At 72.8% G+C, this 56,883-nt stretch carries 53 protein-coding genes (1 of these 53 only partly in view); 30 read left to right on the top strand and 23 right to left on the bottom strand.

The features are described 5' to 3' along the window. The 7 genes from pgl to tkt form a co-directional block, all read right to left on the bottom strand. Window positions 1–746, bottom strand: the 5' portion of a protein-coding gene (gene pgl / locus E1285_RS03420) for a 6-phosphogluconolactonase (protein WP_132147900.1). The gene continues 43 nt to the left of window position 1, outside the view; 746 of the gene's 789 nt are visible here — the first part of the coding sequence; the start codon lies at window positions 744–746; its stop codon lies off the left edge, out of view. Then, window positions 743–1,777 carry a glucose-6-phosphate dehydrogenase assembly protein OpcA gene (locus E1285_RS03415; RefSeq protein ID WP_132147898.1) on the bottom strand — a complete coding sequence of 345 codons (1,035 nt, stop codon included), beginning with the start codon at window positions 1,775–1,777 and terminating at the stop codon, window positions 743–745. Before E1285_RS03415 ends, pgl begins: the two co-directional genes overlap by 4 nt. A 24-nt stretch (window positions 1,778–1,801) precedes the next feature. Further along, window positions 1,802–3,328, bottom strand: coding sequence for a glucose-6-phosphate dehydrogenase (zwf, locus tag E1285_RS03410; RefSeq protein ID WP_132147896.1), 1,527 nt, complete (start codon window positions 3,326–3,328; stop codon window positions 1,802–1,804). 114 nt (window positions 3,329–3,442) lie between these two features. After that, entirely contained in the window at window positions 3,443–5,149 is a 1,707-nt protein-coding gene (locus E1285_RS03405; protein ID WP_165966435.1) for a phosphoheptose isomerase, read from the bottom strand. An 83-nt stretch (window positions 5,150–5,232) separates the two neighbouring features. Next, window positions 5,233–6,918, bottom strand: coding sequence for a glucose-6-phosphate isomerase (locus tag E1285_RS03400; protein WP_132147894.1), 1,686 nt, complete (start codon window positions 6,916–6,918; stop codon window positions 5,233–5,235). Further along, window positions 6,915–8,030, bottom strand: a complete 1,116-nt coding sequence (gene tal / locus E1285_RS03395; protein ID WP_132147892.1) for a transaldolase — start codon at window positions 8,028–8,030, stop codon at window positions 6,915–6,917. Before tal ends, E1285_RS03400 begins: the two co-directional genes overlap by 4 nt. A gap of 20 nt (window positions 8,031–8,050) precedes the next feature. Further along, a complete protein-coding gene (tkt, locus tag E1285_RS03390) occupies window positions 8,051–10,177 on the bottom strand; it encodes a transketolase (protein ID WP_132147890.1) in 2,127 nt (708 codons plus the stop codon). A gap of 579 nt (window positions 10,178–10,756) precedes the next feature. On the opposite strand from tkt, the gene E1285_RS03385 reads away from it, so the two are divergent. The 3 genes from E1285_RS03385 (at window position 10,757) to E1285_RS03375 (ending at window position 14,056) form a co-directional block, all read left to right on the top strand. After that, window positions 10,757–11,674, top strand: a complete 918-nt coding sequence (locus tag E1285_RS03385) for a heme o synthase (RefSeq protein ID WP_243722524.1) — start codon at window positions 10,757–10,759, stop codon at window positions 11,672–11,674. A 102-nt stretch (window positions 11,675–11,776) separates the two neighbouring features. After that, the gene (locus E1285_RS03380; RefSeq protein WP_132147888.1) at window positions 11,777–13,000 is read left to right on the top strand and encodes a PrsW family intramembrane metalloprotease; all 1,224 of its coding nucleotides are present in this window, start codon (window positions 11,777–11,779) and stop codon (window positions 12,998–13,000) included. Between the two features lie 48 nt (window positions 13,001–13,048). After that, window positions 13,049–14,056, top strand: coding sequence for a COX15/CtaA family protein (locus tag E1285_RS03375; RefSeq protein ID WP_243722516.1), 1,008 nt, complete (start codon window positions 13,049–13,051; stop codon window positions 14,054–14,056). A 24-nt stretch (window positions 14,057–14,080) separates the two neighbouring features. Here the strand turns inward: E1285_RS03375 and polX are convergent, their stop codons facing one another. From polX to E1285_RS03350, 5 genes are all read right to left on the bottom strand, one after another. Beyond that, a complete protein-coding gene (polX, locus tag E1285_RS03370) occupies window positions 14,081–15,802 on the bottom strand; it encodes a DNA polymerase/3'-5' exonuclease PolX (protein WP_132147886.1) in 1,722 nt (573 codons plus the stop codon). A 54-nt stretch (window positions 15,803–15,856) separates the two neighbouring features. Then, window positions 15,857–16,693, bottom strand: coding sequence for a proteasome subunit beta (gene prcB, locus E1285_RS03365; protein ID WP_243722515.1), 837 nt, complete (start codon window positions 16,691–16,693; stop codon window positions 15,857–15,859). 107 nt (window positions 16,694–16,800) lie between these two features. Further along, window positions 16,801–17,673: an EamA family transporter gene (locus tag E1285_RS03360; RefSeq protein ID WP_243722523.1), complete on the bottom strand. Its 873-nt coding sequence runs from the start codon at window positions 17,671–17,673 to the stop codon at window positions 16,801–16,803. A gap of 68 nt (window positions 17,674–17,741) precedes the next feature. Further along, window positions 17,742–18,458: an ABC transporter permease gene (locus tag E1285_RS03355; RefSeq protein ID WP_132147955.1), complete on the bottom strand. Its 717-nt coding sequence runs from the start codon at window positions 18,456–18,458 to the stop codon at window positions 17,742–17,744. 50 nt (window positions 18,459–18,508) lie between these two features. Next, a complete protein-coding gene (locus tag E1285_RS03350; RefSeq protein WP_132147884.1) occupies window positions 18,509–19,447 on the bottom strand; it encodes an ABC transporter ATP-binding protein in 939 nt (312 codons plus the stop codon). A 200-nt stretch (window positions 19,448–19,647) separates the two neighbouring features. On the opposite strand from E1285_RS03350, the gene E1285_RS03345 reads away from it, so the two are divergent. From E1285_RS03345 to E1285_RS03290, 12 genes are all read left to right on the top strand, one after another. After that, window positions 19,648–20,889: an arginine deiminase gene (locus tag E1285_RS03345; RefSeq protein ID WP_132147882.1), complete on the top strand. Its 1,242-nt coding sequence runs from the start codon at window positions 19,648–19,650 to the stop codon at window positions 20,887–20,889. 26 nt (window positions 20,890–20,915) lie between these two features. Next, window positions 20,916–21,851, top strand: coding sequence for a carbamate kinase (gene arcC, locus E1285_RS03340; RefSeq protein ID WP_132147880.1), 936 nt, complete (start codon window positions 20,916–20,918; stop codon window positions 21,849–21,851). Then, window positions 21,848–23,308 (top strand): amino acid permease, encoded by a 1,461-nt coding sequence (locus E1285_RS03335; protein WP_207946374.1) that lies wholly within the window; start codon window positions 21,848–21,850, stop codon window positions 23,306–23,308. Before arcC ends, E1285_RS03335 begins: the two co-directional genes overlap by 4 nt. Then, window positions 23,305–24,240 carry a universal stress protein gene (locus E1285_RS03330; RefSeq protein WP_132147878.1) on the top strand — a complete coding sequence of 312 codons (936 nt, stop codon included), beginning with the start codon at window positions 23,305–23,307 and terminating at the stop codon, window positions 24,238–24,240. Before E1285_RS03335 ends, E1285_RS03330 begins: the two co-directional genes overlap by 4 nt. 111 nt (window positions 24,241–24,351) lie before the next feature. Beyond that, window positions 24,352–25,230, top strand: a complete 879-nt coding sequence (locus tag E1285_RS03325) for a metalloregulator ArsR/SmtB family transcription factor (RefSeq protein ID WP_243722514.1) — start codon at window positions 24,352–24,354, stop codon at window positions 25,228–25,230. Next, window positions 25,227–26,639, top strand: a complete 1,413-nt coding sequence (sufB, locus tag E1285_RS03320; RefSeq protein ID WP_132147876.1) for a Fe-S cluster assembly protein SufB — start codon at window positions 25,227–25,229, stop codon at window positions 26,637–26,639. Before E1285_RS03325 ends, sufB begins: the two co-directional genes overlap by 4 nt. Then, window positions 26,639–27,787, top strand: coding sequence for a Fe-S cluster assembly protein SufD (gene sufD / locus E1285_RS03315; RefSeq protein WP_132147875.1), 1,149 nt, complete (start codon window positions 26,639–26,641; stop codon window positions 27,785–27,787). Before sufB ends, sufD begins: the two co-directional genes overlap by 1 nt. After that, the gene (locus tag E1285_RS03310; protein ID WP_132147873.1) at window positions 27,784–28,101 is read left to right on the top strand and encodes a non-heme iron oxygenase ferredoxin subunit; all 318 of its coding nucleotides are present in this window, start codon (window positions 27,784–27,786) and stop codon (window positions 28,099–28,101) included. The genes sufD and E1285_RS03310 overlap by 4 nt, the downstream gene beginning before the upstream one ends. Before the next feature lie 28 nt (window positions 28,102–28,129). Continuing rightward, window positions 28,130–28,894: a Fe-S cluster assembly ATPase SufC gene (sufC, locus tag E1285_RS03305; RefSeq protein ID WP_132147871.1), complete on the top strand. Its 765-nt coding sequence runs from the start codon at window positions 28,130–28,132 to the stop codon at window positions 28,892–28,894. Continuing rightward, window positions 28,891–30,210: a cysteine desulfurase gene (locus E1285_RS03300; RefSeq protein ID WP_132147869.1), complete on the top strand. Its 1,320-nt coding sequence runs from the start codon at window positions 28,891–28,893 to the stop codon at window positions 30,208–30,210. The genes sufC and E1285_RS03300 overlap by 4 nt, the downstream gene beginning before the upstream one ends. A 56-nt stretch (window positions 30,211–30,266) precedes the next feature. Further along, entirely contained in the window at window positions 30,267–30,725 is a 459-nt protein-coding gene (gene sufU / locus E1285_RS03295) for a Fe-S cluster assembly sulfur transfer protein SufU (protein ID WP_132147867.1), read from the top strand. After that, entirely contained in the window at window positions 30,722–31,096 is a 375-nt protein-coding gene (locus E1285_RS03290) for a metal-sulfur cluster assembly factor (protein WP_132147865.1), read from the top strand. The genes sufU and E1285_RS03290 overlap by 4 nt, the downstream gene beginning before the upstream one ends. Before the next feature lie 124 nt (window positions 31,097–31,220). Here E1285_RS03290 and E1285_RS03285 read toward each other — a convergent pair whose 3' ends face one another. Beyond that, window positions 31,221–31,805, bottom strand: a complete 585-nt coding sequence (locus E1285_RS03285) for a hypothetical protein (protein WP_132147863.1) — start codon at window positions 31,803–31,805, stop codon at window positions 31,221–31,223. Between the two features lie 152 nt (window positions 31,806–31,957). Here E1285_RS03285 and E1285_RS03280 point away from each other — a divergent pair, with 152 nt between their 5' ends. Both E1285_RS03280 and E1285_RS03275 read left to right on the top strand, forming a co-directional pair. After that, window positions 31,958–33,139 (top strand): histidine kinase, encoded by a 1,182-nt coding sequence (locus E1285_RS03280; RefSeq protein WP_243722512.1) that lies wholly within the window; start codon window positions 31,958–31,960, stop codon window positions 33,137–33,139. Beyond that, window positions 33,136–33,813: a response regulator transcription factor gene (locus E1285_RS03275; protein ID WP_132147861.1), complete on the top strand. Its 678-nt coding sequence runs from the start codon at window positions 33,136–33,138 to the stop codon at window positions 33,811–33,813. Before E1285_RS03280 ends, E1285_RS03275 begins: the two co-directional genes overlap by 4 nt. A gap of 16 nt (window positions 33,814–33,829) precedes the next feature. Here E1285_RS03275 and E1285_RS03270 read toward each other — a convergent pair whose 3' ends face one another. Both E1285_RS03270 and E1285_RS03265 read right to left on the bottom strand, forming a co-directional pair. After that, window positions 33,830–34,963, bottom strand: a complete 1,134-nt coding sequence (locus E1285_RS03270) for an EAL domain-containing protein (RefSeq protein WP_243722511.1) — start codon at window positions 34,961–34,963, stop codon at window positions 33,830–33,832. A gap of 72 nt (window positions 34,964–35,035) precedes the next feature. Beyond that, window positions 35,036–35,428 (bottom strand): ABC transporter permease, encoded by a 393-nt coding sequence (locus tag E1285_RS03265; RefSeq protein ID WP_132147859.1) that lies wholly within the window; start codon window positions 35,426–35,428, stop codon window positions 35,036–35,038. 70 nt (window positions 35,429–35,498) lie between these two features. Here E1285_RS03265 and E1285_RS03260 point away from each other — a divergent pair, with 70 nt between their 5' ends. Genes E1285_RS03260 through E1285_RS03250 form a run of 3 tightly spaced genes read left to right on the top strand, consistent with a single transcriptional unit; the run spans window position 35,499 to window position 37,555 of the window. Further along, window positions 35,499–36,137, top strand: coding sequence for an AIM24 family protein (locus E1285_RS03260; RefSeq protein WP_243722510.1), 639 nt, complete (start codon window positions 35,499–35,501; stop codon window positions 36,135–36,137). Next, entirely contained in the window at window positions 36,137–36,790 is a 654-nt protein-coding gene (locus E1285_RS03255) for an AIM24 family protein (RefSeq protein ID WP_132147857.1), read from the top strand. Before E1285_RS03260 ends, E1285_RS03255 begins: the two co-directional genes overlap by 1 nt. A 3-nt stretch (window positions 36,791–36,793) precedes the next feature. Then, on the top strand, window positions 36,794–37,555 hold the full coding sequence (locus E1285_RS03250; protein WP_132147855.1) for an AIM24 family protein: 762 nt from the start codon (window positions 36,794–36,796) through the stop codon (window positions 37,553–37,555). 73 nt (window positions 37,556–37,628) lie between these two features. On the opposite strand, the gene E1285_RS03245 is transcribed toward E1285_RS03250, so the two are convergent. Continuing rightward, on the bottom strand, window positions 37,629–38,414 hold the full coding sequence (locus E1285_RS03245; RefSeq protein ID WP_132147854.1) for a VOC family protein: 786 nt from the start codon (window positions 38,412–38,414) through the stop codon (window positions 37,629–37,631). A gap of 260 nt (window positions 38,415–38,674) precedes the next feature. On the opposite strand from E1285_RS03245, the gene E1285_RS03240 reads away from it, so the two are divergent. From E1285_RS03240 to E1285_RS47080, 4 genes are all read left to right on the top strand, one after another. Then, window positions 38,675–40,273: an ABC-F family ATP-binding cassette domain-containing protein gene (locus E1285_RS03240; RefSeq protein ID WP_132147853.1), complete on the top strand. Its 1,599-nt coding sequence runs from the start codon at window positions 38,675–38,677 to the stop codon at window positions 40,271–40,273. A gap of 116 nt (window positions 40,274–40,389) precedes the next feature. Then, window positions 40,390–40,602 carry a helix-turn-helix domain-containing protein gene (locus E1285_RS03235; RefSeq protein WP_021596738.1) on the top strand — a complete coding sequence of 71 codons (213 nt, stop codon included), beginning with the start codon at window positions 40,390–40,392 and terminating at the stop codon, window positions 40,600–40,602. Window positions 40,603–40,750: 148 nt separating this feature from the next. After that, the gene (locus tag E1285_RS03230) at window positions 40,751–41,590 is read left to right on the top strand and encodes an enoyl-CoA hydratase/isomerase family protein (RefSeq protein WP_132147851.1); all 840 of its coding nucleotides are present in this window, start codon (window positions 40,751–40,753) and stop codon (window positions 41,588–41,590) included. 198 nt (window positions 41,591–41,788) lie between these two features. Beyond that, window positions 41,789–43,819, top strand: coding sequence for an ABC transporter ATP-binding protein (locus E1285_RS47080; RefSeq protein WP_132147943.1), 2,031 nt, complete (start codon window positions 41,789–41,791; stop codon window positions 43,817–43,819). 32 nt (window positions 43,820–43,851) lie between these two features. Here E1285_RS47080 and E1285_RS03220 read toward each other — a convergent pair whose 3' ends face one another. Next, window positions 43,852–44,820: a sulfotransferase gene (locus tag E1285_RS03220; RefSeq protein ID WP_132147849.1), complete on the bottom strand. Its 969-nt coding sequence runs from the start codon at window positions 44,818–44,820 to the stop codon at window positions 43,852–43,854. 162 nt (window positions 44,821–44,982) lie between these two features. Here E1285_RS03220 and E1285_RS03215 point away from each other — a divergent pair, with 162 nt between their 5' ends. The 3 genes from E1285_RS03215 to E1285_RS03205 all read left to right on the top strand — a co-directional run bounded on the left by E1285_RS03215 (window position 44,983) and on the right by E1285_RS03205 (window position 47,883). After that, the gene (locus tag E1285_RS03215; protein ID WP_132147847.1) at window positions 44,983–45,750 is read left to right on the top strand and encodes a Sir2 family NAD-dependent protein deacetylase; all 768 of its coding nucleotides are present in this window, start codon (window positions 44,983–44,985) and stop codon (window positions 45,748–45,750) included. Window positions 45,751–45,949: 199 nt separating this feature from the next. Then, window positions 45,950–46,996, top strand: a complete 1,047-nt coding sequence (locus tag E1285_RS03210) for an LD-carboxypeptidase (RefSeq protein ID WP_243722509.1) — start codon at window positions 45,950–45,952, stop codon at window positions 46,994–46,996. After that, window positions 46,993–47,883, top strand: coding sequence for a hypothetical protein (locus tag E1285_RS03205; RefSeq protein ID WP_132147845.1), 891 nt, complete (start codon window positions 46,993–46,995; stop codon window positions 47,881–47,883). The genes E1285_RS03210 and E1285_RS03205 overlap by 4 nt, the downstream gene beginning before the upstream one ends. A gap of 45 nt (window positions 47,884–47,928) precedes the next feature. Here E1285_RS03205 and E1285_RS03200 read toward each other — a convergent pair whose 3' ends face one another. After that, window positions 47,929–48,558, bottom strand: a complete 630-nt coding sequence (locus tag E1285_RS03200; RefSeq protein WP_132147843.1) for a hypothetical protein — start codon at window positions 48,556–48,558, stop codon at window positions 47,929–47,931. A 93-nt stretch (window positions 48,559–48,651) separates the two neighbouring features. Between E1285_RS03200 and E1285_RS03195 the strand changes: the two genes are divergently transcribed. After that, a complete protein-coding gene (locus E1285_RS03195) occupies window positions 48,652–50,118 on the top strand; it encodes a PLP-dependent aminotransferase family protein (protein WP_243722508.1) in 1,467 nt (488 codons plus the stop codon). A gap of 6 nt (window positions 50,119–50,124) precedes the next feature. Here the strand turns inward: E1285_RS03195 and E1285_RS03190 are convergent, their stop codons facing one another. The 5 genes from E1285_RS03190 to fdhD form a co-directional block, all read right to left on the bottom strand. Further along, entirely contained in the window at window positions 50,125–50,559 is a 435-nt protein-coding gene (locus E1285_RS03190; RefSeq protein ID WP_132147841.1) for a CBS domain-containing protein, read from the bottom strand. Window positions 50,560–50,703: 144 nt separating this feature from the next. After that, on the bottom strand, window positions 50,704–52,317 hold the full coding sequence (locus tag E1285_RS03185) for an NAD(P)/FAD-dependent oxidoreductase (protein ID WP_132147839.1): 1,614 nt from the start codon (window positions 52,315–52,317) through the stop codon (window positions 50,704–50,706). A gap of 57 nt (window positions 52,318–52,374) precedes the next feature. Next, window positions 52,375–53,328, bottom strand: coding sequence for an alpha/beta fold hydrolase (locus E1285_RS03180; protein WP_243722507.1), 954 nt, complete (start codon window positions 53,326–53,328; stop codon window positions 52,375–52,377). Window positions 53,329–53,399: 71 nt separating this feature from the next. Then, window positions 53,400–54,272 carry a metal-dependent hydrolase gene (locus tag E1285_RS03175; RefSeq protein ID WP_243722506.1) on the bottom strand — a complete coding sequence of 291 codons (873 nt, stop codon included), beginning with the start codon at window positions 54,270–54,272 and terminating at the stop codon, window positions 53,400–53,402. Window positions 54,273–54,494: 222 nt separating this feature from the next. Continuing rightward, window positions 54,495–55,307, bottom strand: coding sequence for a formate dehydrogenase accessory sulfurtransferase FdhD (fdhD, locus tag E1285_RS03170; protein ID WP_132147837.1), 813 nt, complete (start codon window positions 55,305–55,307; stop codon window positions 54,495–54,497). A 182-nt stretch (window positions 55,308–55,489) separates the two neighbouring features. Between fdhD and E1285_RS03165 the strand changes: the two genes are divergently transcribed. Both E1285_RS03165 and E1285_RS03160 read left to right on the top strand, forming a co-directional pair. After that, window positions 55,490–55,810, top strand: coding sequence for a DUF4333 domain-containing protein (locus E1285_RS03165; RefSeq protein ID WP_132147836.1), 321 nt, complete (start codon window positions 55,490–55,492; stop codon window positions 55,808–55,810). 203 nt (window positions 55,811–56,013) lie between these two features. Next, window positions 56,014–56,883: sulfotransferase (locus E1285_RS03160; RefSeq protein WP_132147835.1), on the top strand; the 870-nt coding region annotated here is incomplete at its 3' end.

Genomic DNA, 56,883 nt, shown 5'->3' with positions numbered 1-56,883 from the left:
GCCCGGTCCAGCAGGAACAGGGTCCGCTCCCGGCCCCGGGCCCCCGCGACCGGCGCCTCCACCGGGTCCGTCTCCGCCAGCCCGAGCCGGACGGCCCCGGCCTTCGACTCGCCCGCCGCCAGCACCCAGACCTCCCGTGCCGCGTGCAGCACCGGGAACGTCAGCGAGATCCGTGTCGGCGGCGGCTTCGGGGCGTCCCGCACAGCCACCACCGGACGCTGCTTCTCGCCCAGGGCCGCCATCCCCGGGAACAGCGACGCCACGTGCGCGTCCGGCCCCACACCCAGCATCAGCACGTCGAACGAGGGGATGTGGAACGACGACCCGGGGGCGTCCCCGGGATGTTCGGCGGACAGCAGCTCGGCGGCGTAGCGCCCCGCCGCGGCCTCCGGGTCGTCCCCGTCGGGCCCGTCCGCCGCCGGCATCGGATGCACCCGGACCGGATCCAGCGGGACGCGGTCGAGCAGCGCCTCCCGGGCACCGGTCTCGTTGCGCTCCGGGTCCCCGGCGGGCAGGAACCGCTCGTCGCCCCACCACACGTCCAGGCGTCCCCAGTCGATCGCGTCGCGCGCCCCGCCGGCGGCGAGCGCGGACAGCAGCGCCGTGCCGACCCCGCCGCCGGTCAGCGCGACCGACGCCGAGCCCCGCGCCGCCTGGACGTCCGCGATCCGCGTCACCAGCCGCGCGGCGGCCGCCTCGGCGAGGACGTCCTGGTCGCGGTGGAGCAGAACCTCCGGGGCGCTCACTCCCGGCCCCCCTCGCCGTTCCCGTCCGGCTCTTCCTCGGCGGCCTGCCCGGCGGGCTCCGCCTCCGCCTCCGCCGTCGCCGACATCGGGTCGCTCGCCACGCCCTCGCTCGTCGAGCCGCCCGCGAGGTCCTTGGCGAACCGGGTGGCGGCCTCGTGGTACACCTCGTCGGGGTCGAGGCGCCGGAGCTCCTCGGCCAGCAGGTCGGCCATGGGGCGCCGCAGCAGCGACACATGCCGGTCGGGCTGGCCGGGCCGGCACAGCGTCGCGACCCGCCCGTCGGGCCGGTGGATCTGGATGTCGCCGCTCGTCGTCGTGAGCCGGACGCCGGTGAGGCCGGGGCCCTCGGAGACCGTCCGGGTCACCGGGACGCCCAGCCGGATCGACAGCCACGCCGCCAGCAGCTCCGCGCTCGGGCTGTCCGGCTCCGCCGACACCTCGCCGGACACGATCTCGTCGTGCTTCTGGTCGAGCGCGGCGGCCAGCAGCGACCGCCACGACGTCAGCCGCGTCCAGGTGAAGTCGGTGTCGCCCGGACGGTACCCCTGGGCGAGCTGCGCGAGGGTGCCGAGCCGGTCGCGGGCCGCGTAGGAGTCGGTCACCCGGCGCTGCGCCAGCGTGCCGAGCGGGTCCTTGGCGGGCACCTTCGGCACCTTGCCGCCCGGCCACCACGTCACCACCGGCGTGTCGGGCATCAGCAGCGGGACGACCACCGAGTCGGCGTGGTCGGCGAGCGGCCCGTACATGCGCAGCAGCACCGTCTCGCCCGGCCCGGTCTCGCCCATCCGGATCTCGGCGTCCAGCCGGGACGAGCCGCCGCGCGGATCGCGGGAGATGACGGTCAGCACCCGGCAGGGATGCTCGCGGGCCGCCTCCGTCGCCGCGCGCACCGCGTCGTACTGCGCCGACTCGTCGGTCACGATGATCAGGGTGAGCACCATGCCGACGGCCGGCCCGCCCATCAGGTGCCGGGACTGCGTCAGCGCGTCCTGGATCTTGCGGGTCGTGGTGCCGGTGAGGTCGATGTTCATCTACAGCCCCCGTCTCGTCATCGTCTAGAGCCGCCGCCAGACGCGCCCGTCGCGCGCCATCAGCTCTTCGGCGCTGTCGGGCCCGTAACCGCCGGACTTGTACTGGTCGACGCCGCCGCGGCTCGCCCAGTACTCGGTGACGGGGTCGAGGATCTTCCAGGACAGCTCGACCTCCTCCTGCCGGGGGAACAGCGGCGGGTCGCCGATCAGCACGTCCAGCAGCAGCCGCTCGTAGGCCTCGGGGGAGGTCTCGGTGAACGACTCGCCGTAGGCGAAGTCCATGTTGACGTCGCGGATCTCCATCGAGGTGCCGGGCACCTTCGAGCCGAACCGGACCGTGATGCCCTCGTCCGGCTGCACCCGCATGACCAGGGCGTTCTGCCCGAGCTCCTCGGTGTCGGTCTCCGAGAACGGCTGGTGCGGCGCCTGCTGGAACACCATCGCCACCTCCGTCACCCGGCGGCTGAGGCGCTTGCCGGTGCGCAGGTAGAACGGGACGCCCGCCCAGCGGCGGTTCTGGATCTCCAGCTTGACCGCGGCGTAGGTCTCGGTCCGGGAGTCGGCCGGGATGCCGTCCTCGTCCAGGTAGCCGCGGACGTCCACGCCGCCCTGCCAGCCCGCCGCGTACTGCCCGCGCGCGGTGGACTCGGCCAGGTCGCCGGGCAGCCGCACCGAGGACAGGATCTTGGCCTTCTCCGCCCGGACGGCCTCGGCGCTGAACGACGTGGGCTCCTCCATCGCCGTCAGCGCCAGCAGCTGCAGCAGGTGGTTCTGGATGACGTCGCGCGCCGCGCCGATCCCGTCGTAGTACCCGGCGCGGCCGCCGATGCCGATGTCCTCGGCCATCGTGATCTGCACGTGGTCGACGAACGACCGGTTCCAGATCGGCTCGAACATCGCGTTGGCGAACCGCAGCGCCAGGATGTTCTGCACCGTCTCCTTGCCGAGGTAGTGGTCGATCCGGAAGATCGACTCCTCGGGGAAGACCCGGTGGACGGTGTCGTTCAGCTCCACCGCCGTCGTCTGGTCCCTGCCGAACGGCTTCTCGATGACGACCCGCCGCCAGGACTCCTGCGAGCGGTCGGCGAGGCCGCTGCGCTGGAGCTGCTCCACGACCTTCTCGAAGAACTTCGGCGGGATCGACAGGTAGAACGCGTAGTTGCCGCCCGTGCCGCGGGTCTCGTCCAGCTCCTTGACGGCCATCGACAGCGCGTCGAACGCGCCCGGGTCGTCGAACGTGCCGGGGACGAAGTGCATGCCCTCCGACAGGTGCGTCCAGACGTCCTCGCGGAACGGCGTCCGCGCGTGCTCCTTGACCGACTCGTAGGCGATCTGCCGGAAGTCCTGGTGGTCCCACTCGCGGCGGGCGAAGCCGACCAGGGAGAAGCCCGGCGGCAGCAGGCCCCGGTTCGCCAGGTCGTAGATCGCCGGCAGCAGCTTCTTTCGGGACAGGTCCCCGGTGACGCCGAACAGCACGAGCACGCAGGGCCCGGCCACCCGCGGCAGGCGCTTGTCCCGCGGGTCGCGGAGCGGATTTGTCGGGTCGGTCACATGGCCCCCTCTGACCGCGCTGCGTCCCGCGGCGCCGCCTTCTGTCGTACTACTCCTGCAAGCATCCTGCCCTCACCGGGGCCGGGTAGGCGGCGACCGGGACGGCGATGAAGGTCACGGCCTGCGCGCCCCCGCCACCGAGCGCATCGACTCGGTGAGCCTGCCCGCGCCCTCGACCGGGTCGCGCAGATGCAGCCGGATCACCGGCAGCCTGCGCTCGCGCAGCGCCCGCAGCTCGGCCAGGGCCCGCGCGAGCTGCAGCTTCGCCAGGCTGTAGGGGCGGCCCGGGACGGGATGCGAGGCCAGCGTGTCGCCCGGCGCCGGGTCGCCGGTGATGATCAGGAACGCGCCGTTGCCCGGACCGTCCTTGTGCACCGGCCCCGTCGCGTGCGGGTACGCCGGTCCCGGGCCGTAGGCGACGGGACGCCCGGACCCGCGCGCCATGGACGGCGCGAGGTACCGCCCGGAGAAGTCGCCCGACAGGTACGTCATGACCGACAGGTACCCGTCGCCCGGCACCGAGGCGACCAGCCCGCCGAGGACGGTCCGCAGCTCCGCGCCGGGCGGCCACGGGAAGTCGGCGTGCACCTCGATGTCGTCCTCGACGTACACCGGCTCCTCCGCGGTCAGCGGGCCGGTGCCCGCCGTGCGCAGCATCGTCGCCGCGTCGTCCTCGGACTCTTGGACGACGGTGCTGCCCGCCTCGAACGGGTTCACGCCGAGCAGCCACCCGGCGACCGCCGTCGCGTACTCCCACAGCAGGAACTGCGCGCCGAGCGGAGCCCACACCGAGGTGTCAGAGTCGTCCTGCGCCGCCGACTTCGGGTTGATCGACACGCCGTGCACGTCGGGGAAGTCGCCGCGCCCGCCGGGCGGCTCGAACGCCAGCACGCCGCGGCCCCGCTTGCCGGTGCCGACCGCCAGGAGCTGCGAGATCCAGTTGCTCAGCGCGCCCGGGCCGCCGGGCTCGCGCAGCAGCACCTTGTCGCGGGCCAGCCCGCCGGGCCCCTGCTGCGCGCAGCCGCCGATGACGGCGCCGAGCAGCAGGCCCGGATTGTCCTCGTCCTTGCCGAGCGACGGCACCAGCGACGCCGCCTCCTCCAGCAGGCGCTCGGCGTCGGCGCCCGCGAGCACGGCGGGGACGAGCCCGTAGGCCGACAGGGCCCCGTAGTGCCCCGGCAGGTACGGGTCGGTCAGCCCGATCCGGTAGCCGCACTGCCGCGCGAAGTCGTGCAGCGGGCTCCCGTGGTCGGTGATGACCAGGAACCGGCCCGCGATCTCCCGCTCCGACAGGCCGCGCTCACGGAACGCGGCGGAGAAGATCCTGCGGTAGGCGTCGCCTTCCAGCGACACGCCCGCCTTGCTGGCCAGCACGACCAGCGTCCGGTCGAGCCGCTCCATGGCGAACGCGAGCGCGGCGGTGTCGCTGCCGTCCAGGACGGTCAGCTCGCCCGTCGCCCCGCCGGGCGGGCCCTGCCCCGCCTGCCCCGGGGCGCCGGAGCCGACGGCGACCGCGGGCGCGTGCGCCTCCATGATCGCCTGGGCGGCGAGGCTCTCCGCCCCGACGCCGATCAGCACGATGTGGTCGAGGCCCGAGTAGCGGGCCTCGGCGACCATCCCGTCCACCTGGTTGAGCAGGCCGCGCGAGGCGAACGGCAGGTCGAGCCAGCCGAGCCTGCTGTGGTCGACCGCGCGCCGCCCCCACAGCCGCGGGTCCTTGGCGGCGAGCGCGCCGGGGACCCCGCAGCTGACGAGGTAGTCCCTCGCCTTCAGCGCAAGGTCCAGCACGTCGCCGCGCGTCAATACGTCGAATCCGGACACCGTTCCCTCCTGACCCCCCATCGTTTCAGGAGAGAATGCGCATTGGCGACCTATCCATCGATCTTCTTCCGCGCCGGCGTCCGCTAGGCGAGCGCCTCCGTCAGCTGAGCGAGGCCCTCCGCGCGGTCGCGCAGATGGAGCCGGAAGGAGGGGCGGCCCAGGGACCGGACCACCCGGAGGTCGCCGAACGCCTGCGCGAGCTGCAGTTCCCCGAGGCTGTACGGTCGGCCCGGCACCTGGACGTCCCCGGTGACCGCGCCGGTGAGCTGCAGGAACGCGCCGTTCTGCGGGCCGCCCTTGTGGTACTGGCCGACCGTGTGCAGGTAGCGCGGCCCCCACCCGAACGTCACGGGCGCCGGATGCCTGCGGACCTTGGCGGCCCGCGCCGCCAGCAGCGGCCGCAGCCCGGCCGCCGCCGCGTCGCCCCGGCGGTCCAGGTAGGCCAGGACGGCGAGGTAGCCGCCGTCCGGGACGCCCTCCAGGATCACCTCCAGCGCCTCGGTCAGGGTCCGCGCGCCCCGGAGGGCGTCCTGCGCGTCGGGGACGGTGCAGTGCACCTCCACCGCACCCGACACCAGCTCCGGCGGCCTGCCCACGACCGTGGGGGCGGTGCCCTCCTCGGACCGCAGCAGCGCCGCCGTGCTCTCCTGCGACTCGCCGACATCCGGCTCGTCGAACGGATTCACGCCCAGCACGCGCGCCGCCACCGCCGCCGCGTACTCCCACAGCAGGAACTGCGCGCCGAGCGGGCCCGCCACGCTCACCCCCGCCTCGCGCCCGGGACCGGGCTCGTCCTGCCGGCGGCCCAGGATGACGCGGCGCAGGTCGCCGGCCAGTTCGAAGCCCGGCGCGTCCACGCCCTCGACCACCACCGGCAGGAGACCCTTGCCGTCCTTGCCCAGCGCGCCGCCGACCAGCTGCTCCGCCCACCCGGAGAAGCCGTCCAGGCCGGAACCGTGGTCGGCGATCACGAGCTTGTCGCGGGTGCCGAGCGCGGAGGAGCCCAGCACCGCGCCCAGCGCCAGGGCCGGGTTGTCGTAGGGCTGCCGGAGCGCCGCGAGCAGCCGGGACGCGTCGTCCAGCAGGACGTCCACGTCGACCCCGGCGAGCGCGGCCGGGACCAGCGCCCGCGCGCCGAGGGCGCCGTAGCGCCCGTCGGCGTCGGGTTCGGCGGGCACGAGGTGATGGCCCACCTCGCCGGCGGCGCGCGCGAGCGCCGACCCCTCCTCGGCCACGACGACGAACCGGCGCGCCAGCTCGGCGCCGTCCAGCCCGGCTTCGGAGAACGCGCGCCCGAACACGCGCCGCAGCGACTCCGCCTCGATGCTCCCGCCGACCACGACCACCACCGTCCGGTGCAGGTCGCCGGCCAGCACGCCCGACACCTCGTGCGGATCGGTCGTGTCCAGGACGATCAGCTCCGCCGCCCCCTCGGCGGACCGGAACGCGGACCGGGACATCGCCTCGGCGGCGAGCGCGGAACCGCCCGCGCCCGCCAGGACGATCCGGTCGAGACCCGCGGCACGGGCCTCGCCCGCCGGCTCGGCCAGCAGGTCCGCCAGCGACCGCGAGGTCTCCGGCATCCCCAGCCAGCCCAGCCGGCAGGCGGCCAGCGGGGCCGCGTCCGGCCCCCACAGCTTCGCGTTCCGGGACATCAGGGAGCCCGGAACGCCGTCGGAAACGAGACGCTCCAGCAGCGTGTCGCTCTCGTCGACCACGGCTCCGCGGATGGTGACCGAGATCCCCCCGGCGGTCACCACCGAGGTCATGCCTCGGCCCTCTTGGACTCCAGCTCGCCGGTGATCGAGTCGAGCAGCTCCTTCCACGACACCGCGAACTTCTCGACGCCCTCGTCCTCCAGGACCCGCACGACGTCGTCGTAGTCGACGCCGGCGTCCTTCAGCGCCGCCATGTGCGCCCGTGCGTCGTCGTAGGAGCCGCGGACGGTGTCGCCGCGGACCTGGCCGTGGTCGGCCTCGGCCACCAGCGTCGCCTCCGGCATCGTGTTGACCGTGCCCGGCGCGACCAGTTCGTCCACGTACAGCGTGTCGTTGAGGTCCGGGTCCTTCACACCGGTGGACGCCCACAGCGGACGCTGGGGACGGGCCCCGGCGTCCTTGAGCGCCTTCCACCGGCCCGTGCCGAACTTCTCCTCGTACAGCGCGTACGCGAGCCGGGCGTTGGCCAGACCCGCCTTCGAGGTCAGCGCCTCCGCCTCCGGCGAGCCGATCTTCTCGAGCCGCTTGTCGATCTCGGTGTCGACGCGGCTGACGAAGAACGACGCCACCGAGGCGATCTTCGACAGATCGTGGCCGTTCTCCCGTGCTCGCTCCAGCCCGGTGAAGAACGCGTCGATGACCTCGCCGTAGCGCTCCAGCGAGAAGATCAGCGTCACGTTCACGCTGATGCCCTCCGACAGCGCCGCCGTGATCGCCGGCAGCCCCTCCCGCGTCGCCGGGATCTTGATGAACAGGTTCGGCCGGTCCACCAGCCACCACAGCGCCCGGGCCTCGGCGACCGTCCTGCGGGTGTCGCGGGCGAGCCGCGGGTCCACCTCCAGCGACACGCGGCCGTCGAGCCCCTCCGTCCGGTCGTACACCGGGCGCAGCACGTCGCAGCCCCAGCGGATGTCGTAGGAGGTGATGGCGCGGGCCGCCTCCTCGACGTCCACCCCGCGGACCGCGAGGTCGCGCACCTGGTCGTCGTAGGCGGTGCCCTTGCTCAGCGCCTTGGCGAAGATCGTGGGGTTGGACGTCACGCCGACCACGTGCTTGTCCTTGACGAGCTCGGCCAGGTTGCCCGTCCGCAGCCGCTCCCGGCTGATGTCGTCCAGCCAGATCGACACGCCCTCGTCCGAGAGCTTCTTCAGGATCTCACTCATCGCATACTCCTCGTCACGTCCTAGTTGCCGGTGGTCTCGCCTCGCCCGGCGTGCTTCACACCGGCCTTGATCAGGCTCGCCTTCGCCGCCGCGACGACCCGCTCGGAGGTGATGCCGAACTGCAGGAACAGCGTCTTGTAGTCGGCCGACGCGCCGAAGTGCTCCAGGCTCACCGACTCGCCGGCGTCGCCGACGAACGCGCGCCAGCCGAGCGCGACCCCGGCCTCCACCGACACGCGGGCGCGCACCCCGGGAGGCAGGACCTCCTGCCGGTAGGCGTCGGTCTGCGCCTCGAACCACTCCACGCACGGCATCGACACGACGCGGGTCGGTGTGCCCTCGGCCTGCAGCGCCGTCCGCGCCTCCAGCGCGAGCCCGACCTCGCTGCCGGTGGCGATGACGATCACGTCGGGCCGCCCGCCGTCGGCGTCCGCGAGCACGTAGCCGCCCTTCGCGACGCCCTCCGCGGACGCCAGCTCGCCGCCGCGCTCGAGCGTCGGCAGCTTCTGCCGGGTCAGCGCCAGACCCGCGGGGCGGTCGGTGTGCCCGAGCACGGTCCGCCACGCGACGGCCGTCTCGTTCGCGTCCGCCGGCCGGACGACGTCCAGGCCCGGGATCGCCCGCAGCGCCCACAGGTGCTCGACCGGCTGGTGCGTCGGGCCGTCCTCGCCGAGGCCGATCGAGTCGTGCGTCCACACGAACGTCACCGGCAGCTTCATCAGCGCCGCCAGCCGTACCGCCGGGCGCATGTAGTCACTGAAGATCAGGAACGTGCCGCCGTACGGGCGCGTCCCGCCGTGCAGCGCGATCCCGTTGCAGATCGCGCCCATCGCGTGCTCGCGGACGCCGAAGTGCAGCGTGCGGCCGTAGCGGTGGCCCGGGAACTCCTTGGTCTGGAACTCCTCGGGGACGAAGGACGGCTCGCCCTTCATCGTCGTGTTGTTGCTCTCGGCCAGGTCCGCCGAGCCGCCCCAGAGCTCCGGCAGCACCGGCGCCAGCGCCGCGAGGACGTCCCCCGACGCCTTGCGGGTCGCGACCTCGGTACCGGCCTCGAACTCCGGCAGCGCGCCCTCCCAGCCGGACGGCAGCGCGCGGGCCGCGATCCGGTCGAACTCGGCCGCGCGCTCGGGGTTGTCCCCCCGCCACGCGTCGAACGCCCTGTTCCACTCTGCGTGGTCGGCGCGGCCCCGGTCGCTCACCTTCCGGGCGTGCGCCAGGACGTCCTCGGGGACCTGGAACGACTCGGCCGGGTCCAGGCCGAGGATCCGCTTGGTCGCCGCGACCTCGTCCGCGCCGAGCGCCGAGCCGTGCGCCTTGCCGGTGTTCTTCTTGTTCGGCGCCGGCCAGCCGATGATCGTCCGCAGCGCGATGAACGACGGGCGGGACGTCTCGGCCTGCGCCGCGGTGAACGCCTCGGCCAGCGCGGCGACGTTCTCCTCGTAGTCGCCGTTCACCGTCCAGTCGACGTTGTGGACGTCCCAGCCGTACGCGGCGTACCGGGCCTGCACGTCCTCCGACAGCGCGATCGCGGTGTCGTCCTCGATCGAGATGTGGTTGTCGTCGTAGAGCAGCACCAGGTTGCCGAGCCGCTGGTGCGCCGCGAGGGCGCTCGCCTCGTGGCTGATGCCCTCCATGATGTCGCCGTCGGACGCGAACGCCCAGACGGTGTGGTCGAAGGGGGACTCGCCCTGCGGCGCGTCCGGGTCGAACAGGCCGCGCTCGCGGCGCGCCGCCATCGCCATCCCGACGGCGTTCGCGACGCCCTGCCCCAGCGGGCCCGTGGTCGTCTCCACGCCCGCCGTGTGCCCGAACTCGGGGTGGCCGGGGGTGAGGCTGCCCCACTTGCGCAGCGACTTCAGCTCGTCCAGCGTCATCGGGTAGCCGGACAGGTAGAGCTGGATGTAAAGGGTCAGGCTGGAGTGCCCGCAGGAGAGCACGAACCTGTCCCGGCCGGCCCAGTGGGGGTCGGTCGGGTCGTGCCGGAGGAACCGCTGGAACAGAAGGTAGGCGGCGGGCGCGAGGCTCATCGCCGTCCCTGGGTGACCGGAGCCCGCTTCCTCGACCGCGTCCATGGCGAGGGCGCGGATCACGTCCACCGCCCGCCGGTCCTGGTCGGACCACTCAAACGTGCTGTTGTCCCTGCTCACGGAACGCCAGGCTCCTCTCAAAACGTGTACTGAACCACTCTGTTGTGCCGCGGCGGCCGGGCACCGCCCGGATCACGGCACGGCAGGCGACGCGATCGGTCTTCCCGCAGGCCCCAGGCGCCGGCCGCGTCCCGCCGCCGGCGAAGATCATGCCGCGCCCTCCCGCGAGCCTATCGCGCGGGAGGGCCGCCGAAGGCGCACGTGAACGCGGGCACGAGGCGCCGCGTTCCCCGGGGTGGCCGCGCCGCCTCATGCACCCTTGCCCGAACGCCCCGCGGACTAACCCCCCGCACGGGTGATCCCGCGGGGGATCCGGTGACCCGGTGCGCGCCCTCCGGAGGGGGCGGACTAGAGTGAATGCGCGGTTGACCACAGCGGCCGCGGCAGGAAGCTCAAGCCGAAGTTGCACCCAGCCGAGGCCGGCCCGGAACGCGGGGGCGCCGCCGAGGTGGTACGCGATTTCCCATCCCTACGTTGGACGTGGACCCGATTGTGACGGTGCTCAGTAACAAGCGCGAGGTCGAATTCGAACTCGACGAACTCGACCGCAGGACGCCGGGGGCTCCTGTGACTCCCCTCGTGCCGGTGCCCGCCGAGCAGGCCGCCCCATGGACGATCGGGGCGAGCGTGCGCGCCTACGTGGCGCTGACCAAGCCGCGCGTCATCGAGCTGCTGCTCATCACGACCATCCCGGTGATGTTCCTGGCGGCCGGCGGCCTCCCGCCGCTGTCCACCGTGCTGCTGACGCTGGCGTTCGGGACGATGTCCGCCGCGGCCGCCAACGCGATCAACTGCTACATCGACCGCGACATCGACGCCAAGATGCGCCGCACCCGGCGCCGCCCGCTGGCGCGGCACCAGGTCACGCCGGCCCGCGCGCTGATCTTCGGGATCACGCTCGCGGTCCTGTCCACGGCGGGGTTCCTGCTCACCGTCAACCCCGTCGCCGCGGCCGGATCGCTGTTCGCGATCCTGTTCTACGTCTTCGTCTACTCGCTGCTGCTCAAGCGGCGGACATCGCAGAACGTCGTGTGGGGCGGCATCGCGGGGTGCATGCCCGTCCTTATCGGCTGGGCCGCGATCACCGGCGGCCTCGCCTGGACCCCGCTCGTCCTGTTCGGCGTCGTGTTCCTGTGGACGCCGCCGCACACGTGGACGCTCGCGATGCGCTACCGCGAGGACTACGCGGTCGCCAAGGTCCCGATGCTGCCCGTCGTCGCCACCGAGCGGCGCGTCGTCACCGAGAGCCTCCTCTACACCTACGCGACCGTGGCCTGCTCGCTGCTGCTGTGGCCGGTGGCGGGCATGGGCCCGGTGTACGGCGCCGTCGCGGTCGTCCTGGGCATGGTCTTCCTCGCCGAGGGCCACCGGCTGCTGAAGGCGGTCCGCGCCGGGGTCACCGGCGTCCATCTGCGGCCGATGCGGTTCTTCCACCTCTCCAACGTCTACCTGGCGCTGCTTTTCACGGCCGTCGCCGTCGACCCGATCCTGCACTGACGGCCGGGTCCTGCGCCGACGGCCGGACTCGTGACCCGACGGTTACCTGACGTGATCGGATCGGCTTAGCCATTCGCGCTACCTGCCGTTACGCTTCGCGTCATGGCGCGTGTGGACCCCAAGGCGGTGCTCGAAGGGCGTATCCCCGGCAGGCCCCCGGTCGGCCTCATCGTCGGAATGACCGTGTCGGGGCTGTGCGCCGTGGCCGCGCTCGGATTCATCGCCCTGTACGGGGGACCCGGCTTCTGGGTGGGCGCGCTGCTCGCCATCGTCCCGATCCCGCTGCTGGTCGCCCTCGCGCTCACCCTGGACAGGCTGGAGCCCGAACCCTCGCGCGCCCTGGCATTCGCGTTCATGTGGGGCGCGGGCGTCGCCGTGCTCGGAGCCCTGGTGCTCAACACCGCCGGCCTGCTGTACGTGACCGTGCCCATCTTCGGCGAGGAGGAGGGCCACCTCGTCAGCTCCACGATCGGGGCGCCCGTCATCGAGGAGACGCTGAAGGGCGCCGTCCTGTTCGGCATGCTCTGGGTCCGCCGCAACGAGATCGACGGCTTCGCCGACGGGATCGTCTACGCCGCAATGGTCGGCCTCGGCTTCGCGATGATGGAGAACATCACCTACTACATGCGGGCGTACGAGGAGGGCGGCACGCAGCAGCTCCAGGCGGTGTTCATCCTGCGCGGCCTGATCATGCCGCTCAGCCACCCGCTGTTCACCGCCATGACCGGCCTCGGCGTCGCCTACGCGGCCACCCACCGCCGCGGCCAGATCACCGCCCCGCTGGCCGGGCTGCTCGGCGCGATCATCCTGCACGGGCTGTGGAACGGCGCCGCCTCGTTCGGAGGCGGCGGCCTCGTCGTCGTCTACCTGCTGGACTTCTGCATCCTGATCGCCCTGATCGTCATCATCTTCGTCGAGCGCCGGGGCACCGTCCGCCGCATCGAGACGTACCTGCCGACGTACGCCGCGACGGGCCTGGTGACGCCGCAGGACATCCGGATGCTACGCTCCATCCCGTCCCGCCGCGCCGCCCGCCGCTGGGCCCGCCTCGTGGGCGGCCACCGCGCCGCCCGCGCCATGACGGACTACCAGCTCGCCGCGACGGAACTGGCGCTGCTGCACAAGCGCGCCGACCGGGGCGTCGCCGAAGAACGCTGGTTCGTCACCCGCCGCGACGCCCTGCTCGACCTGATGTCGGTGGCCAGGCAGGCGTTCCTGCGCACCCCGCCGCGCCGCGGGACGGACCGGCCGGCCGGTCCGCCGTGGGCGGGCCAGGGCCCGTCCGGGTTCCGCCCGCCCGGACCGCCCGGCCCCTACGGGAGGTAACCGGGGGCCGGATCACGGCCATCGTGACCCGCCCATACGATTGGTGCCGTGGCAGAGCGACAGTCGTCCAATCTCCCGGCCCGGATGTGGAACGCCGTGTGGCGTCCGACGCCCCGGTCGCTGCGGCTGCTCGCGCTCCTGGGCGTCATCGGCAACGTCGCGATCGTCGTCAGCGGCGGCGCCGTCCGCGTCACCAAGTCCGGGCTCGGCTGCCCCGACTGGCCCCGCTGCTCGGGCGACAGCCTCGTCCCGACCCACAATCCCGAGCACCACTGGCTCAACATGTCGATCGAGTTCGGCAACCGGCTCGTCACCTTCGTGGTGCTGGCCGCGGGGCTGGCGGTGTTCATCGCGGCGCTGCGGCTCATTCCGCGCCGCAAGGAACTGGTCTGGTGGGCGCTGGCCCAGCCGATGAGCGTCGTCGCGCAGGCCGTCATCGGCGGGATCGTGGTGCTCACCGACCTGCACCCGGCCGCCGTGTCGCTGCACTTCCTCGTGTCGCCCGTCCTGCTGGTCTTCTGCGTGGGGCTGTGGGTCCGCGCCGGTGAGGGCGACGACCCGCCCAGACGGCTCGCCGGGCCGGGGACGCGCGCCCTCGCCGCAGGGCTGCTGGCGTCCTGCGCCGTCGTCCTGGTCGCCGGCACCGTCGTCACCGGCACCGGCCCGCACGCGGGCGACGCGGAAGCCCGCCGGTACGGCTTCGACATCACCGACGTCACCCGCATCCACAGCACGCTGGCCTGGGTCACCGCCGCCCTGACGGTGATCGTCGTCATCGCCCTGTATCGCACGCGCGCCCCCGCCCCCACCGCCGCGCGCCGCCGCGCCCACGAACTGGTCGCGCTCATCGTCTTCCAGGGCGCCGTCGGCTACATCCAGTACTTCCTGGGCGTCCCCGAGGGCCTGGTGCTCCTGCACATGCTCGGCTCGATCCTGATGTGGATCACAGCCTTCCGCCTCGTGCTCGCCCTCCGCGACCGCGGCCCCGTCCCCTCGGCGGAACCGTCCCCGGCGCCCGCCGAAGCCGCGGCCGCCGAGACTCCCCAGCCGGCCTGACGCGCCGGCCCCGGGGATCCCGGCTCAGCCTTCCTTCCGGAGGAAGGCGCGGAGGCGGTCCAGCGGCCAGGTGTTGATGACGTCTTCGGGGGTCAGCCAGCCGCGCTGGGCGGTGCCGACGCCGTACCGGATGTTGCGGTGGTGGCCGAGCGAGTGCGCGTCGGTGTCGATGGAGAACTTCACCCCGAAGCGCTTGGCGCGGCGGACCAGATCGGCGGGCAGGTCGAGGCGGTCGGGGAACGAGTCGATCTCCATCGCGGTGCCGGTGCGGGCGGCGGCGCGGAACACCTCGTCCCAGTCGGCGTCGACCGGGGCGCGCCGGCCGATGCTGCGGGCGGTCGGGTGACCGATGACGTGGACGTGGGGGTTCTCGCAGGCGCGGACGAGGCGCCGGGTCATGACGTCCTGGTCCTGGGTGAAGTGCGAGTGGATCGAGGCGACGCAGACGTCGAACGCGGACAGGAAATCGGCGCCCCAGTCGACCTCGCCGTCCGGGCCGATGTTCAGCTCCGTTCCGTGGAGGAGCGTCATGCCGGGATAGCCGCCCTGCAGCTCGGCGACCTGTTCGCGCTGGGCGAGCATCTTCTCGTCGGTCATCCGCTGCATGACCAGGTCGGGCGCGTGGTCGGTGATCGCGTAGTAGTCGAGGCCGCGGGCGTGCGCGGCGGCGACCATGGCGTCCAGGGAGGCGATGCCGTCGGTGAGGTCGGTGTGGCTGTGCAGGTCGCCGCGCAGGTCCTCGACGGTGACGAGGCGGGGCAGCTCGCCCTTCAGCGCCGCCTCCACCTCGCCGGTGTCCTCGCGGAGGGTGGGGTGGACCCAGGGGAGCCCGAGCCGCTCGTAGACCTCCTCCTCGGTCTCGGAGACGATCAGCTCGTCCGATTCCGCGTGGAACAGGCCGTACTCGGACAGCTTGAGGCCCGCCTTCACGGCGATCTCGCGGGTGCGGATGTTGTGGGCCTGCGACCCGGTGAAGTACTGCAGGGCCGCGCCCCACGACTCGGGCGGGACGACGCGCAGGTCGACCTGCAGGCCCTTGGCGGTGCGGATCGAGGTCTTCTTCTCGCCGCTCGCGACGACCTCGGCGACGAACGGGAGCGCGGTGAACGCCTCCATGATCGGGCGGGGGTCGCGGGACGCCGCCAGGACGTCCACGTCGCCGATCGTCTCCCGCATCCGGCGCAGGGAGCCCGCGTGCTCGCAGCGCTCCACCTGGGGAAGCGCGGACAGCTTCTCGACGATCTCGTCGGCGACTCCGGCGGCGGCGTCCACCAGGACCCGCTCACCGGAGCTGCGCATCAGGTCGATGCCGTGGAGGATGTTCTCCTCGGTCTTCGCGCCGAAGCCCTTGAGGCCGCGCAGGCGCCCCTCACCGATCGCGGTGGCCAGCTCGTCCACCGAGGAGATGCCCAGCTCCTCGTACACGGTGAGGGCCTTCTTCGGGCCGAGGGTGGGGATGGCGGTCAGCGCCCTGACCCCGGCGGGAATCTGGGTCCGCAGCTCCTCCACCTGCCGGATCGTGCCGGTGGTGTTGTAGTCGAGGACCTTCTTGGCGATCGCCTCGCCCACCGCCGGGATCTCGCGCAGCCCGGCCAGGCCGAGGCCGGAGATGTCGTCGGGATGGCCCGCGATCGCCCGCGCGGCCTTCTCGTACGCCCTGATCTTGAAGGCGTCGCCGCCCGTGATGGACAGCAGATCCGCCAGTTCCTGGATGAGGGCCGCCGCCTCGTCGTTCGCCCGTGCCATGCGGCCGAGTCTAGAAGCCGGGTACGACGTTCCCGGTGGTCGGCGTCCCGGTGATCAGCGCAGGGGGGCGAGCGGGCCGCCCGGGTTGTCCATGCGGGCCCGCATGACCTCGTCGGCGATCGCGGACACCTCGTCCTCGGGCAGGCGCCGGTAGCCGTCTTCCGTGACGACCGCGACTGTCGGGTAGATGCGGCGCGCGGGGTCGGGCCCGCCGGTGGCGGTGTCGTCGTCGGCCGCGTCGTAGAGGGCGTGGACGCAGACGGTGGCGGCGTCCTCCAGGGAGAGGTCGCGCCGGTAGAGCTTCTTCAGGGCGCCGATCGCGTACGGGGAGCCCGAACCGTCCGCGTGGTAGTCGCGGGCCTCCTGCGGGGCTCCGGTGATGTCGTAGGTGTAGATCCGCCCCTCACCGGAGTCAGGGTCGTACCCGGTGAACAGCGGGACGACCGCGAGGCCCTGGAGCGCCTGGGCGAGGTTGGCCTGGATGACGGTGCCGAGGCGGCGGGCCTTGCCCGGCAGCGACAGCGGGATCGTCTCCATCTTCTCGTAGTGCTCCAGCTCGACCTGGAACAGGCGGACCATCTCCAGCGCCAGCCCGACCGTGCCCGCGAACGCCACGGCGGAGTACTCGTCGCCGCGCTGCACCTTGTCCAGCTCCCGGTAGGCGATCCGGTTCCCCTGGGTGGCGCGCCGGTCGCCGGCCATCATGACCCCGCCCGGGAACGTCAGCGCCAGGACGGTCGTGCCGTGCGGCAGGTCGGGGACGTCCCCGTCCGGCACCCGGTTCACGGGCAGCAGCTCGGGGGAGTGGAGCCGCAGGAGGTCGACGAACGACGCCGACCCCGCCTCGAAGAACTCGGGCGGCATCCCCTGGTCCTCGGTCCGGCCGATCACGGCGGCTCCTCTCCGTCTCCGTGCTGGATGGTGGTCCGTGCTGGACGATCCTCCGCGCTGGACGATCCCTGCCGATCCTTCCACGCTGCCACACGCGCCTGCCACTCTCACGCCTCGGGCGCTCCGGGCGGATCCCGCTGGCTCCGGGTGGCGCCCACGCTCGCCGCGACGACGCAGACGATCGCGACCCACTGCCGCCCGGTGAGCAACTCGCCGAGCAGCGCCATCCCGACCAGCGCGGCGGCGGCGGGCTCCAGGCTCATCAGGACGCCGAAGACCCGCGTGGGCATCCGCCGCAGCGCGTCCAGCTCCAGGGTGTACGGGATCACCGACGACAGCAGCCCGACGCCGAGACCGATCAGCAGCAGCCGCGGGTCGAGCATCTGCGCGCCGCCCTCGGCGACGCCGAGCGGCAGGATGGCGGCGGTGCCGACGATGCTCGCGACGGCCAGGCCGGACGAACCGGCGAACCGCTGCCCGGTCGCGGCGGACAGCAGGATGTAGGCGGCCCAGCACGCCCCGGCGGCCAGCGCGAACGCGACGCCGACCGGGTCGAGGTCGCCGCCGCCGCGGGCGAGCAGGACCACGCCCGCGCCCGCCAGCACCGCCCACAGCGCGTCCCGGGGGCGCCGCGACGCCAGCAGCGCCACGCCGAGCGGGCCGAGGAACTCGATCGTCACCGCGACGCCCAGCGGGATGCGGGCGAACGACTGGTAGATCGCGAAGTTCATGCCCGCGAGCGTCAGCCCGAACCCGGCGGCGACCAGCATGTCCCGGCGGGTGTGGTCGCGCAGCACGGTCCGCAGCACCTTGCGGGACAGGAACGCCAGGACGATCGCCGAGGTCAGCAGCCGCAGCGACACGACGGCGCTCGGCGGCAGCCGGTCGAACAGGTTCTTGGCGAGACCCGCGCCCACCTGCACCGAGATGATCCCGAGCAGGACCAGCGCGGGCGGCGGCACCGACCCCAGCGACAGGATCCGGGCACGCCCGCCGGGCGCCTTGGGCCAGCCGCCGAGCGACCCGGGCGCCTCAGCGTGCGCGTCCGCTACTCCCACCGGAAGAACCTGGCGGCCAGGGCGAGCCCCGCGACGGCCCAGACCGCGAGGACGAGCAGGGGCCCGCCGGGGAACGCCGCGCCGTCGCGCAGGACGTCGCGCAGCCCCTCGGCGAGCGCCGAGATGGGCAGCAGTTCAAGCGCGGCCTGCACCGGGCCGGGGAACTTCTCCAGCGGGAAGACGACGCCGCCGACGGCCAGCAGCAGGATGTAGACGAGGTTCGCCGCGGCGAGGGTGGCCTCGGCGCGCAGCGTCCCCGCCATGAGGAGCCCGAACCCGCTGAACGCGGCCGTGCCGAGCAGCAGCAGGACGATCACCGAGAGGGGGTCGCCGTGCGGCTGCCAGCCGAGCGCCAGCGCCGTCGCGCAGATCACCGCGGCCTGCACCGCTTCGACCGCGACCACGGTGAGGGTCTTGGCGGCGATGAGGCCGCCGCGCGGCAGCGGCGTGGCGCCGAGCCGCTTGAGGACGCCGTAGCGCCGCTCGAAGCCGGTCCCGATCGCCTGCCCGGTGAAGGCCGTGGACATCACCGCGAGGGCGAGGATGCCGGGGGCGAGGAAGTCGACGCGGCGTCCCTCGCCCAGGTCGAGCAGTGACGTGGCGCTGAACAGGGTGAGCAGCACCACGGGGATGATCAGCGTCAGCAGCAGCTGCTCGCCGTTGCGCAGCATCGTGCGGAACTCGTAGCGGGCCTGGGAGAGGACCATCCGCGGGAGCGGGACGGCGGCCGGAGCCGGGGTGAGGTCGAGCGGTGCGGTCACGGGCGCAGCTCCCGTCCGGTCAGCTCGAGGAAGACGTCCTCCAGGGTGCGGCGCTCGATCCGCAGGTCCTCGGTCATGACGCCGTGCGAGGCGCACCAGGCGGTGACGGTGGCCAGCAGTTCGGGCCGCACGTCCGCCTCGATGAGGTAGTGCCCGGCGGGCGACTCCTTGGCGGCGCAGCCGGCCGGCAGCGCCGACAGCAGCTCCTCCAGGCCCAGGCCGGGACGGGCGCGGAAGCGGAGCTGCCGCTCGGCGCCGGTGAGCTCCTCGGGCGCGCCCTCGGCGACGACCCTGCCGTGGTCGACGATGACGACGTGGTCGGAGAGGCGCTCGGCCTCCTCCATGTTGTGCGTGGTGAGGACCACAGAGACCCCCGCGGCGCGCAGTTCGCCGATCAGTTCCCAGGTGGCGTGCCTGGCCTGGGGGTCGAGCCCGGTGGTGGGCTCGTCGAGGAAGACCAGCTCGGGGCGCCCGACGACGGCGACGGCCAGCGAGAGCCGCTGCTGCTGCCCGCCCGACATGCGCCGGTAGGGGGTGCGGGCGTGCTCGGTGAGGCCGAGCCGCGCCAGCAGGGCGGCCGGGTCGAGCGGCGTCGCGTGGAACGAGGCGACGAGCCCGAGGAACTCGCCGGCGCGGGCCGTCCCCGGCACGCCGCCGGACTGCGGCATGACGCCGACCCTGGGCTTCAGCGCCCGCCCGTCCGCGGCCGGGTCGAGGCCGAGGACGCGGACGGTGCCGGAGTCGGCGCGCCGGAATCCCTCGCAGATCTCGATCGTCGTGGTCTTGCCCGCGCCGTTGGGGCCGAGCAGCGCGGTGACGGCGCCCCGGGCGGCGGTGAGCGACAGGCCGTCCACGGCCCGCCGCTCCTGGCCGGCCGCGCCGTAGCGCTTGACGAGCGTGTCCAGCTCGACGGCGCCGTCTCCGGGGGGTGTCATGCCGACGAGTTTAGATCTCGGGCGCGACCGCCCTGCCCCGGGTCCCGCCGGTGCGCCGCGTGAAGTCCGGGTAAAGCCCCGGGGTCGAAGTCGATCTAGTTTCGCCCGCCGGACCCGGGGGAATTCACCGCCTGTCGCCGGGCCGTCCCCGGCGACCTGGGGCTGTGCGGCACCGTGGCCGCGCCCCGAGGAGGTGGGGGATGGCGTTTCACGTCGGTTCGGAGACCGGGCGGCTGCGCAGCGTGCTGCTGCACCGGCCGGAGCTGTCGCTGAAGCGGCTCACCCCGTCCAACGCCCGGGGCCTGCTGTTCGACGACGTGCCGTGGGTCAGGCGGGCCGTGGAGGAGCACGAGGAGTTCGAGGACGTGCTGCGCTCGCAGGGCGTGCGGACCTACCTCCTGCTCGACCTGCTGCGCGAGACGATCGGGATACCCGAGGCCCGCAAGCACATCCTCGACGCGGTGGTCGACCCGCACTGGTTCGGCCCGCTCGCCACCGACGCGATCCGCAACTGCTTCGACTCCATGGACCTGGGGGACCTGGCCTCGTTCCTGATCGGCGGGATCACCAAGCGGGAGATGCTGGAGCGGATGCCCGAGCCGGCGTCGATCGCGTTCCACTCGATCGAGCCCGACGGGTTCATCCTGCCGCCGCTGCCCAACCACCTGTTCACCCGGGACCCATCCTGCTGGATCTACGGCGGCGTCTCGATCAACACCATGCGCATGAAGGCGCGGATGCGCGAGACGGTGAACATGGAGGCGGTCTACCGGTGGCACCCGATGTTCGCGGACGGCTACGACGCCCCCGCGGCGGGCGGTTTCCACGTGTGGAACCGGGGCACGGCGATGGCCCCGGCGACGCTTGAGGGCGGCGACGTCCTGGTCCTCGGCGGCGGCGCGGTCCTGGTCGGGATGAGCGAGCGGACGCAGCCGCAGGCGGTCGAGATGCTCGCGCAGTCGCTGTTCGCCGCCGGCGCGTGCTCCAGGATCGTCGCGCTGCGGATGCCGCAGAAGCGGGCGTTCATGCATCTGGACACCGTGATGACGATGGTCGACCACGGCGTGTTCACCACCTACGCCGGGATGGGGATGCTGGCGTCGCACACCGTCGAGCCGGGCGACACCGAGAAGGAACTGAAGATCACCGATCACCCCCCGAGGGACATGTACCGGGCGATCGCCGCCGCGCTCGGCCTGGACGACGTCAAGGTGCTCACCCCGGCGCAGGACGTGTTCGCCGCCGAGCGCGAGCAGTGGGACGACGGCAACAACGTCCTGGCCGTCTCGCCCGGCGTGGTCGTCGCCTACGAGCGCAACGCGACGAGCAACAACCATCTGAGCGCGAACGGGATCGACGTCATCACCATCCGCGGCAGCGAACTGGGCAGGGGACGCGGCGGCCCGCGCTGCATGAGCTGCCCGATCGAACGGGACGCCTGACCGCCGCGGTCCTTGGGGGAGGAAACGTGCGCGTTGTCGTAGCGCTTGGAGGAAACGCGCTGGTCAGGCGGGGTGAGATCCCCGACGCCGGGCCGCAGCGCGAGAACGTCGTCCGGGCCGTGCGGTCGCTGGCGCCGCTCGCCGAGAAGCACGAGCTGATCATCACGCACGGGAACGGGCCGCAGGTCGGGGTCCTGTCGCTGGAGAGCGTCAACGACCCGAACCTGACCCGGCCGTACCCGCTGGACACGATCGGCGCCGAGACCCAGGGCATGATCGGCTACTGGATGCTGCAGGCGCTGCAGAACGCGCTGCCCGGCCGCCAGGTGATGGCGATGATCAACCAGACGCTGGTGTCGGCGGTGGACCCGGCGTTCGGCGACCCGTCCAAGTTCGTCGGGCAGGTGTACGAGCGGGACGAGGCCGACAAGCTCGCGGCCGAGTACGGGTGGACGGTCCGGCAGGACGGGGAGCTGTGGCGCCGCGTGGTCCCGTCCCCGCGGCCGCAGCGGGTGATCGAGACCCGGCTGATCAGGGAGCTGGTGCGGCTCGGGACGGTCGTGGTCTGCGCGGGCGGCGGCGGCATCCCGGTGTTCCGCAACGACGTCGGGCGGCTGGAGGGCGTCGAGGCGGTGATCGACAAGGACCTCACCGCGTCCGTCCTGGCCGAGAGCATGGACGCGGACGCGCTGCTGATCCTGACCGACGTGCCGCACGTGATGCGGAACTTCGGCACCCCGGAGCAGGAGGCCATCACCCACACGACCCCGCACGAGCTGCGGGACGAGGACTTCCCCGCCGGGTCGATGGGCCCCAAGGCCGAGGCCGCCGCGAGCTTCGTCGAGCGGACGGGCGACATGGCCGCGATCGGGCTCCTCGACCAGTGCGTGGAGATCCTCGCGGGGACGGCCGGAACGATCGTGACCCCCAACGCGACGTGGCCGCTGGCGAGCACGTTGTGACCGCCGGGGCCTCCGGGACCTCCGCCTCCTTCGCGCGCAGCCTGCTGCGGACCAAGCCGGTCGACCGGATCGTCGGCGAGAGCGGGGCGGGCGAGGGCGGCGAGCTGAAGCGGTCGATGAGCCTGCTGCAGCTCACCTTCCTCAGCGTCGGCGCCACCCTCGGCACCGGCATCTTCGTGGTGCTCGGCGAGGCGGTGCCGCTGGCCGGCCCGGCGGTCGTGCTGTCGTTCGTGCTGGCCGCCGTGACCGCGCTGTTCTCGGCCCTGTCGTACGCGGAGCTGGCCGGGACGATCCCCGTGTCCGGCTCCTCGTACTCCTACGCCTACGCGACGCTCGGCGAGCTTGTCGCGTGGGTCTGCGGCTGGTGCCTGCTGCTGGAGTACGCCGTGTCGGTGTCGGCCGTCGCGGTCGGCTGGGGCTCCTACCTGAACGCGTTTTTCGACGCCGCGTTCGGCTTCACGATCCCGGACGAGATCAGCAGCCCGCCCGGCGAAGGGGGGATCGTGAACATCCCGGCCGTGATCGTGGTCGCGTTCGCGACGCTCCTGCTGCTGCGCGGCGCGTCCGAGAGCGCCGCCGCCAACACGGTCATGGTGTTCCTGAAGATCGGCGTCCTGCTGTTCTTCTGCGCGGTCGCGTTCACCGCGTTCCGGTCGCGGAACCTCGGCTCGTTCGCGCCGATGGGCTGGGCCGGGCTCAGCGCGGCGGGATCCAAGGTCTTCTTCTCCTACATCGGCTTCGACGCCGCCTCCACGGCCGGCGAGGAGGCCAGGAACCCGCGCCGCGACCTGCCGCTCGCGATCGTCTTCTCGCTGGTCATCGTGACGGTCGTCTACGTGCTGGTCGCCCTGGCCGCGGTCGCCGCGATGCACTGGGAGCAGTTCGAGCTGAGCGGCACCGAGGCGTCGCTGGCGCACGTGCTGGACGCCGCCACCGGGCGGACCTGGCCGTCGATGATCCTGTCGCTCGGCGCGGTGATCGCCATCACCAGCGTCGTGCTCACCGTCATGTACGGGCAGACCCGCATCCTGTTCGCGATGTCGCGGGACGGGCTGGTCCCGCGGGTCTTCCAGAAGGTGAGCCCGGGACGCCGGGTGCCGGTCGCCAACACGGTCATCGTCGCGCTGTTCATCGGGATCCTCGCCGCGGTGATCCCGCTCGGCCGGCTGGTGGACGCCACGAGCATCGGGACGCTGTTCGCTTTCGCGCTGGTCAGCGTCGGCGTCATCGTCCTGCGCCGCACCCGGCCGGACCTGCCGCGCAGCTTCCGTGCCCCGTTCTTCCCGGTGACGCCGCTGCTCGGCGTCGCGCTGTGCGTGTACCTGATGGTCGGGCTCGGCGGCGCGACCTGGACGGTGTTCCTGCTGTGGATCCTCGTCGGGCTGGCGGCGTACTTCCTCTACGGGCGCCGCCGTTCGCGCCTGGCGTCCGGCTCTGGGGGAGGGAGGCCGCCATGAGCGGGAAGGGCGTCCCGCGGGTCCTGGCCGGGTACTCGCCCGACGAACGCGGCGAGGACGCCCTCGCCCTGGCCGCGCTGGCCGCGGAGGCGGCGGGCGCGCCGCTGACCGTGGCGCACGTCCATCCGTCCCCCTGGCCCGTGCGCGGCCCCGGCAAGGTGGACGCCGAATGGGTCGCCTTTCTCAAGGGGCAGTCGGACGAGGCCCTCGCGCGGGCCAGGGCGCGGCTCGGCGAGCTGGGGGTCCCGGAGCAGGGCGTCGCCGTGCGCGCCCACGCGCACCGGGGCAGTGGACGCGGGCTCATCGAGGTCGCCGGGGACGTCGGCGCGGCGCTCGTCGTGATCGGGTCGGCGCCGCGCGGGCGGCGCGGCCGCGTCGCCATCGGCAGCACCGCCGACCAGCTCCTGCACGGCTCGCCGGTCCCGGTCCTGCTCGCCCCGCGCGGCTTCGCCGCCGGCGCGCCGGACGAACTGGAGCGGATGACCGTCGCGTACTGGCGGCGCCGTGACGCCGACGAGCCGCTGCGCGCGGCCGCCGGGTTCGCCGGATGGCTGGGCACGCCGATGCGCCTGGTCACGCTGGTGCTGAGGCCGTCCGGGCTCGCGGCGAAGTTCGCCACCGCGGGCGGCGTGCTGGAACGCCAGGTGGCCCAGGCCGACGAGGACCTCCGCCACGCCGCGGGGCTCGTCGGCGGCGGGCCGCCGGTGGAGCGGCTGACGGCGGTCGGGACCGGCGTCGCCAAGGCCCTCGGCACTGTCGGTATGCTCCCGGGCGAGGTGCTGGTCTGCCAGTCCGGCCATCACGGGCCGCTGCGTAAGGTCTTCCTCGGGGAGAGCTCCGGCAAGATCGTCCGGGCCGCGCCGTGCCCCGTACTGGTCCTGCCGCGCGGAGCGGGTGCCCGGACGGGCGCGCGGACGGGGGCACGGGGATAGCGCACCGGGCGAGAAAGCCCAGGTTAGGTAAGGCTTACCTGCGTGAGCTACGACATCGGGAATCCGGTGTTTCGAAGGAAGGAATTACGGCACACTGATGTTGTGAAATACGTGAGCGAGGATCAGACGCATGCCCGGGCCGCCGCCGCGCGGCCTTCCGGTATGCCGTCCTCGCCTGGTCACGCCGGTGTGGGCGGATCACTCGGGGCCGGAGTCGGCACCGAGCGCGACACGCGCGCGCGGGTGGCCCGGCTGATCCTCGAGCACGGCCCCGTCACGGCGTCCACGCTGGGGGAGCGCGTCGGCCTCACGCCGGCCGCGATCCGCCGGCACCTGGACGCCCTGCTGGCCGAGGGCATGATCGAGGTCCGCAAGGCGCGGGCGACGCAGGCCCGGCGCGGCCGGGGGCGTCCCGCCAAGTGGTTCGCCATCACCGACGCCGGGCGCAGCGCCTTCGTGCACGCCTACGACGACCTGGCGACCAGCGCACTGCGGTTCCTCGCCGAGACGGCCGGCGACCACGCGGTCGCCGAGTTCGCCCGGCGGCAGATCGCCGACCTGGAGCGGCGCTACCGGCCCGTCGTGCAGGGCGCATCGCCCCAGCAGCGGGTCCGCACGCTCGCCGAGGCGCTGTCGGGCGACGGGTACGCGGCCGCCGCGGCCAAGGCGCCCCAGCCGGGCGGCGGCGAGCAGCTGTGCCAGCACCACTGCCCGGTCGCGCACGTCGCCGCGGAGTTCCCGCAGCTGTGCGAGGCCGAGACCGAGGCGTTCAGTCGGCTGCTGGGCACACCCGTCCAGCGGCTGGCCACGATCGCGCACGGCGACGGGATCTGCACCACCCACGTCAGCTCCCGGTCCCTGGCCGGGACGGGCGGAACGGGTGAGGCGAAAGGTCCCGCCGCGAGCGTCACCCCTGGAGGGGACGCGGGGGAGCGGTCCCCCGAACGAGCACCCATAAGTGACGAGGAGTCCGGAGGGACCTCCCTATGACTACTGCAGCCCACCCTGAGCTTGAAGGGCTTGACAGGTACAAGTTCGGCTGGGCCGACTCCGACGAGGCCGGAGCCTCGGCGCGGCGCGGCCTGAACGAGGAAGTCGTCCGCGACATCTCAGGCAAGAAGGACGAGCCCGACTGGATGCTCGACCTGCGTCTCAAGGGGCTGCGGCTGTTCGACAAGAAGCCGATGCCCACCTGGGGTTCCGACCTGTCGACCATCGACTTCGAGAACATCAAGTACTTCGTGCGCTCCACCGAGCAGCAGGCCACGTCCTGGGAGGAGCTGCCCGAGGACATCAAGAACACCTACGACAAGCTCGGCATCCCGGAGGCGGAGAAGCAGCGCCTCGTCGCCGGCGTCGCCGCGCAGTACGAGTCGGAGGTCGTCTACCACAAGATCCGCGAGGACCTTGAGGAGAAGGGCGTCATCTTCGTCGACACCGACACCGGCCTGCGCGAGCACCCGGAGCTGTTCCAGGAGTACTTCGCGTCGGTGATCCCGGTCGGCGACAACAAGTTCGCCGCGCTCAACACCTCCGTGTGGTCGGGCGGCTCGTTCATCTACGTGCCGCCGGGCGTGCACGTCGAGATCCCGCTCCAGGCCTACTTCCGGATCAACACCGAGAACATGGGCCAGTTCGAGCGGACGCTGATCATCGCGGACGAGGGCTCCTACGTCCACTACGTCGAGGGCTGTACCGCGCCGATCTACAAGTCGGACTCGCTGCACTCCGCCGTCGTGGAGATCGTCGTGAAGAAGGACGCCCGCGTCCGCTACACGACGATCCAGAACTGGTCGAACAACGTCTACAACCTGGTGACCAAGCGCGCCGTCGCCTACGAGGGCGCCACCATGGAGTGGGTCGACGGCAACATCGGCTCCAAGGTCACCATGAAGTACCCGGCGGTCTACCTGCTCGGCGAGCACGCCAAGGGCGAGACCCTGTCGATCGCGTTCTCCGGCGAGGGCCAGCACCAGGACGCCGGCGCCAAGATGGTGCACGCCGCGCCGAACACCTCCAGCAGCATCATCTCCAAGTCGGTGGCGCGCGGCGGCGGCCGCACGTCCTACCGGGGGCTGGTGCAGGTGCAGGAGGGCGCCGAGCGCAGCAAGTCCACCGTCAAGTGCGACGCGCTGCTGGTCGACCAGATCAGCCGGTCCGACACCTACCCCTATGTCGACGTCCGCGAGGACGACGTGGAGATGGGCCACGAGGCCACCGTCTCCAAGGTGTCGGAGCAGCAGCTGTTCTACCTGATGAGCCGCGGCCTCACCGAGGACGAGGCCATGGCGATGATCGTGCGCGGGTTCGTCGAGCCCATCGCGCGCGAGCTCCCGATGGAGTACGCCCTTGAGCTGAACCGGCTCATCGAGCTGCAGATGGAAGGAGCCGTGGGTTGATGGGGCTCGACACCCAGCCCGATCAGCGGCCTCTCTCGACGCTGCACGACAGGGCCTCTTACGACCTCGGCGACTTCGAGGTGCCGACGGGCCGCGAGGAGGAGTGGCGGTTCACGCCGCTGCGCCGCCTCCGCGGCCTGCACAACGGCACCGCCGAGGCCCACGGCAAGGTCCTGGTCGAGGTGGAGGCGGCGCCGGAGGTGACGGCCGAGACCGTCGGCCGCGACGATCCCCGGCTCGGCAAGGCCTACGTGCCGGCCGACCGGGTCAGCGCGCAGGCGTGGAGCTCCTTCACGCACGCCACCGTCCTGACCGTCCCGAAGGAGGCCGTCGCGTCCGCGCCGACCGTCCTGCGGGTGCGCGGCGAGGACGCGTCCGGCGCCGCCTACGGCCACACCACGGTCGTGGTCGAGCCGTTCGCCGAGGCCACCGTCGTGCTCGCGCACCGCGGCCCGGCCGTCTACGCCGACAACGTCGAGTTCGTCGTCGGCGACGGCGCCCGCCTCTCGGTGATCAGCCTGCAGGACTGGGCGGACGGCAGCGTCCACGTCTCGCACCAGCACGCCCGGCTGGGCCGCGACGCCCGGTTCGTCTCGCACAACATCTCGCTCGGCGGCGACGTCGTGCGGATCTCCCCGTCGGTCTCCTACGACGGGCCCGGCGGCGACGCCGAACTGTACGGGGTGTACTTCGCCGACGGCGGCCAGCACCTGGAGCACCGCCTCCTCGTCGACCACGCCGTCCCGCACTGCCGCAGCCGCGTCGACTACCGCGGCGCGCTGCAGGACCAGGACGCGCACGCCGTCTGGATCGGCGACGTGATCATCCGCGCGGAGGCCGAGGGCACCGACACCTACGAGCTGAACCGCAACCTCGTCCTCACCGACGGGACGCGGGTCGACTCCGTGCCGAACCTGGAGATCCTCACCGGCGAGGTCGCCGGCGCCGGGCACGCTTCGGCGTCCGGCCGGCTGGACGACGAGCACCTGTTCTACCTCCAGGCGCGCGGCATCACCTTCGACGAGGCGCGCCGCATGGTGGTCCGCGGCTACCTCGGGCAGCTGATCCAGAGCATCGAGGTCGCCGAGGTGCGCGAGAAGGTCGCCGAGGCCATCGAGGAGGAGCTCGACCAGGGAGCCCGGCGATGACCTTCACGAAGGTGTGCGCGCTGGACGACATCCCCGCCGACGGGGCCATCGCCGTGGAGCTCGACGACACGCCCGTCGCCATCGCGCGCAGCGGCGGCGACGTGTACGCCGTCAACGACATCTGCTCGCACGCCGAGGTCTCCCTCTCCGAGGGAGAGGTCTACGACGGCACCATCGAGTGCTGGCTGCACGGGTCCTGCTTCGACCTGCGCAGCGGCAAGCCCACCAACCCGCCGGCCACGCAGCCGGTCGCCACCTACAAGGTCAGGGTCGAGGACGGCGACGTCTACCTGTCGCTCTCCGCCGACGACTAGGCCCCACGACGAAGGACTACGACGCATTATGGCCACGCTAGACATCCGCGACCTCCACGTCTCCGTCGGCGACGGTTCCGACGGGGCGAAGGAGATCCTGCGCGGGGTCGACCTGACCGTGAAGGCCGGCGAGACCCACGCGATCATGGGGCCGAACGGCTCCGGCAAGTCCACCCTGGCGTACGCGGTCGCCGGGCACCCCAAGTACGACATCACGTCCGGGACCGTCACGCTCGACGGCGAGGACGTCCTCGCCATGTCGGTCGACGAGCGGGCCCGCGCCGGGCTGTTCCTCGCGATGCAGTACCCGGTCGAGGTGCCGGGCGTCTCGGTGTCGAACTTCCTGCGCTCGGCCGTGACCGCCGTCCGCGGCGAGGCGCCGAAGCTCCGCGAGTTCTCCAAGGAGATGAAGCAGGCGATGGAGAACCTGTCCATCGATCCCGCGTTCGCGCAGCGCAGCCTGAACGAGGGCTTCTCCGGCGGTGAGAAGAAGCGGCACGAGATCCTGCAGCTGGAGATGCTCCAGCCGAAGGTCGCCGTCCTGGACGAGACCGACTCCGGCCTCGACGTCGACGCGCTCAAGGTCGTCGCCGAGGGCGTCAACCGGTTCGCGTCCGGCGACACCGGGGTCCTGCTCATCACCCACTACACCCGGATCCTGCGCTACGTGAAGCCCGACTTCGTGCACGTCTTCTCCGGCGGCCGCATCGTCGCCGAGGGCGGGCCCGAGCTGGCCGACGAGCTGGAGGACGAGGGCTACGAGAAGTACGCGAAGGCGGGCGCTTCCCTATGAGCCTGAGCGAGGCGAACCGGGAGGCGTGGGGGGCCGGCCCCGCGCAGGCGAGCGCGAGCCTGCTGCCGGAGGAGCTGAAGAAGGACTTCCCGCTGCTGCAGCGCACGGTGCGCGGCGGGCGCCCCCTGGTCTACCTCGACTCGGGCGCGACGTCGCAGAAGCCCGTCCAGGTGCTGGACGCGGAGCGGCGGTTCTACGAGCGGCACAACGCGGCTCCGCACCGGGGCGCGCACCTGCTGGCCGAGGAGGCGACGGAGGCCTACGAGAACGCCCGCGCGTCGATCGCCCGGTTCATCGGCGCGACGCCCGGCGAGATCGTGTTCACCAAGAACGCCACCGAGGGCATCAACCTGGTCGCGTACGCGATGAGCAACGCCGCCACCGCGGGCCCGGAGGCGGAGCGGTTCGCGATCGGCCCCGGCGACGAGGTCGTGGTGTCGGAGATGGAGCACCACGCCAACCTCGTCCCGTGGCAGCAGCTCTGCCTGCGCACCGGGGCGACGCTGCGCTGGTTCGGCATCACCGACGACGGCCGCCTGGACCTCGGGGACCTGGACGACCTCGTGAACGAGCGCACGAAGATCGTCGCGCTGACGCACCAGTCGAACGTGCTCGGAACGGTCCCGCCGATCCAGCGGATCGCGGACCGCGCCCGCGCCGTCGGCGCGCTGGTCCTGCTGGACGCGGCGCAGTCGGTTCCGCACCAGCCGGTGGACGTCAGCACGCTCGGTGTCGACTTCCTGGCGTTCTCCGGCCACAAGATGCTCGGCCCGACCGGCATCGGCGTCCTGTGGGGGCGGACCGAGCTGCTCGAGGCGATGCCTCCGTTCATCACCGGCGGATCCATGATCGAGATCGTCCGCATGGACGGCAGCACGTTCATGCCGCCGCCGCAGCGGTTCGAGGCCGGCGTCCCGATGACCGCGCAGGCGATCGGGCTCGGCGCGGCCTGCGACTACCTCGCCGACCTGGGCATGGACCGCGTGCACGCCCACGAGGAGGCCCTCGTCGGGTACTCGCTGGAGCGGCTCACCGAGATCCCCGGCGTCCGGATCATCGGCCCCGGCACCACCGAGGCCCGCGGCGGCGCCGTGTCGTTCACCGTCGAGGACATCCACCCGCACGACGTCGGGCAGGTCCTCGACGACCTCGGCGTCGAGGTCCGCGTCGGCCACCACTGCGCGTGGCCGATCTGCCGCCGCTTCGGCATCCCGGCGACCACCCGCGCGACGTTCTACCTCTACAACACCCTCGCCGACGTGGACGCCCTCGCCGACGGGGTCAGGCAGGCCCAGAAGTTCTTCGGCACCACCTAGAGGAACAACGCTGGGCCCGCGCCCGGTTGTAGTGAGAAAGGCTTGGAAAGGACGACATGCAGCTGGAGGCGATGTACCAGGAGGTCATCCTGGACCATTACCGCAACCCCCTCCACAAAGGGCTGCGGGAGCCGTTCGATGGGGAGGCCCATCACGTCAACCCGACCTGCGGTGACGAGGTGACGCTGCGCGTCCACCTGAACGGCGAGGGCCAGGACGCCGCGGTCGCCGACGTCTCCTACGACGCCATGGGCTGCTCGATCAGCCAGGCCAGCGCCTCGGTGATGGCCGATCTGATCATCGGAAAGTCCGTCAAGGAGGCGATGGCCGTCGGGGAGGAGTTCCTGTCGCTGATGCAGTCGCGCGGCCAGGACGTCCAGCCCGACGAGGATCTCCTGGAGGACGCCATCGCCTTCGCCGGGGTCTCCAAGTACCCCGCCAGGATCAAATGCGCCCTGCTCGCCTGGATGGCGTGGAAGGACGCGACCGCCCGCGCACTCGGAGAGGCAACATGACCGACTCGCCCACCACCGGCCCGCCCGCCACCGGCTCGCCCGACACCGGCGCGTCAGCCACCGGAACCGTCCCCGAGGAAGAGATCCTTGAGGCCCTCAAGGACGTCGTCGACCCCGAGCTCGGCATCAACGTCGTCGATCTCGGCCTGGTGTACGGCGTCAACCTCGCCGACGAGGTCGCCACCCTCGACATGACGCTCACCAGCGCCGCCTGCCCGCTCACCGACGTGATCGAGGACCAGACGCACAGCGCGCTGGAGGGCCTGGCCAAGGACGTCAAGATCAACTGGGTCTGGCTTCCCCCGTGGGGCCCCGACAAGATCACCGACGACGGCCGCGACCAGCTCCGCGCCCTCGGCTTCAACATCTGACCCTGCCTGCAGAATCTCTCAGGCCAGCAGAACCTCTCAGGCCTGCAGGACGTTTCAGGCCTGGAGAACCGTCCAGTCGAAGAGGCCGCAGCTCCCCGGGGCGCGGCCTCTTCGCATGGGTCGCTCAGTTCCGCCCGGTGTGCTCCGCGCGCTCCCGGGGAGCGTCCGGCCCGGTTTCCTTGGGCTTGGCGGGCCAGAGAGTGTGGGTGATCGGCCACAGGGACCAGATCGCCAGGACGACGCCCAGGCGGCCGAGCCATGTGTAGAGGGCCTCGGTGCGGTCGGTGTCGCCGACGAGGACGATCATCGCGAGGAGGAGGCCGCAGGCGATGGCGGTGGCTATGGCGGCCTTGCCGAAATCGCGCCATTCGTAGCGGATGCGCGCCCAGCCGTACTTGGGCTTGCCCAGGGGCGGCGGGCCCCCGGCGAAGCGGTGCGCGAAGCGCTCGTCCGCCCAGCGGACCATGCTGTGGCCGAACGCGATCGAGTAGCCGATGTAGGCGGCCGCCAGGCCGTGGCCTGTACCGGCGGTGGCGCCGCCGTTCAGATCGATCGCCGTGGCGGCCAGCAGGACCAGGTCGACCAGCGGGACGCACAGCAGGAGCGCCGCGCCGGTCCGCCGCATCCGCAGCGGGTAGCGGGCCAGGAGACCGGCCCCGAGGACGACCCAGAAGCCGATCTCGCAGCCGATGATGATCGCGATGAGCACGTGGACTTCCCTTCTCGCCTGATTCCATGGTGAGTGCGCGCAGGCGGGAGATCGTCGTCCTGGGTGAGGTTTCGGGGGTCGTTCGAACGATGTAGGGCGACGTCCTCACGCGGGGGGACGAGGCATCGCGGCGGGGATGCTGAGATAGAGCGGTGGACAAGCTCCGGCATCTCACCACCAGGCAGGACGCGCTGATCGCCGCGGCGGCGCTGGCCGGCGGCCTGCTGATGGTCGCGGTGCACGGCTACACGCGGTGGTCGGGCGACTGGGACCCGTCGGCCTGGGTGCGGCTCGTACCGCTGCTCGGGCTGTGCGCGGCGATGCTGCTGAGGCGGACGGCGCCGCTCACGGGACTGGCCCTGGCGACGCCGTTCAACGTCGCCGACGTGGTGTTCGGCCCGAGCATCGCCACCGCGATGATCTACGGGGACGCGCTGTACGCGGCGAGCCTGTACGGGCGGCGGCGGACGGCGGAATGGCTGCTCGGGGCGACGCTCACGGCCTCGCTGGCGGTGGCGGCCGGCTTGATGATCGCGCTGGGCGAGGTCGCCGTCGGCGTGCTGGGCGGCTCGGTCGGCGGGGTGGTGTGGGTGGCGCCGGTGCTGACGGCGATGGCCGTCCGGGAGCACCGGTTCCGGGCGCAGGCGGAGCGGCAGCGCGCCGAGCAGGTGGCGCGGCTCGCCGAGATGGACCGGCTCGCCGCCGTGAACGCCGAGCGCGCCAGGATGGCGCGTGAGCTGCACGACGTGGTCGCCAACCATCTCAGCGCGGTGGCCCTGCACTCCACGGCCGTGCTGAAGGTGCGCGACCTGGACCGGGAAGGGATCGAGCGGTCCATGGAGGTCATCCGGGAGAACAGCGTGCGGGGGCTGGCCGAGATGCGCAGGATGATCGGGCTGCTGCGGGACGGGGACGGCGCGGACCCGGCGGCGCGGCCCCGGATGACGGAGCTGGAGCCGCTCGTCCGGCACACCTCGCGGTCGGACCTGTCGGCGGGGCTGGAGATCGCGGGGGAGCCGCCCGAGCTGCCCGCGGCGGTGGAGCTTGCCGCGTACCGGATCGTCCAGGAGTCGCTGACCAACGCGCTGAAGCACGCCGGGCCGGGCCGCGCCGAGGTCCGCGTCGAGTACACGCGGCGGCGCGTGGTGATCGACGTGCTGAGCCCGCTCGGGCGGGACGGGGCGCGGCTGCCGGGCACGGGCAGCGGGCTGGTCGGGATGCGCGAGCGCGCGGTCATGCTGGCCGGGGACTTCGACGCGGGACCGGACGGCGGCCGGTGGCGCGTGCACGCCGAGCTGCCCGTCGAGCAGCAGGCCGGGGAGCGTGCCTCGTGATCGATGTGCTGGTCGCCGACGATCAGGCGGCGGTGCGGGCGGGACTCGTGCTGATCCTCGGAGCCGCCCCGGACGTCCGGGTGGTCGGTGAGGCCGCGGACGGGGCGGAGGCGGTGGAGATGGCCCGCGAGCTGCGCCCGGACGTGGTGCTCATGGACGTCCGCATGCCCCGGCTGGACGGCATCGCGGCGACGCGGGAGATCGCGGGCCTCACCGACGTGCTGGTGCTGACGACGTTCGACATGGACGAGTACGTGTTCGGGGCGCTGCGGGCGGGCGCCGCGGGGTTCCTGCTCAAGGACGTCGACGCCGACCGGCTGGTGGAGGCGGTGCGGACCGTGGCGGCGGGGGAGGGGATCATCGCGCCGAAGGTCACCCGGCGGCTGATCGGGGCGTTCTCGTCCACCCCGGCCGCCCCGGCGGAGCCGCCGGGGCTGGCCGACCTGACGCCGCGGGAGCGCGAGGTGTTCGGGTGCCTCGGCGAGGGACTGTCCAACGGCCAGATCGCGGCCCGTCTCGACATGGCCGAGACGACCACCAAGACGCACGTCAGCCGCATTCTGGGGAAGCTCGGGCTCGCCAGCCGCGTCCAGGCGGCCATCCTCGCCCAGGAAACGGCCGGAACCGGGCTTTCGGCGCCCGCCGCGCCCGAAAGGCCGACCGGGGCGGGCTGACGCCGCAGGAACGATCTCAGCGCGACAGGCCGCGGATGAGGTCGGCGACCCGGACGATGCCCAGGCAGCGGCCCACCTCGTCCACCACGACCAGGTCGTCGTACACGCGCTCGTCCTCCCGCCCGGCGGCCCGCAGCGCGGCGACGGCCGGGACGGTGCGCGGCACCGGGCGCGGCGGGTCGGCGAGCCGCACCGCGGGCCTGCGAGCGTGCAGGGCGTGCCCATAGGCACCGGACAGCCTCAGCAGGAAACGCGTCCGGTCCACCGCGCACCGGGGCCGCTGCCGCTCGTCGACGAGGACGATGCTGGTGATGCCGGCCTCCGCGTTCAGCGCGTCGAGCACCTCCCCGGCGGTCGCCGTGTGCGGCATCGTCACGGCCGGGAGCGTGAACTCCGAAACCCGCGGCCCCAGGCCGGCGTCGGCCCGCGCGGGTTCCTCCCGGGCCGCGACCGGGATGGTGACCGGCATCCCCGGCCGCCATCCGGGCGGTGCCAGGACGGGCCCCTGGACGAGCCGCACACCGGCGTCGCGCATGTGCAGGACCTGCTCGCGGGTCGCCATCTGCGGCGCCAGGACGTGCGTCTCCAGGCGGTGCGCCAGCTCGACGAGCCCCGCCACCAGCGCCGCGCGGCGGGGCTCGGACCCCGATCGGCGGACCAGCTCCGGGTCGAGCTTCAGCAGGTAGGACGCGCCGTCCGCGAGCAGGTCCAGCGGCGCGTGCGCGGCGCCGAGGCCGGCGAGCCCGACGAGGTAGCCGGTGTGGCGGAGCCGCGCCAGCGCGGTGCTGACGGGCGGGCGCAGCGCGGGCGGGAAGCCGCCGGCGACGCAGAGGATGATCTCCTGCGGGCGCCTCCCCGTCTCGCAGAGGCCGTGGTGCAGTTCGGCGAGCAGGTCGTCCCCGCCGGAGAGCGTCTCGGCGCGCAGGCCGATCTGCAGCGGCAGCGGGGTGCCGAGACCGGCGGCGGCGCGGGCCGCCTCCACGGCGCGGCGCACGTCCTCCGAGGCCGGATCGAACCGCATCGGCGCGGACCCGGCAGCCGGCGCCGCGTGCGCCTCCACGGCGACGACGGTGCCGCTGCCGAGATCGACGACGGGCTGGAACACCGCCCGGGCCGGCAGGAGGGCGTCTGGGACTTCGACGGCTGGCACAACCGCATCATGCCGTCCGCCGGGCCGCGGAACCGGATTCGTCAGAAGAAGTTAACCCACAGTTCGCGCAGGTCAGAGGCCGCGGCCGGCGAGCGCGGACAGGAGGTAGGTCACGCCCGCGACGGCGGCGAGCCACGCGTAGGCGGTGATGTCGGCGCCGCGCAGCGACTGCACGATCAGCGCGCCGACCACCGCCACGGTCAGCACGTCGCCGGTCATCGCGGCGGCCCGCAGGTGCGCGCGGGCCCGGGTGCCGGACCCGAAGCCCTCGCTGACCGGCAGCGCCGGCTCGTTGCGCCGGTACGCCAGGTACGCCGCGTAGCCGGCCAGCGCGGCGAGCGCGACCAGGGCCGTCCCGGACCGCCCGTCGGCGGCGAGTACGACCCCGACCACCAGCCCGGCGCTCAGGACGAGCCCGGGTACGGCCCACCGGCCGAGGCTGCGGCGTTCGGGAGCGATCCACATGGTCCTCATCCTTCCCGATCCGAGGTCGAGGCGGGCCGTCAACGCGCCGGGGCCTGTATCTTCTCGCTCCGTGGCGCAATTTCGGATGAACGGCTCGAAGATGCTCGCCGTCGACCTCGGCGGCGAGACGATCAGGGCGCTGAACGGGTCCATGGTCGCCTACGAGGGCCAGATGGCGTTCAAACGCCAGGGCATGACGGGCGGCGAGGGACTGCGCGGCGCCCTCAAACGCAGGATCGCCGGTGAGGGCATGACCCTCATGGAGATCACGGGGCAGGGAACGGTCTACCTGGCGAGCGAGGCGACGGAGGTCACGCTCGTCCAGCTCACCGGCGACACGCTGTTCGTGGAGTCGGAGAGCCTCCTGGCCCTCGACGGGAATCTGCAGACGGGCGTCCAGTTCGTCGGCATGCGGGGAATGGGGACCGGCCAGGGCCTCGCCACGACGAAGGTCGACGGGCACGGGACGGTCGCCGTCCTGTCCGAGGGGCCGGCGATCGCGCTGGAGGTGTCGCCCCAGTCGCCGCTGTGCGTCGACCCCCACGCCTATGTCTGCCACCACGGCCAGCTCCAGCAGGACGTGGTCAGCGACGTCAACTGGCGCACGGTGCTCGGCCAGGGATCGGGGGAGAGCGTGCAGTTCCGGTACTCGGGACACGGGCTGGTCTACATCCAGCCGGCCGAACGCGGCGGAATTCTGGAGATCTGATGCCCGGCTACCAAATGATCAACCCCAAGATGCTCCAGGTGCCGATCGGACCGGGGCAGGAGGTCTACAGCAAGCGCGGCGCGATGCTCGGCTACACCGGCCCGGTGGCGTTCGCCCCGACGGCCACCGCCGGGCAGGGCGTCGGCGGCACGATCGGACGCGCCGTCGCCGGGGAGCGCAGCGCGATGATGCACGTGACCGGCCAGGGCAGCGTCCTTTTCGGCCACGGCGGCCTCGAGGTCGCCGTCGTCGACCTGAACGGCGGCGACACGCTCTACGCCGAGGCCGACCGGCTGCTCGTCCACGACGCGTCCCTCCAGGTGGGGACGATGTTCATGGGCGAACAGGGCGGCGTCCGCGGCATGGTCCGCGGCGCGGTCACCGGGCAGGGGCTCTTCACCACCACGCTCATGGGGAACGGGTCGTGCGCGCTTCTGTCGCACGGCGGCGTGATGGAGATGCCGATCACCCCGCAGCGTCCGGTCCACGTCGACCCGCAGGCGTACGTCGCGCATCGCGGCCAGGTGGAGAACAAGCTCACCACGGCGGTGGGCCTGCGCGAGATGGTGGGCCGCGGCTCCGGCGAGGGATTCCAGCTCCAGCTGAGCGGCACGGGCGTCGTCTACGTCCAGGCCAGCGAAAGGAAGATCTGACACGTGAGCACGTTCGGCACGCAGACCTGGAACGCCGGGACGCTCCCGACCAACGACAACGTCAACCCCTACGCCTTCAGCGTGGACCTCAACGGGCAGTGGTTCGCGCAGAAGGGCAAGATGATCGCCTACTACGGGCAGATCAGGTTCGAGGCTCTGTCGGCGGGGCCGCTGGACGCCCTCGTCGCGCAGACCTTCAACTCCCCGCTCTACGCGCAGGACTGGATCGTCGCGCAGGGGCAGGGCAAGCTCCTCCTCGCCGACCGCGGGTTCGACGTCAACTCCTTCGACCTGGAGGACGGCAACCTCACCGTCCGGGCCGGGAACCTCCTGGCGTTCGAGCCGGGCCTGGAGCTCAAGCAGTCGATCATCCCGGGGTTCCTGACCCTGATCGGCACGGGACGGTTCGTGGCCGCCTCCAACGGCCCCGTCCACTTCGTCGAGCCGCCGATCAGGGTCGACCCGCAGGCGCTGCTCGGCTGGGCCGACGCCCCGTCCCCCTGCCACCACTACGACCACTCCTACATGCGCGGGGCGTTCGGCGCCGCCCGCGCGGTGTTCGGCATCGGCGGATCCTCCGGTGAGGAGCACCAGTTCGACTTCACCGGCACGGGCACCGTGCTGATGCAGTCGTCGGAGGTCGTGATGCGCGAGGACGTCCTGCTGCGCGACCTCGAAGGGCAGATCGGGCTGGTCGGCACCTCCGGGCTCCAGCGGCTCCAGCAGACGATCAACCAGCGCCTCGCCGCCGAACGCCAGGGCTGAACCGGGGGCGCCCGGTCGCTCCCGCACGGGTCACTCCGCACGGGTCACTCCGCACGGGTCGCTCCCGCACGGGTCACTCGGGCGCGGGCTTCATCACGGCGAACGGCACGCCGAACGGGTCGCGCACGGTGGCGATCCGCCCGTACGGGGTGTCGGCCGGCTCGGAGTCGACCGTGCCGCCGCCGTCCCGCACGGCCCGGACCGCCGCGTCGGCGTCGTCGGCCGCGAAGCACGTGTTCCAGGCCGGGACCCGGGCGTCGCCGCCGCCGAGGACGACCCCGGGCCCGCCCTCGACACCGCCGACGTAGCGGCCGTCGGGGCGGCGCAGGACGGTGTAGTCCATCTCGCCCGGTATCGGCTCCAGCTCGTAGCCGAACACCGCCTTGTAGAAGTCGCAGGCGGCTTTCGAGTCGGGTGCGGTCAGGTCGTTCCACACGAACGAGCCCGGCTCGTTGACGATCCGGGAGCCGGGGTGGCTGCGGCCCTCCCACAGGCCGAACTGCCCGCCCTGCGGGTCCCTGAGGATCGCCATGCGGCCGAGGTCCATCACGTCCATGGCCGGGACGACGACCTCCGCGCCCGCGTCGGCGGCGCGCTTGAGGACGCCGTCGCAGTCGTCGGCGGCGAAGTAGACGTCCCACCAGTACACGTCGGGCTGGTCCTCCGGGTTCTGCATCATCCCGGCGATGGGCTCCCCGCGCAGGAGGCACTGGTTGTAGTGCCCCGCCTCGGGTCCCGCGTCCTGGAACTCCCAGCCGAGGAGCGTCCCGTAGAAGTCCTTGGCGCGGTCGAGGTCGGGGACGCCGATGTCGAGCCAGCTGGGCGTGCCTTCGGGCGGGTTGTTCGTGACCTTGGTCATCTCGCTCACTCCTTCGTGCCTCCCGCGCGCCGCCACCATTCCCATCCTGGCCACCGGCTCGGCGTTCACACATCCGTCCCGTCCGGATCGGCATGGGTCCGGCCGGTGGGGCGGGGCCCCGCCCGCCGTCCCGTACACTGGACGGATGGTTCCGCTCCCGAACTGACAGTGCGCCCCGCGCGCCCCGGTCCCACGGTGACCGCGTGGCGCGCTTCTTCGTGCCTGTCCACCGAGCCGTCCGTCAGGGGAGCCCTGTCACTGTGATCATCGCCAAGGACATCGAGCTGCGCGCCGGGCCCCGGCTGCTGATCGAGACCGCCACGTTCCGGGTCAACCCCGGCGACCGGGTGGGCTTCGTCGGCCGCAACGGCGCGGGCAAGACCACCCTCACCAAGGTGCTGGCCGGGGAGGCGCAGCCCGCGCAGGGCGCCGTGACGTCCTCCGGCACCATCGGCTACCTGCCGCAGGACCCCCGCGACGTCGACCTGACGGAGCTGGCCCGCGACCGCATCCTGTCCGCCCGCGGGCTGGACGAGGTCATCCGCGAGCTGCGCGCCGCCGAGGACGCGATGGCGGACGCGACCGTCGCCGACCGCGACAAGGCCCTCCGCCGGTACGGCCGGCTGGAGGAGCGCCTGCACGTGCTCGGCGGCTACTCCGCCGAGGCCGAGGCCGCCTCGATCGCCTCCAGCCTCGGCCTGCCCGACCGGGTGATGACCCAGTCCCTGGGGACGCTGTCGGGCGGCCAGCGGCGCCGCGTGGAGCTCGCGCGCATCCTGTTCTCCGGCGCCGACAACCTGCTGCTGGACGAGCCGACCAACCACCTGGACGCCGACTCGATCGTGTGGCTCCGCGACTTCCTGAAGGCCCACCAGGGCGGGCTCGTCGTGATCAGCCACGACGTCGAGCTGCTGGGCGCCGTCGTCAACCGGGTGTTCCACCTGGACGCCAACCGCAGCGTGGTCGACATCTACAACGTCGGCTGGAAGAAGTACCTGGAGCAGCGGGAGACCGACGAGCGGCGCCGCAAGCGCGAGACGGCCAACGCGCAGCGGCAGGCGTCCGCGCTGGTGTCGCAGGCCGACAAGATGCGCGCCAAGGCCACCAAGGCCAAGGCAGCGCAGCAGATGGACCGGCGCGCGCGGAGCCTGCTGGCGGGCGTCGAGGGCGAGCGGCGGGCCGACAAGGTCGCCAAGATCCGCTTCCCGGATCCGGCACCGTGCGGCAAAACCCCCCTTACCGCCGAAGGTTTGTCGAAATCGTACGGATCTTTGGAGATTTTCACCGACGTGGACCTCGCGGTCGACCGGGGCAGCCGCGTCGTCATCCTGGGGCTGAACGGAGCGGGCAAGACGACCCTGCTGCGCCTGCTGGCGGGCGTCGACGAGGCCGACACCGGGTCGGTGGTGCCCGGTCACGGCCTGCGGGTCGGCTACTACGCCCAGGAGCACGAGACCCTGGACGTCGACCGGTCCGTGCTGGAGAACATGCAGTCGGCCGCGCCCGGCATGGCGCCCGTCGAGGTCCGCAAGATCCTCGGCTCGTTCCTGTTCTCCGGCGACGACGTCGACAAGCCCGCGGGGGTCCTGTCCGGCGGCGAGAAGACCCGGCTGGCGCTGGCGATGCTGGTGGTCTCCAGCGCGAACGTCCTGCTGCTCGACGAGCCCACCAACAACCTCGACCCGGCGAGCCGCGAGGAGATCCTCGGGGCGCTGCGGACGTTCGCCGGGGCGATCGTCCTGGTGACCCACGACGAGGGCGCCGTCGACGCGCTCGCGCCGGAAAGGGTGATTTTGCTGCCGGATGGTGTGGAAGACATCTGGAGTGACGAGTTTGCCGATCTGGTGGCGCTCGCGTGACCTGCGAGGTGACTTCCGCAGATCTTTTCTGGCCGAGTGGGTAGCCGAACAGCTGGGAATGACTGATCATGGCGGGGGATAACGCAGCGGTCACCACATCACTACGGGAGGTACTCGTGGCCGAGACCCTTAAGAAGGGCACCCGCGTGACCGGTGCCGAGCGCGACAAGCTGGCGGCGGACCTGAAGAAGAGGTACGACTCCGGCGAGAGCATCCGCGCCCTGGCAGCCGCCACCGGCCGCTCCTACGGTTTCATCCACCGGATTCTGACCGAGTCCGGCGTCAACCTGCGCGGTCGCGGCGGCGCGACCCGGGGCAAGAAGTCCTGAACGGACACCGGCCCCCGGATGAGCGCACCGCCTGAACCGGCGCCGCGACCGGCCGAGTAAGTTCGGTCGCGGCGGCGGGACAGGTGCCGGGCCCTGGCCCCGTGGACGGCGGGGCAGGGCCCGTCGTGCTCATCGAGAGGGAGGCCTGATGGCGGAATCGAATACGGACGGGCGGCCGGAAACGGCCACGGACCGGGCGGCGCACGGCGCGGCTCCGGGCGCGGCTCCCGACGGGGCGGCCCTCCGGGAGGCGGGCCTGCGGCTCGACGTGGACGGCGCCGTGGCGACCGTGACGCTGAACCGGCCCGAGCGCCGCAACGCCATGACGTTCGCCACCTGGCGCGGTCTCGCCGCGATCGGGCGGTCCCTGCCCGCTGACGTCCGCGTGGTCGTCCTGCGCGGCGAGGGGCCGAGCTTCTCGGCGGGCATCGACCTCGGCATGTTCTCCGGCGAGGGCGACGGATTCACCGACGGGTCCGACGCCGAGGGCAGCGACCGGTTCATCGCGGAGCTGCAGGAGGGCTACACCTGGCTGCGGCGACCCGAGATCGTCACCGTCGCGGCCGTGCACGGCCACGCCATCGGCGCGGGCTTCCAGCTCGCCCTGGCCTGCGACATCCGCGTGGCCGCCGACGACGCCGAGTTCTGCATGAAGGAGCCCGCGCTCGGCCTCGTCCCCGACCTGACCGGCACCAAGCCGCTCGTCGAGATCGCCGGCATCGGGCGCGCCCTCGAACTGTGCCTGACCGCCCGCACCGTGCTCGCCGACGAGGCCGCCCGGATCGGGCTCGCCGAGATCGTCGTCCCGCGCGACGGGCTGGACGGCGCCGTCCGCGACCTCGTCACCGCGCTGCTCGCGGTCAACCCCGGCGCGGCCGTCGCGACCAAGCGGCTGCTGTGGCAGGCCCCCGGCAACACCCTCGAAGAGCAGAGCGCCGCCGAACGCCGCGAGCAGATCGGCCGGCTGCGGGAGATGTTCGGACGCTGACCCGGACGGGGGCGGGCCCGGCTTCACGGGGTGGCCGGCCCCAGCCCGCGCGCCTGGTTACGCCAGGAGCGGACGCGGGAAGGGGGCCCGCCGGCGGTGCGTTGTCCCCGCCGGATACTGAAATGCTTACTTGATTACGTTCATGCGCGGCGCCGCTCCCCTCCGGCCGCGCAGCGGACCTCGGAGGCGCTTGTGGGAATGCCGAGCAACGGCTGGCAGGTGCTGGCCTCGTTCCGCAAGGACGACTCCGTCACCCGGCAGAAGCTCAAGCCCGGCACGATCGGGCGGATCGCGGGCTACGCGCGTCCCTACGTCCGCGAGCTGGCGCTGTTCCTCGCCCTGAACTCGCTGGCCGCGCTGATCGTCGTCGCCAACCCGCTGCTGCTCAAGGCGATCATCGACAGCGGGATCATTCCGGGCCGGCAGAGCGTGGTCGTCTGGCTCGCCCTCGCCGTCGCCGGGCTCGCGCTGGTGGAGGCCGTGCTCGGCCTCGCGCAGCGGTGGTACTCGGCGCGCGTCGGTGAGGGCCTCATCTACGACCTGCGCAGCGAGGTCTTCGCGCACGTCCAGCGGCAGCCGGTCGCGTTCTTCATGCGGGCGCAGACGGGTTCGCTCGTCAGCCGGCTCAACAACGACGTCATCGGCGCGCAGCGCGCCCTCACCACCACGCTGTCTTCGGTGGTGTCCAACGTGATCAGCCTGGTCCTGGTGCTGGTCACCATGATGATCCTGTCGTGGCAGGTCACGCTGATCGCGCTGCTGCTGCTCCCGATCTTCATCCTGCCGGCCAAGTGGGTCGGCAAGCGCCTGCAGCGCGTCAGCCGCGAGCAGATGGTGCTGGACGCCGAGATGGGCTCGCTGATGACCGAGCGGTTCAACGTCGCGGGCGCGATGCTGGCCAAGCTCTACGGGCGCCCTTCCGAGGAGGAGGAGAACTTCTCCGGGCGCGCCGCGCGGGTCCGCGACGTCGGCGTCATCGCGGCCATGTACGGGCGGATCTTCTTCACCGCGCTGACGCTGGTCGCGGCCCTGGCGACGGCCATGGTCTACGGCGTCGCCGGCTCCCTGGTCGTGAACGGCGCCTTCGAGCTCGGCACGCTCGTCGCGCTCGCCACCCTGCTGACCCGGATGTACGGTCCGCTGACCGCACTGTCCAACGTCCACGTGGACGTCATGACGGCGCTCGTGAGCTTCGACCGCGTGTTCGAGGTGCTCGACCTCAAGCCGCTGATCCGCGACCGCGACGGCGCCCGCACGCTCGACGAGGCGCGCGAGGACGCCGAGGACGACGAGCGCCCGGCGGCGCCCTACCTGTCCAAGGGCCCGTCCAACGGCCCGTCCAAGGGCTTGTCGAAGGGCTTGCCGAAGGGCTTGCCGAAGGGCCTGTCGAAGGACCGGGGCGCCCCGGCGGTCGAGTTCGACCACGTCCGGTTCGCCTACCCGTCCGCGGAGGAGGTGTCGCTGGCCTCGCTGGAGTCGATCGCGCGCACCGACACCGCCCCCGGGCGCGAGGTCCTGCACGACATCGACTTCACCGCGGCGCCGGGACGGCTCGTCGCGCTCGTCGGGCCGTCCGGCGCGGGCAAGTCGACGATCACGCACCTGGTGTCGCGGCTGTACGACGTCACCGACGGGGCGGTGCGGATCGGCGGCGCCGACGTCCGCGACGTGACCCTCGAATCGCTGCGCGCCGAGATCGGCGTGGTCAGCCAGGACGCGCACCTGTTCCACGACACGATCCGCGAGAACCTGCGCTACGCCCGCCCGGACGCCTCCGACGAGGAGATCACGACGGCGCTGGGGGCGGCGCGGATCGGCGACCTCGTCGCCGCCATGCCCGAAGGCCTCGACACGGTCGTCGGCGACCGCGGCTACCGGCTGTCGGGCGGGGAGAAGCAGCGGCTGGCGATCGCCCGGCTGCTGCTCAAGGCCCCGTCCGTGGTGGTGCTGGACGAGGCGACCGCGCACCTGGACTCCGAGTCCGAGGCGGCGGTCCAGCGGGCGCTGCGCACGGCGCTGGCCGGGCGGACGTCCCTGGTGATCGCGCACCGGCTGTCGACGATCCGGGAGGCCGACCAGATCCTGGTGATCGACGACGGCCGGATCGCCGAGCGCGGGCGCCACGAGGAGCTGCTGCTCCAGGGCGGCCTGTACGCCGAGCTGTACCGCACGCAGTTCGCGCACCAGCGCGACGGGGAGCGCCAGACCGAGCCGCTCGGCGCGGACTAGCGGCCCCCGGCCGTCCCGGCGCGGCCCGGGGTTCAGGCGTCGGAGCCGGTGCGGTAGCCGAGCCGCCGCAGCTCGGTCCCGGCGACCTTCTCGACCTGCGCGGCCTGCCGCGGTGTGAGGCGGTCCCGCCACGACCCGACCCCGTGGTCGCCGGCGTCCGGCGCCCCGACGCGGACCAGGCCCGACGTGGACGTCCCGGCCAGCGGCGCGTCCAGGTACTGCGACAGCTCCGCGCCCACGTGGCGCGGCCTGGCCACCAGCTCCTCGTAACGCACGGTGAACAGCTGGTCCTCCGGGACCTGCCGGCGCAGCTTCGCGCTGAGCCGCACCGAGCCCCGCCACCTCAGCGCGCACTTGACCGCCACCGCGGCGCGCGGCCACCGGTTGCGCTCGGTGTGGTCCTCGACTCCGAAGAACGGGTTGGGGAACACGGTGTCCAGGTTGGCGAGGCCGGGCTTGAACCAGGCCAGGCAGCGCTCGTCGTCCAGCATGTCGGCGACCACGTCGCGGCCGTCCCGGATCACCTGGACGAGCTGCGCGTCGGGGAAGGCGTCCAGGAGGACGTCGGTGCTGTAGATCAGGTCGGGGGAGGCGTCGGCGAACCGGGCGAGCCCGCGCGGCTCCACGCACGGCTCCAGAGGGTCCCCGCCCTGGGCGGGGCCTCCGGGGGCGGCGGGCGGCCGCGGCGGCAGCCCGGCCAGCTCGCGGCATTCGTCCGGACACTGCGCGCAGGCGCGGGCGGAGACCAGCCACGCCTCGGCGTAGGCGTCCCGGAGCACCCGCGCCGCCCCCTGGCCGCGCTCGGTCGCGATCGACGGCTGCCGGGCGAACGCGTAGGTGACGCGCAGCACGCCGGGACGGCCCGTGGTCAGATGGAAGCCGGGGGAGCGCTTGACCGCACGCGCGAGCGACTCCGCACCGGAGTGGGGTGCGCCCAGGATGAACACGGGGCGGCGGACCTTGGTGCCGTTGATCACCAGGATGTGCGGCGTCGACCTCATACGAGGCCAAGTTTGTCACCTTTTGGCGGCTGGTCGGTCCGTGACGCTCTGTAAGGGGCGACCGATATCCATCCGTTAGGCGCGCGTCCGCCCGCAAGAGGAGGGGCGAACCGTCCGCGCGGCTGACGCGGGCCGCGCCTCCCCGCGCCTACCATGAGGAAGATGGACGCTCCCCTGACGCTCGCCGAGCTTCTGCCGAAGGCGGACGCGATCACGGTCCTGACCGGCGCCGGGATCTCCACCGACAGCGGCATTCCCGACTTCCGCGGCCCCGAGGGCGTCTGGACGAAGGACCCGGCGGCGGAGGCGATGTCCACGATCGGCACCTACCTCGCCGACCCGGACGTGCGGCGCCGCGCCTGGCGGTCCCGGCGCGACAACCCGCTGTGGGACGCCGAGCCCAACGCCGCGCACGCCGCCCTCGCCGAGCTGGAGCGGGCCGGGCGGCTCCGCGCCCTGATCACCCAGAACATCGACGGCCTGCACCAGCGCGCCGGATCGGGCGCCGGGACGGTCATCGAGATCCACGGCAGCATGCGGGACGCGGTCTGCCTGTCCTGCGACCTGCGCACGCCCATGACCGAGATCCTCAAGCGGGTCGACGCCGGCGAGGAGGACCCGTCCTGCGTGGAATGCGGAGGCATCCAGAAGTCCGCGACGATCTCCTTCGGCCAGGCGCTGGACCAGGACGTCCTGGACGCGGCGGTCACCGCGTCCCGCTCCTGCGACCTGTTCATCGCCGTCGGGACGTCGCTGACCGTCCAGCCCGCCGCCGGCCTGTGCCTGGAGGCGGTCGACCACGGCGCCCGCCTGGTGATCATCAACGCGGAGGAGACACCGTACGATGGGCTGGCCGACGCGGTGCTGCGCCGGCCGATCGGCGAGACGCTGCCGCGCCTCGCCGCAATCGCGCTCGGTACCGGGCGATGATCTGTTGGCGGGTCGTGACCGTGCGCCTCTTCCACTGGCGTTCGGATCCTGACAAGCTCTATCCGTTGCGGTGCGAGGAGGGATCGGGTTGAAGAGCGGGGGCGCTCGCGCGGAGGCGGTCGAAGGATCCGCCGACGCGCCCGCCGTCGGCATCCCCGACGGACCGCCTCAAACGCGACAAAGCCGCAGGTACGGGCGATTGCGGCCCGGGGACCGGGTCGCGGTCATCGCCCCCAGCGGCCCCGCCGACCCCGCCCGGCTGGAGGCCGGCTGTGCCGTCCTCCGTGACATGGGCCTTGACGCGGTGGTCGGGAAGCACGCCCTCGACCGAGTCAACCTCGGCCCGCCGGGCCCCGTCCGCGACGACTGGCACCGGCTCGCCGGAAGCGACGCCGACCGGGCCGCCGACCTCCAGGCCGCCTGGTGCGACCCCCGCGTCCGCGCGGTCGTCTGTGCGCGGGGCGGCTACGGCGCCACCCGCGTCCTGGACCATCTCGACTGGGACGCCCTGCACGACGCGGCGGAGGCGTCCGCCGCGTCCGGCCGCGGCCCGAAGATCCTGCACGGATCCAGCGACATCACGGCCCTGCACGCCGCTTTTGGAACGCGCCTGGGCGTCACCACGTCCTTCGGTCCCATGCCCGCCGGCGTGATCGCCGATCTCGGCCCCGCACCGGCGGGGGAGGAAGGGGCGGAGGGCGGGTCGGACGGCGGGTCCCCTGCCTGCCGGCAGGCCACGCTCGACGGACTCCGCGCCGCGCTGTTCGGCGGCGCCGTGGCCCTTCCCGGCACGCACGCGCTGCGGCCGGGCCGCGCGGAGGGCCCGCTCGCCGGCGGTACCCTGTCGCTCCTCACGGCCCTCCTCGGCACCCCGTACGCGCCGCCGCCCGCCGCGGGCCACATCGTCTTCCTGGAGGACGTGACCGAGGCGCCGTACCGGATCGACCGCATGCTCCTCCAACTGGCCCAGTCCGGCTGGCTCGACGGCGCGGCCGGGATCGCGCTCGGCTCCTGGCGGGACTGCGGCGACCCCGCCGAACTCGACTCGGTGTTCGCCGCGCGGCTCGGGCCGCTCGGCGTCCCGGTCCTCGCGGGCGTGCCCGCCGGGCACGGCCCGCACCAGCGCACGCTGGAACTCGGCGCCCACGCCGTCCTCGACACGACCGCCCTGCACGACAGGACGGGCACAGCCGCTCCCGACCCGGCGGCCGCGCTCACCCTCAAAGCACCGGGAGGTGCGCGATGAGCGGCCGCCACGCCCGTCCCGACCCCTGGGACGACGGGACCCTCGACTCCCTGCTGTCGCTGGTGGCCGAGAGCCTCGGCTACTCCTGCCACCGCGCGCCCGGCGAGATCGTGCTGCTGGAGGGCCCCACGCGGCTGCCGGTGAGCATGCGCGACCTGCGGCAGCTCGCCCGGCTGGTGCCGCGCGACGACTGGCCCGCGCTGGTCTCCGACCACGTCACCACGATCGTCACCGCGATGGAGGAGCCGCTCGACCTCAGCGACTTCGACCTCGCCCAGCACCTGCTGCGCACCCGCATCTACCCCGCCGAGGCCGACAACGGCGTCCTGGCCGCCCGGCCGTTCGCGCCCGGCCTCATCGAGGTCGTGGTCGTCGACACGCCCACCTCGGTCCGGACGGTCAGCACCGAGGACATGAACGGGTGGCCGGTGTCCGGCGACGCGCTGTTCATGCTCGGCCGCGCCAACGTCCGCGGCGACGGCTCGCTCCAGGTGGACGAGCAGGACCTCGGCGGCGTGCGCGTCTCCGTCCTGCACGGCTGGACGTTCTACGCCGTGACCCACCTGGCGTGGCTGGAGGAGTATCTGCCGATCGGCCCGTACGGCGCGCTGGTCATCGCCCCCAACCGCAGCCTCATCGTCGCCCACCCCCTCCGCATCAACGAGGGCTGCCCGAGGGCCCGCTACCGCGCCGCCGTGGCCGCGGCCAACGAGCTCCAGGCCCAGGCCCACCGCGCCTACGAAGAGGGCCCGGGGTCGCTCACCCCGCACCTGTACTGGTGGCGCGGCGGTGAGCTGACCTACCTCGAAACCCGCTACGAGGGCGACTCCCTCGTCCTGCCGGAGGAGTTCTCCTCCGTCCTCGCGACCCTCGCCGCCGAGCACTGAGCGAGAGCACGGCGGGTCAGGTGCGGGGGGTCAGGTACCGGCGGGTCAGGCCCGTGCGGGTTCGCCTTCGGGTTCCGGGGCCGGCTCGGGGTCCCGGCGCTTGATCGTCAGCGCGGGCAGGAAGACGTGCGTCAGCGGCCCGATCGCGACCGCGTAGAGGATCGTCCCGACGCCGACGGTCCCGCCGAGCAGCCAGCCGACGGCCAGGACGGCCAGCTCGATCGCCGTCCGGACCACGCGGATGGAGTGGCCCCGCGCCGCGATCCCGGTCATCAGGCCGTCCCGCGGCCCCGGACCGAGCCCGGCGCCGATGTAGCAGCCGGTCGCGAAACCGCCCACCAGGACGGCCGTGACCAGGTACGCCCAGCGCATGCCGAGCGCGTCCGGGGCGGGCAGCAGCCAGAGGAACAGGTCGGCGAAGACGCCGACGAGGATGACGTTGCTGATCGTGCCGATCCCGGGACGCTGCCGGAGCGGGATCCACGCGAGCATCACCAGCGCGCCGGCGATGATGATCCAGGCGCCGATCGACAGGCCGACACGGCGGGACAGGCCCTCGTGGAAGACGTCCCAGGGGTCGTTGCCGAGACCCGACGACACCTGCAGGGCGATCCCGAGCCCGTAGAAGGCCAATCCGGCGTACAGCTGGATCAGACGGCGTGCCATCAAGGCCATTGGTTGCTCCTCCACCCACGATTGGCCATCCTCCGGAACACTCTGGCGGAAGTGGCCTGGTCTTTGTAGAGCCAATATGTGAAAGTGGCTTGTGTGAGCACCAGATATGTGAGCGGACCGCACCTGGCCCGGCTGCTGGGCGGCGTGTCGAGCGAGCGACCCGTCTACGCGGCGCTGGCCCGGTCGGTGCGCGGCCTCGTCCTGGACGGGCGGCTCGCGCTGCGGACCCGGCTGCCCGCCGAACGCGACCTGGCCGCCGCACTCGGCGTCAGCCGCACCACCGTCACCGCCGCCTACGACCGGCTCCGCGACGAGGGCTACGTCGAGAGCCGCCGGGGCGCCGGAAGCTGGACGGTGCTGCCCCCGGTGCGGATGTCGCCGGCCGAGCCGCGGGGCGCGGCGCCCGGCGGCCGCTTCGGCAGGGCGCACCCGGTCCCCGACGACGCGACGTTCATCGACCTCGGCTGCGCCACCCCCGGCGCGCCGTCGATCTTCGGCGAGGCCGTCGCCGCCGCCGTCGACGAGCTGCCCCGCTACAGCTCCGGCCCCGGCTACGAGCCCGCCGGGCTCGCGAGCCTGCGGCAGGTCATCGCGGACGGGTACGCGGCGCGCGGCGTCCCCACCCGTCCCGACCAGATCGTCGTCACCACCGGCGCGCAGCACGCGTTCACGCTGCTGTCAGAGACCCTGATCGAGGCCGGCGACGCCGTCGTGGTCGAGCGCCCCACCTACCCGCACGCGCTCGGGGCGCTGCGCCGCCGCGGCGCCCGGCTCGTCCCCGTCGGCGTCAACGAGGGCTGGGACGTCGAGCTCGCCGCGGGCGCCATGCGGCAGGCCGCCGCCCGGATGGCCTACACGATCCCCGACTTCCAGAACCCGACCGGGCAGCTGATGCCGGCCGCCGACCGGGCCGCGCTGGTCGACGCGGGCCGCCGCGCCGACGCGTTCCTGGTCACCGACGAGACCTTCGCCGATCTCGCCCACGACCCGCGGGCGCCGCGCGAGCCGCCGCTGGCCTCGTTCGACTCCGGCGGCCGGGTCGTCACGATCGGCTCGGCGTCCAAACTCATGTGGGGCGGCCTGCGGATCGGCTGGATCCGCACCACCGCGCCGCTGGCGCGCCGCCTCGTCCTGGCCCGCGAGCCGTTCGACATGGCCAGCCCGGTACTCGACCAGCTGATCGTCCGGGAGCTGCTGCTGCGGGTGGAGGAGGTCCGCGCCGAACGCGCGGAAAGCCTGCTGCGCGGCCGCGACGCGCTCGCCGGCGCGCTGCGCGAGCTCCTGCCCGGCTGGGAGTTCCGGCTGCCCGCCGGCGGGATGTCGCTGTGGGCGCGGATCGGCGCGCCCGTCGCGACACTCGTCGCCGAGGCGGCCGAGCGGCTCGGCGTCCGCGTCGTCGCCGGGCCGGTGTTCGGCGTGGACGGCGTGCTGGAGGACTACGTCCGGCTCCCGTACGTCCTGCCGCCGGACACCCTGCGCCTGGCCGTCGAGCGGCTGGCCCTCGCCTGCCGGGAGGTCGAGTCGGCGCCGGCGGCCCGGCCCCTCCCGGCGTACGTCTGAGACCGGCTAGGGGGCTCGCTGGATGTAGTCGACCAGGTGTTCGCGCTCGCTTTCGAGTTCGTCGATGGCGCTCTTGACCACGTCGCCGATGCTGACGATCCCGACGAGCGCCCCGTCCTCGACGACGGGCACGTGCCGGAACCGGTGCTCGGTCATGGCCTGGCGCAGGTCGTCCACCTTGTCGGCGGGACCGCAGCTGCGGACCTCGGCGGTCATGATGTCGGAGACGGGCCGGTCGAGCAGCGCGGCGCCGCGCTCGTGCAGCGACCGCACGACGTCGCGCTCGGACGCGATGCCCGCGATGGCCGCGCCGTCCGGCGAGACCACCACCGCCCCGATGTTGTGCTCCGCCAGGACGGCGAGCAGCTGGCGCACGGTGGCCTCGGGCCGCACCGTGGCCACCGCGTCTCCCTTCCTACGCAGGATGTCGCGAATCCGCATGCCTCACGCTCCGGTGCCGGTTCGGGACCCGTGGGGCGAAGGCCGCCGGGGGAGGGGGCCTGTCGCCGGGCTTTCCTGCAAAGGTCGCATGTTCCGGCCCCCGGGAAAACCCCGAGGCGGTAAACGAACCCCGCGCGGCGCCGGCTAAGGGGCGAGGAAGCGGGTCAGCGCGTCGAGGGCGGGGGTCAGCAGCCGGCCGGCCGGGGAGGCGTGGGCGAGGGCCGCCCGGGCGGCGTTGGCGCCGCAGGCGCCGTGCACACCGCCGCCGGGGTGGGCGGACGCGGACGCCAGGTACAGGCCCGCGACGGGGGTCTCGGCCCGGCCGAGGCCGGGGACGGGACGGAACACCAGCTGCTGGTGGATCATCGAGGTGCCGCCGTTGAGGGCGCCGTTCAGCAGGTTGGCGTTGCGCTCCTGGAACGCGGGCGGCGCGGTGACGCGGCGGCCCGTGACCCTGGAGCGGAAACCCGGGGCGAAGCGTTCCAGGACGTCCTCCATGCGCGCCGCCATGGCGGTCTGCTCGCGCTCGTCCCAGGCTCCGGTGATGCCGTCCGGGCCGGCGTCGCCCTTCACGCGGTGGGGCACGTGGGTGTACGCCCAGACCGACTCGGTGCCCGCGGGGGAGCGCGAGGGGTCGGCGGTCGTCATCTGCCCGAGCAGCGCGAACGGCTCGGACGGGACGCGGCCGGTGGCGAGCTGGGCGCTGTAGTCGCTCATCGCGTCCATGCCGGGGGAGAGGTGGACCGTTCCGGCCCGCGCCGCGCCGGGGGACGCCCAGGGGATCGGCCCTGACAGGGCCCAGTCGACCTTGAAGGTGGCGTGGTCCCAGTCGAAGCGCCGCATGTCCTCGCGCAGGGACCCGGGCAGGTCGTCCCACCCCACCAGGCCGCCGTAGAGGACGGGTGCCGACACGTCCGCCACGACGGCCCTGACGGCGCGCACCGGCTCGCCGGCCGCGGTGCGCACGCCCAGTGCCCGGCCGCCGCGGACGACGACCGACGCGACCGGGGTCGCGCAGCGGACGCGCCCGCCCCGGGACTCCAGCCGCCGCACGAGCGCCGCCGTCAGCTCGCCCGCGCCGCCCTCGGGCACCGGCCAGCCGTACCGCTGCCCGACCATGGCGAGGAGCCAGCCGAACACCGACCCGCCGGTCGTCTCGGGCAGCATGTCGGTGTGCAGCGCCGAGCCGGTGAGCAGCAGCGGCCCGCCCGGCCCGGTGAACTCCCGCTCGCCGAACGTGCGCGCGGGCGCCAGCAGGGAGCGCAGCACGCGGAGCCCGCCCGCGCGCCGCGCCGACACGGCCAGCGGGAGCGCGGCGCGGACGGGCGGGAACGGCGTGAGCAGGGCGCGCAGGACCTCCTCGCCCATCTCGTCCCACAGTCCGCACAGCCGCAGCCACGCCTCGCCGTCGCCCTTCCCGAGGGCCTCCAGGCCGCCCGCGGTCGCGTCCGGGTCGCGTTCGAGGACGGCGCAGCGTCCGTCCGGCAGCGGGTGCGCGAGGACGGCGGGCGCGTGCCGCCAGCGCAGCCCGTGCCGTTCGAGGCCGAGGGCGCGCATGGCGGGGGAGGCGACGCCGAGCGGGTAGAACGCGCTGCACGTGTCGCTGACGTAGCCGGGATGGACGCCGCGGTCGCTGCGCACCGCCCCGCCCGGCTCGGGCTGCGCTTCGAGGACCTCCACGTCCCAGCCGGCGTCGGCCAGCATGTTGGCGGCGACGAGCCCGTTGGGCCCGGCGCCGACGACCACGGCGTCCGCCATGCGATCCCGCCTTCCCGGGGTGAATGATCACCCTACGGGTACCCGGGCCGGCGGGGTTCAGCCCACGTCGAGGGGAGCCCGGCGCGGGGCGCGCGGCCCGGTGGCGTCGAGCGGGCCGCTCCGCGCGCCGGTCATGTGCTCGGTGATCCAGCCGGCGACCTCGTCCGGATGGCTGCGCGGCACCCAGTGGCCGGCCTTGACGGGCCGGATCGACAGGTTCGGGACGCGGGCGGCGAGCCCGCCCACCAGATGCGGCGACACGAACAGGTCCCTGGTGGGGACGATGACCTGGACCGGAACGTCCGTCCGCCGGTCGAGCGGCCCGCGCAGCCGCCGGAGCATGTTCGCCCGGTACAGGCCGACCCCGGACGCGCCGTCGCGCGCCATCGTCGCGGCCGGGTGCCCGGGGCGCGGCGGGACGCCCTCGCCCAGTTCCAGGGCACGGGCGAACGGCCTGGACAGCCCGGCGCGCCACATGAGCTCCGGCAGCAGCGGCGTCTGGAAGAAGTAGATGTACCAGGACCGGGCCGCCTGCCCCGCCGCCCGCCTCAGGTTGGACGGCGTCGGGCGGGCGAGCCTGCGGCGCATCCAGTGGCCGACGTGGTCCAGGCACGGCCCGGAGATCGAGGTGAAGGAGGCGAAGCGGTCCGGCATCGTGCACGCCGCCTCCCACGCCTGGATCGAGCCCCAGTCGTGGCCGACGAGGTGCACTTTCCGGTCGGGTGCGGTGGCGTCCATCACGGCCTGCAGATCGGCCATCAGGTACCCGAACGTGTAGCGCTTGCGCCCGAACGGGCGGGACGACGCACCGGCTCCGCGCACGTCGTACCGCACGACGTGGAACCGTCCGGAGAGCCGCTCGGCGACCTCGTCCCAGACGGCGTGGGTGTCGGGGTAGCCGTGGACGAGCAGGACGGTCGGGCGCGACCGGTCGCCCTGCTCGTAGACGGCCAGGTCGACGCCGTCGCCGCGGATCCGGCGCCGGGTGACGGGTGAGGCCGGGGGTGTCATGGCGCCCGAGTCTAGTAGGGGTCGTATGTCCGCTAGGTGCGTATCCGCCAGTGGTTCTAGCCGGGGTGGTTCTAGTAGGGGTCGTAGCCCGCGGCCCGGGCGGCGGGGGACTGCATGAGGTAGTCCAGTGCCCGCGGCGTCGAGCACACCTTCGACGGGTGGTGGTTCGGCTTGAGGTAGACCGGCGCCTCACCGAGCAGCAGCCTGAAGATCCCGGGCACGTGCCCCAGCCGGACGGACCGCCGGTACGACCGGTAGACGCGCAGCGGCGTCACCCGCCTCTTGATGGTCGGGTCCTGCTTGAGCAGGTACAGGGATCCGCCGATCAGAGCCCAGTACAGGAAGAACAGCGACACCACCCACGCGGTGACGCGGGTGAGGTAGCCGCCGCCGAACGCCTTGTACACGTCGAACACGACCGACCGGTGCTCGACCTCCTCCGCGCCGTGCCAGCGCAGCAGGTCCAGCATGGTGGGGTCGACGCCGGCCTTCTCGAACCGGTCGTTGTCCATGATCCACTGGCCGAGGACGGCGGTGTAGTGCTCGATCGAGGCGACCGCGGCCAGCTCGAACCGCAGCCGCCGCCGCCACGCCCGCGGGTTGCGCTTCTTCAGCTCCGCCATCTGGGCGGGGCGGTCCGCGTTGCCCTTCGCCGCGACCTCGGTGATCTTGGAGACGTCGATCCCGTTGGTCTCCAGGATCTGGTCGAGGACGCCCTGGTGCGACCGGGCGTGCACCATCTCCTGCCCGATGAACCCCTTGATCTCCTCAAGGAGCCGCTCGTCCTTGATGTAGGGGCGGGCGTCCTTCACGCACTGGATGAACCACTTCTCGCCCTCGGGCAGGACGATGTGGAACGAGTTGATGATGTGCGTGGCGACGGGATCGCCCGGGACCCAGTGCAGCGGTGTCTCCGACCAGTCGAAGGACACGCGCCGAGGCATGATCGGAGGATGGCGCTCGTCGATCCCGGACGCCGGTCCGCCGTCTGTCAGGGGCCTCGTCATTCACGTCCTCACTTCCACGTACCGACACCGTCACGCGGCGTACGCAGACGCGCGCGCGATCCATTGGGGGACGAGTCAACTCCTGTGGGCCGCGTGATTTCTTGAGGCAAAGCCAACAAGTTACCGCTTGGTTTTCGGCCCGTGATGACAAGCGGGCGCTTACAGGGCGAGCCGCTCCGCTCCCGTGTAGACGTTCATGGTCTCACCCCGGAGGAACCCGACGAGGGTCATCCCGGCATCCTCGGCGAGATCGACCGCGAGCGACGACGGCGCGGACACCGCCGCCAGCACCGGCACTCCCGCCGTCATCGCCTTCTGCGTCAGCTCGAACGAAGCGCGCCCGCTCACCATCAGGACCGTCCCGGCCAGCGGCAGCCGCCCCTCGCGCAGCGCCCATCCGACCACCTTGTCGACCGCGTTGTGCCGCCCCACGTCCTCGCGCAGCGCGAGCAGCTCTCCCGCGGTGTCGAACAACCCCGCCGCGTGCAGGCCGCCCGTCCGGTCGAACACCCGCTGCGCCTTCCGCAGCCGGTCCGGAAGGGCCGCCAGGAGGTCCGGCGTCAGCCTGAGCGGATCGTCGCCCACCTCGTACGGCCGGTCGGCCCGCAGCGCCTCGATGCTCGACTTCCCGCACACCCCGCACGCGCTCGTCGTGGTGAACGCCCTGGTCATGGAATCGTCCGGTGCCGGGACCCCGGGGGCGAGCGTCACGTCCAGGGTGTTCTGCTCACCGGTGTCGGCGCAGTAGCGCATGGCCGCCAGATCGTCCGCGCGCCCGATCACGCCCTCGGCCGCCAGGAAGCCCGCCACGAGATCGAAGTCGTGCCCGGGCGTCCGCATCGTGATCGTCAGCGGCTTGCCCGCGACGCGGATCTCCAGGGGCTCCTCCACCGCCAGGGTGTCGGGCCGGCGCCCGCGCGATCCGGAGGTGTGCAGCCGCAGGACGGGCCTGCGGACGGTGATCCGCCCCATAGGCGTGACCGTACCCCGGAAACCCGCCGGCAACGAAAAAGTTCGCGCCGATATGTCCTGTTCTGTGTCCCAATCTTCTCGGGGCCGGATGCCCTGGCCCGCGGGACGTCCCCGGGCCGAGCATCGGAACGTACCAAGGCGCCCGCGGGGGGACGCCGCGAACACAAGGGAGTCGGACGACGATGCGAAAGTTCCTGGTCCTGCCGGTGCTGCTCGGGGGCCTCGTGCTCGCCACCGCGGGCTGCGAGGTGTCCACGGCGGTGTCCAAGACGGTCTCCGCCGACAAGGTCGAGGAGCAGCTCGACGCCAAGTTCGGCCCGCCCTTCGACGACGCGGGGATCGGCCCGGCCACCAGCGAGTGCCCGGAGAGCCTCAAGGGCGAGGTCGGCGCCACGCTCGAGTGCACCGTCCGCGACGCCACGGGCCGTACCTACCCCATGGTGGTGACCGTCACGTCCGTCGACGGGGACCAGGTCAACTTCAACATGAAGGAGGCGCGGTAGCCGGGCCGCGGGCCGGACGCCGCGGAAACGGTCCCGTACGACCGTCGTGACGGGGCCGTTTCCGCGGCGCGGGCGCCGCGCCTGGCTGAGGATGTGATGGGAGTGTCTGGGGATGTGGCGAGAGGAGATGCTTTACTGGGAACCACCCCCTAGATTTGCCTAGGTCAACGTACTCCTCAGCACAGATTGATCTCCGACGACGCATGAGCAGCGCTCCGAAGAAGAATCAGGTCACGACCGGACTCCGGCGGCGGGGGAACCTGCTGGCGGCGGCCCTCAAGCCCCCGGCCCGCACACAGGCCGCGCCGACGCGGGACGATCAGTCCCGCGGCGAAGGCGGCGGGGAGGAGATCGTCCCGTCGGCGGTCCCCCGGCTGGTGGAGTCGCCGGTCTTCCTCCTGTGCTCGGTGCGTTCGGGATCAACCCTGCTCCGGGTGCTGCTCAACAGCCACACGGAGATCCGGGCACCGCACGAACTCCACCTGCGCCACCTCAAGGTGAAGCCGAACCGCGACTTCACCAACGACATCATGGGGGAGCTGGGGCTGAACGTCCAAGAGCTGGAGTACATGCTCTGGGACCACGTGCTCTGGTACGAGCTCCAGCGCAGCGGCAAGTCGCAGATCGTGGAGAAGACGCCCTCCAATGCCCTGGTCTGGCAGCGGCTGGCGGCGGCGTGGCCGGAGGCGCGGTACATCTTCCTGCTGCGCCACCCCGCCTCGATCGTCGAGTCGGTCCTGGCCCGGCGCAAGGGCTCCGTGCGCGAGACGGTCGTCCCCGAGATCCTCCGCTACGCCGAGAGCATCGAGGCGGCCCGGCACGAACTGCCCGGCGTCACCGTGCGCTACGAGGACCTGACGGCCGCGCCGGAGCAGGTGACCAAGGAGATCTGCTCCTTCCTCGGCGTCGAGTGGGAGCAGGGGATGCTGGAGTACGGCGAGCGGGACCACGGCCCCTACCGCGCGGTCTTCGGCGACTGGGGCGCCAAGCTCAAGTCCGGCGAGATCCAGGCCGCCCGCCCCCTGCCCGACCCGGACACGGTGCCCCCCGAACTCAGGGACATCACCCGGGCC

The sequence above is a fragment of the Actinomadura sp. 7K507 genome (genome assembly GCF_004348425.1).
Taxonomy (GTDB): domain Bacteria; phylum Actinomycetota; class Actinomycetes; order Streptosporangiales; family Streptosporangiaceae; genus Spirillospora.
Note: the sequence above shows the minus strand (reverse complement) of the source record. Positions and strands in the feature narration are given on the sequence as shown.

What these genes read in the sequence shown, in the direction of transcription:
- E1285_RS03205 (WP_132147845.1), top strand. Translation starts at nt 46,993, where the DNA reads ATGAGCGGCCGCCACGCCCGTCCCGACCCCTGGGACGACGGGACCCTC.
- E1285_RS03330 (WP_132147878.1), top strand. Translation starts at nt 23,305, where the DNA reads ATGAGCGGGAAGGGCGTCCCGCGGGTCCTGGCCGGGTACTCGCCCGAC.
- fdhD (WP_132147837.1), bottom strand. Translation starts at nt 55,307, where the DNA reads ATGGGGCGGATCACCGTCCGCAGGCCCGTCCTGCGGCTGCACACCTCC.
- polX (WP_132147886.1), bottom strand. Translation starts at nt 15,802, where the DNA reads ATGGCACGGGCGAACGACGAGGCGGCGGCCCTCATCCAGGAACTGGCG.
- E1285_RS03265 (WP_132147859.1), bottom strand. Translation starts at nt 35,428, where the DNA reads ATGTGGATCGCTCCCGAACGCCGCAGCCTCGGCCGGTGGGCCGTACCC.
- E1285_RS03220 (WP_132147849.1), bottom strand. Translation starts at nt 44,820, where the DNA reads ATGAGGTCGACGCCGCACATCCTGGTGATCAACGGCACCAAGGTCCGC.
- E1285_RS03200 (WP_132147843.1), bottom strand. Translation starts at nt 48,558, where the DNA reads ATGGCCTTGATGGCACGCCGTCTGATCCAGCTGTACGCCGGATTGGCC.
- E1285_RS03255 (WP_132147857.1), top strand. Translation starts at nt 36,137, where the DNA reads ATGCCCGGCTACCAAATGATCAACCCCAAGATGCTCCAGGTGCCGATC.
- E1285_RS03180 (WP_243722507.1), bottom strand. Translation starts at nt 53,328, where the DNA reads ATGACACCCCCGGCCTCACCCGTCACCCGGCGCCGGATCCGCGGCGAC.
- E1285_RS03165 (WP_132147836.1), top strand. Translation starts at nt 55,490, where the DNA reads ATGCGAAAGTTCCTGGTCCTGCCGGTGCTGCTCGGGGGCCTCGTGCTC.
- E1285_RS03215 (WP_132147847.1), top strand. Translation starts at nt 44,983, where the DNA reads ATGGACGCTCCCCTGACGCTCGCCGAGCTTCTGCCGAAGGCGGACGCG.
- tal (WP_132147892.1), bottom strand. Translation starts at nt 8,030, where the DNA reads ATGAGTGAGATCCTGAAGAAGCTCTCGGACGAGGGCGTGTCGATCTGG.
- E1285_RS03350 (WP_132147884.1), bottom strand. Translation starts at nt 19,447, where the DNA reads ATGACACCCCCCGGAGACGGCGCCGTCGAGCTGGACACGCTCGTCAAG.
- sufD (WP_132147875.1), top strand. Translation starts at nt 26,639, where the DNA reads ATGGGGCTCGACACCCAGCCCGATCAGCGGCCTCTCTCGACGCTGCAC.
- E1285_RS03300 (WP_132147869.1), top strand. Translation starts at nt 28,891, where the DNA reads ATGAGCCTGAGCGAGGCGAACCGGGAGGCGTGGGGGGCCGGCCCCGCG.
- E1285_RS03400 (WP_132147894.1), bottom strand. Translation starts at nt 6,918, where the DNA reads ATGACCTCGGTGGTGACCGCCGGGGGGATCTCGGTCACCATCCGCGGA.
- E1285_RS47080 (WP_132147943.1), top strand. Translation starts at nt 41,789, where the DNA reads ATGCCGAGCAACGGCTGGCAGGTGCTGGCCTCGTTCCGCAAGGACGAC.
- E1285_RS03185 (WP_132147839.1), bottom strand. Translation starts at nt 52,317, where the DNA reads ATGGCGGACGCCGTGGTCGTCGGCGCCGGGCCCAACGGGCTCGTCGCC.
- E1285_RS03245 (WP_132147854.1), bottom strand. Translation starts at nt 38,414, where the DNA reads ATGACCAAGGTCACGAACAACCCGCCCGAAGGCACGCCCAGCTGGCTC.
- E1285_RS03345 (WP_132147882.1), top strand. Translation starts at nt 19,648, where the DNA reads ATGGCGTTTCACGTCGGTTCGGAGACCGGGCGGCTGCGCAGCGTGCTG.
- sufB (WP_132147876.1), top strand. Translation starts at nt 25,227, where the DNA reads ATGACTACTGCAGCCCACCCTGAGCTTGAAGGGCTTGACAGGTACAAG.
- E1285_RS03175 (WP_243722506.1), bottom strand. Translation starts at nt 54,272, where the DNA reads ATGCCTCGGCGCGTGTCCTTCGACTGGTCGGAGACACCGCTGCACTGG.
- sufC (WP_132147871.1), top strand. Translation starts at nt 28,130, where the DNA reads ATGGCCACGCTAGACATCCGCGACCTCCACGTCTCCGTCGGCGACGGT.
- E1285_RS03290 (WP_132147865.1), top strand. Translation starts at nt 30,722, where the DNA reads ATGACCGACTCGCCCACCACCGGCCCGCCCGCCACCGGCTCGCCCGAC.
- E1285_RS03230 (WP_132147851.1), top strand. Translation starts at nt 40,751, where the DNA reads ATGGCGGAATCGAATACGGACGGGCGGCCGGAAACGGCCACGGACCGG.
- E1285_RS03380 (WP_132147888.1), top strand. Translation starts at nt 11,777, where the DNA reads ATGGCGCGTGTGGACCCCAAGGCGGTGCTCGAAGGGCGTATCCCCGGC.
- E1285_RS03415 (WP_132147898.1), bottom strand. Translation starts at nt 1,777, where the DNA reads ATGAACATCGACCTCACCGGCACCACGACCCGCAAGATCCAGGACGCG.
- E1285_RS03190 (WP_132147841.1), bottom strand. Translation starts at nt 50,559, where the DNA reads ATGCGGATTCGCGACATCCTGCGTAGGAAGGGAGACGCGGTGGCCACG.
- E1285_RS03355 (WP_132147955.1), bottom strand. Translation starts at nt 18,458, where the DNA reads ATGGTCCTCTCCCAGGCCCGCTACGAGTTCCGCACGATGCTGCGCAAC.
- E1285_RS03310 (WP_132147873.1), top strand. Translation starts at nt 27,784, where the DNA reads ATGACCTTCACGAAGGTGTGCGCGCTGGACGACATCCCCGCCGACGGG.
- sufU (WP_132147867.1), top strand. Translation starts at nt 30,267, where the DNA reads ATGCAGCTGGAGGCGATGTACCAGGAGGTCATCCTGGACCATTACCGC.